The organism is Absiella sp. AM09-50 (assembly GCF_003433845.1).
Classification (GTDB): Bacteria; Bacillota_I; Bacilli_A; order Erysipelotrichales; family Erysipelotrichaceae; genus Hoskinsella; species Hoskinsella hominis.
Genome location: NZ_QVFI01000002.1, coordinates 115,605 through 173,275, shown reverse-complemented (window position 1 = coordinate 173,275; position 57,671 = coordinate 115,605). Strand labels below are relative to the sequence as shown.

Sequence of the window (57,671 nt, the reverse complement as noted above, 5' to 3'; positions counted from 1 at the left end):
TGTTTTAGATCATTCTCTTATAACAAATAATGGATATAGACCAATTGTGATTTCACCTTGGGAAGATAATTATGATGAAGATTTTATTTACTTAATCTATACAAAATTAATGAAAAACACGAAAACAAAACCTGTGAAAGATGATAAGACAATTATTATCTTTTTCATAGGTATATTTGTGGCTTTGGTAACATTATATTTTAATTTATTTAATATAATAGAGGATATGATAAATTCATTTTTAATTGGCTTTCATTTTCAAATAAAAGTTTCTGATTTATTCGTTATCAAAAACACGAAAGGAATTTTCGATTTTATTAAAGGAGGTTTGATGATAGGATTTAATCAATATACGTTTCATTTATTTGACATATGCATTGGTATTTCTAGTGTTTTATTAGCTTTGTTAGGAACTTTTTATTTATTGCCTTATGCAATAATACATGTAAAAAATTCCAGTAAAATTCACCAATCTTATTATTTAAAAGGAATAAAAAAAGCGTTAACGATGAATAAAGTGATGCTGATAATTGAAGATATAGATCGTTTAGAGGAAAAACCTATTCTTGATATGTTTAGAGTATTAAGCTCAATTAATACATTTATGCAAGAAAGAGATAAACCCATAGGAATTATATCTTTATACAGTGATAGCAATAAAATTCAAAGATATAAAAATGATTTATCTAATAAAGTGATTTACGATATAATCTTGCAAGATGTAGATTTAAAGAAATCGATGATTTTGTATTTCTTGAAATATACAGAAGCTTTTTCATATGCAACAAATAAAACTTTATTAACAAGGAAAGAGAAAGAGATGATTATAAAAGAGATTTACTCAAATGATAATATAAATTTTAGGGATGTTCATAAGATATTAAATGAAATTGTAATCGAATATTTCGAAAAAGGTGGGATTCCTTTCTAAAAAAAATCACAGGACTATAAAATTTGTTCCTGTGATTTCTTTCATTTATTCAACTTTTCCTAAAAGATAATTGATCAACTGCTGTGCAGCACGACCACTGGTACCACCATGACTTAATTCCCATTTTCTTGCTTCAGCGCATAATTCCTCTTCACTCATTTTCAGCTCTGGATGTTTTTTCGCAAGTTCGCATACGATATGGAAATAATTCTTCTGATTAGGTTTTTCATAACAGATACTTAAACCAAAACGTGCCACAAGGCTTAGCTTTTCCTGCATTGTATCAGAATGATGTAAACCATCATCACTCATATCATCACGATCATTCCATGTTTCTTTTACAAGATGACGTCGATTGCTGGTTGCGTAAATCAATACATTATCTGGTTTTGTTTCAACGCCACCTTCTATGACAGCTTTCAAGAACTTATATTCAATCTCAAATTCCTCAAAGGAGAGATCATCCATATAGATAATGAAACGATAATTACGGTTTTTGATTTGCGCAATGATATTGGATAGATCCTTAAATTGATGTTTATAGATTTCAATCATACGTAAGCCATCTTCATAAAATTCATTGACGATAGCTTTGATACTGGTGGATTTACCAGTGCCGGCATCTCCATATAATAAGACGTTGTTTGCCGGTTTCCCGTTCACAAAAGCCTTTGTGTTTTCTACCAGCATTTCTTTTTGTAGCTCATAGCCGACAAGATCATTAAGATACACACTTTCCATATTATTGATGGGAAGGAATTCTACGCCTTCATCATTTGGACGGATACGGAAGGCTTTATTCAAGCCAAACATACCAACTCCATATTGTTGATAGAAATCTGTGATGATTTGAAAGATTTCATTTTCATCTTTTGCCTGTTCAATAGCTTTAGATATCGAACGTACCATAACACTTACATTTTTATTATACATGCGTTCTTTTTTGGTAACGGCATGATAATTGCTGATGATACTGAAACAGTTGATATCTAAAGATGCTTCAATTTCTGAGAAGTCAAAATCAAATAATGCTTTAAACACTTTACAATCATTTAATGCGAACTGATTGACACTGCCATCCATTGCCCCCTGTTTTTCACTTACTAATGTAAAACTGTTTTCATTCATCAATAATATGAATGTCAGATAATTGTGCCATAAGTTATCATCAAATCCATACATGGTAGATAAATCAAGTAGAGCTTTGATCTGTTCATAGATTCGTTCAATCAAATGAGTTTCACTATCGGCTTCCGTATCAAAATCCCGAAATATTTCAGATAATTGATATAGGATACTGTCTTTTCCTAAATTGCGATATAAAATAAGTTTCGCACATTCCTTATACATAAATAATTCCTCCCTTTTACAATTACCATCATTATAACGGTTGAAAAGACATTTGAAAAGCATTGTTTCATATTTTGATACAATTTACAAACGCAATGTAACAAAATTTACAATTATTATGAAAATAATTGTAAAAAGCATTGACAAATTACTGAAAAAGTTTTATCCTTATACACATCAACAACGTGAAGGAAGGTGAACCAGATGCAAGTATTCTATAGTTTAATCGTCATTATTATTCTCATAGTCCTACGTCAATCTGTTTTTCTTTCCGATAACCTCATTCGTTAGGTTCTTCACAACAGATCATTTTTGTTTAGGCACAAGGATGTGAGTAAAGAAAGAAAAGCAGCTATCTATTCGGAGGGCTGCTTTTTTATAAGAGTTGAGTCAGGTCATAGAGGAGGAAATATATGGATTGTAAAGATATCGAGCAGGCTGCACAGCGCCTCATGGGCAATATCCATAATGTAAAGGTCACAAGTTCTCGTACCTTTTCGCAAATGAGTGGATGCGATTTATATCTAAAATGTGAGAACAGACAAAAGACAGGATCATTTAAGGTCCGTGGAGCCTTTAACAAATTAGCCAAATTGAAAGAGGAAGGAAAAACAACCGAAGTCATTGCAAGCAGTGCTGGTAATCATGCACAAGGAGTCAGTTATGCAAGCAGCCTGTTAGGAATGCATGCGACAATCGTTATGCCAAAGAGTACACCCATAGCGAAAGTAAGCGCTACCCAGGGTTATGGCGCAGATGTGGTACTTGCTGGTGATTGTTATGATGAATGTTATCAGGAAGCATTAAAGCTTCAAAAAGAAAAGAACGCAACATTTATTCATCCCTTTGATGATGAAGATGTTATCGCAGGACAGGGAACCATTGCTTATGAAATCTGTCATGATTTACCAAATGTTGATATGATCGTTGTTCCAGCAGGTGGTGGTGGATTACTTGCCGGCATCAGTTATTATGCTAAGCATATCAATCCAAGAATTAAAGTGATTGGTGTACAGGCGGAAGGTGCTAGTGCTATTGTACAGTCTTTCCATAAAAAAGCGTATACGACCACGGATCATGTGAATACGATTGCTGATGGTATCGCAGTCAACCAGCCTGGTAAATTAACAGTGGATCTTATCAATCAGAATGTAGATGATATGGTTACCGTGAATGACAATGATATCGCTTCTACGATTCTGCTACTATTAGAAAGAGAAAAACAGGTTGTGGAGCCATCTGGTGCAGCAAGTCTTGCGGCAGTATTGAATGGTAAAATCGATTGTAAAGGAAAACGTGTTGTATGCGTATTATCCGGAGGGAATATCGATGTAAGCTTCATTCATAAAGTCGTTGAAAAAGGTCTTGTGACACGTGGAAGAAATATGAAATTCAAGGTGTTGATGTTAGATGTTCCAGGTGCTTTAGAGCATTTGACGCATTTGATTACAGTAGCAAATGCAAATATTATACAAATCCAATATGACCGAATTCAGGCAGATCTAAATCTGAATGAAACCATATTACATCTGGCAGTAGAAGTAAGAAGTAAAGAACATGGAGAAAGTTTGATTAAATCATTAAGAAAAAAGGGATACGATATTACCATGGAGTAAAGGAGGAAATGTTATGAAAATGAATGGATCGCAGATTTTGATACAGGCATTGATTGATCAGGGAGTAGATACCATCTTTGGTTATCCGGGTGGTTCTGTATTAAATATCTATGACGCATTATATGAAAGAAGTGAGGATATCCGTCATATCGTTAGCAGCCATGAACAAGGAGCTGCACATGCAGCAGATGGATATGCTAGATCAACAGGGAAAACCGGGGTATGTCTTGCGACATCAGGACCGGGAGCAACGAATCTGGTAACAGGAATTGCGACAGCTTATATGGATTCTATTCCATTAATTGCAATTACCGGAAATGTAAGTAATGACTTGTTAGGAAGGGATTCTTTCCAGGAAGTAAATATCGCTGGTATTACGATGCCGATCACCAAACATAATTTTATTGTTCAACATGTAGATGATTTAGCAGCAATCGTAAGAAAAGCATTTGTCATTGCGAATTCTGGAAGAAAAGGTCCAGTATTGATTGATATTCCAAAAGATGTGACTGCAGCAGTGACAGAATATGTAAAACTGCCACGTTATCGCATTCGTAAACTGCCAAAGGTAGATGATGAAATCTTTGAACAGGCACTGGAAGAAATCATGAAAGCAAAACGTCCAATGATTTATGCCGGTGGTGGGGTGTTAAGTTCTAATGCAACAAAAGAATTATTGAAATTCTCAAAGCATATGGATATACCAATCAGCTGTTCTATGATGGGCTTATCTTCTGTACCATTTGATTATGATTTATATCTAGGTATGATTGGAATGCATGGTACACCGGTTAGTAATTATGCAACATTAAATACCGATTTGATTATTGCTATCGGAGCCAGATTTTCAGATCGTGTAGCAGGCAATCGTGAAGAATTTGGAAAGAATGCAAAAATTATTCATTTCGATATTGATGCATCAGAAATTTCAAAAAATGTTGCAACCGATATTTCCATTGTTGGTGATGCAAGATATATCTTAAAGAAAATGATTCAGCGTATGCCGGAAACCAAACATAAAGAATGGACCGATACGTTAAAAGATTTTAAAACCAAAGTGGGACTTCCAACACCAAAAGAAGGCGATGGTGTAGATCCTAGAGATTTGGCAACAACCCTGCATAAGATTGTTGGAGAAGATGCCATCATCGTTACCGATGTTGGTCAGCACCAGATGATCATGGCACAATATTATCAGTTCTCAAGACCTAGAAGCTTTATTTCATCTTGTGGACTTGGTACAATGGGATTTGGCATGGGTGCTGCTATTGGTACAAAAGTTGCCAATCCAAATCGTCCAGTTGTTCTTGTAACAGGGGATGGAAGTTTCCATATGAACATGAATGAAATGGCGGTCGCAGTTAGTGAAAACATTCCTATTGTGGTATTGATTTTCAATAATACAGTTCTTGGTATGGTTCGACAATGGCAGACATTGTTTTATGAACACCGCTATTCAAATACAAGCATTGATCGTAAGACAGACTATGTAAAACTGGCAGAGGCATTTGGCGCTAAAGGATTTAGAATTCATAATCGTTATGAAATTGAAAACGTTATGAAAGAAGCAATCAAAAGTAAAGTACCATGCATCGTTGACTGCATGATTGATAAAGATGATTGTGTATATCCAATCATTCCGCCTGGAAAGAGTGGAAAAGACATCATCCTGTATGGAAATTAGAAGGGAAGGATAGAATGAATAATGTAATATTGTCCCTATTGGTTGAAAACCATTTCGGGGTACTTACAAGAATTACGAATTTGTTTAGTCAGCGAGGATTTAACATTGACTCTCTGGCCGTAGGAGAAACAGAAAATCCAGGTTATTCAAGAGTAACGATTGCGACACATGGTGATGAGAATATCATCAACCAGATTCGTTTACAGTTAGATAAACTGGAAGATGTGAAAATAGTTTCACTGATACCGGATGAACAGCAGTTCATTCGTGAAGTTGCATTAATCAAGCTTGCACCTGGCAAAGAACAGTTAGAAGCATTAGATGGTGTATTAGAAGACTTTGGTGGACGCAAACAGATTATAGAAGATGATTGTTGTATTATTGAGGTTACCGCAACACCGGCAACAATTAATTTCTTCGTTGAAGAACTTCGTGAATATCATATCAAAGAAGTATGCAGAACCGGCGGTGCAGCACTTGCACTTAGCCAAGAAACCGTTTATTAAACACACACGTGTTTCAATAAAATAAATAAAAAAGAAAGATAAATAACAGGAGGAAAAGAAAATGGTTAAAATGTATTATGATTCAGATTGCAATTTAGATTTATTGAAAGGAAAAACTGTCGCAATTATCGGTTATGGAAGTCAGGGTCATGCCCATGCACAGAACTTAAAAGACAGTGGTGTCAATGTTGTTGTTGGTTTACGTCCAGGCAGTGCAAGTCGTGCAAAAGCTGAAGAAGCTGGATTAACTGTTATGGATACTGCAGAAGCCGCAAAAGCTGGTGATTTTGTAATGATCTTAACACCAGATCAGAACCAGCCAGATATCTTCAAGGCAGATATTGAACCAAACCTGGAAGAAGGAAATGTATTGATGTTCGCTCATGGTTTCGCTATTCACTTCAACCAGATCGTTGCGCCAAAAGGTGTTGATGTTGTGATGTGTGCACCTAAGGGGCCAGGACACACAGTACGTTCTCAATACTTAGAAGGCCGTGGTGTTCCTTCATTAATTGCTATTCACCAGGATGAAAGTGGTAAAGCACGTGATTATGCATTAGCTTATGCATGTGGTATTGGTGCAGGTCGTGCAGGTATCATTGAAACAACATTCAAAGAAGAAACAGAAACTGACTTATTCGGTGAACAGGCAGTATTATGTGGTGGTGTCTGTGAATTAATGCAGGCTGGTTTTGATACACTTGTAGAAGCTGGTTATGCTCCTGAAATGGCATACTTTGAATGTATCCATGAAATGAAGCTGATCGTTGATTTGATCAACAGTGGTGGATTCGCAATGATGCGTTATTCTATCTCTGATACAGCTGAATATGGTGATTATGTAACAGGTAAACGTCTGATTACAGAAGATACAAGAAAAGAAATGAAGAAAGTATTATCAGAAATCCAGGATGGAACATTTGCTGGAAACTGGATTACAGAAAACAAATCTGCAGGTCGTGCACACTTCTTGGCAATGCGTAGAGTACATGCAGAACACCAGAGTGAAAAAGTTGGTGCTCAGTTGCGTAAGATGATGAGCTGGCTGAAAAAATAAGGAAGTGAAACTATGGGTAGACCAAGTGATTCAGTTATAAAAGGAGATGCCTGCGCACCGCAGCGCTCCTTATTCTATGCGTTAGGTTTAACGGAAGAAGAATTAGAACGTCCTTTGATTGGTGTTGTGAGTGCCTACTCAGAAATCGTTCCAGGACACGCCCATCTTGATAAAATCACAGAAGCAGTAAAAGCAGGTATCCGTATGGCTGGTGGTACACCAATCATGGTACCTAGCATTGGCGTTTGTGATGGTATCGCTATGGGACATATTGGTATGAAGTATTCTTTGGCAAGTCGTGAATTGATTGCCGATAGTGTAGAAACAATGGCACGAGCACATGGCTTTGATGGACTTGTGTTGGTACCAAACTGTGATAAAATCGTTCCTGGTATGTTAATGGGTGCACTTCGTGTCAATGTACCAGCGGTTGTTATGAGTGGTGGTGCTATGCTTCCAGGAAATGATCGTGGCAAACCAATGAGTCTTTCCACGATGTTTGAAGCTGTTGGTGCTAAAAAAGCCGGCTTGATCGATCAGGCAGAATTAACACACATCGAACAAAACGCATGCCCAGGATGTGGATCATGTTCTGGTATGTTTACCGCAAATTCTATGAACTGTTTATGCGAGGTACTGGGAATTGCATTGCCAGGAAATGGTACGATTCCAGCAGTATACTCTGCACGTACACAATTAGCGAAGAAGGCTGGTATGGCAGTCATGGATATGGTAAATAAAGATATCAAACCAAGAGATATCGTCAATGAAAAAGCATTGCGTAATGGACTTGCATGTGATATGGCACTGGGATGTTCTTCTAATACCGTATTACACTTACTAGCGATTGCAAAGGAAGCACATGTGAATGTTGATTTGGACTTGATCAATGAAGTTTCTCAGGCAACGCCAAACTTATGCCGTTTAGCACCAGCAGGACCAGATCATATCGTAGATCTGTATAATGCAGGTGGTGTACAGGCTGTCATGAAAGAACTGTCTAAGAAAAATCTGATTGATGTGGACTTAATGACTGTAACTGGTAAAACTGTAAAAGAAAATATCGCAAATGCAGTGAATATGGATACCAATATCATTAAGAATATTGAACATCCAAACAGTGCAACTGGTGGTATTGCGGTACTATATGGCAATATTGCGCCAAAAGGCTGTGTTGTCAAACGTAGTGCTGTAGATCCTAAGATGATGGTGCATACAGGACCAGCACGTGTCTTTGACAGTGAAGAAGATGCAATCGCAGCTATCTATGCTGGTAAGATCGTAAAAGGCGATGTTGTTGTTATTCGTTATGAAGGACCAAAAGGTGGACCTGGTATGCGTGAAATGTTAAATCCTACCAGTGCACTTGCCGGTATGAAACTGGATAAAGATGTTGCATTGATCACAGATGGACGATTCTCTGGTGCTACCAGAGGGGCAGCTATCGGACATGTATCTCCTGAAGCCGCAAGTCATGGACCAATCGCCATCATCAAAGAAGGCGATCAGATTGCGATTGATATCAACGAAGGTAAAATCAATCTTTTGATTGATGAAGCAGAATATCAAGCTAGAATGGATGCATGGGTAAAACCAGAACCAAAGATCAAAGAGGGATGGTTATATCGTTATTCCCGTATGGTTGCCAGTGCTGATGAAGGTGCTGTATTAAAATAATGTAGGAAAAGAAAGATGAAATTAGTCTTTGCTTTTTTATTATACAGAATGTAAATGCACGCACAAATGGTGAAATATAATTAAGTCCTGGACCAATGTATGGCAGTCTTACAAAGATGGAAATAGACGCTCTGAAATTTTTTTGTGATGAAGCGCCCGTATAGATATGATTAAACGTGTATTTAAGGGAGAATGATACTCTTGCTGGTGTTGTTTTTCTTATGTATTTTGCCACAATTACGGATACAATCTCATTTTAATTTACTAGTACCTATACGCTATTAAAAAAACGCGGTCTTAATTGACTGCGTTTTTTAATAGCGTATGATCAAATAGTTTGCGCCAGTTCATGTGATATGTCACAACATAAAGTATCAGAGATAATATAATTCCTAACACCACATCAATGATACTGTGCTGTTTGATGAACATAGTCGCAAGAATAATCAGGATAGAAACGATACCGGTTGTTCCTTTGATCAAGAAAGGATGTTTAAAATACTGATATCTGAATACCACAATCCAAATCGCTACAGTACTGGATACATGGATAGATGGACATACATTGGTTGGAGAATCCATACTTTGAAGGAAAGCGACCAGTTTTGCACATAGATTGTCATGAACAATTGGTACACGTAATTGTAAACCGTTTGGTAAAATGGTATAGACAATTAAACAAAAGGTCATGCCGGTAAACATGAAAAAGCATAAATCCTGAAAATCTTTTTTGGAATGAAATAAAAAATAGGCTAGTGGAAGCACCAATAATGGAAACCACATCACATATGGAATGACAAAGTATTCATTAAAAGGAATCATATCATCCACAGCACTGTGTAAGATATAGCGCGGTGTTATCAAATGCTCTAACAATTCAAAATATAATAAATAAAAAATCCAATATCCCAGTAGATAACAGTGTGGATGTTCTTTGATCCACGGTTTTAATTTACAAAACATGTTATCCCCCTTTCACATGTATTTTATTATAGAAGTATTCTTATCAAAAAACAACGTTTTTTTCCTTACAAAAATGAAACAACAGCATCCAATCTAAGCGAATGCTGTTATTTGTATATGTAGATTTTTTTACTTAACGGCCTGTACATTCAGCTTTTTCTGATGTAAACAGCGTTTCACAACTGGTAATGCTACAATCGCAATCACATAGCCGACACCAGATTGGAAAATATTTTCCGGAATCCCAGTTAAAGCGATGGCCATACTTCCTTTTAGATACCATTTCGCAAGGAAGTATCCAACAACCATAATGACACATCCTAAGCCATAGGCACCCCATTTTGCTTTTTCACCAAATTTGCGAAGCAGATAAGATACCACAACCCCCTCTAATCCTTTGATGATCAGGGTAGGAAAGAAGTAATAAGCATATCCTCCAGCAACATCTGCCAAAGCACTGCCCAAACCTCCTATCAAAAAGCCACCTAATGGATCAACGATGCTGGCAAATAGTAAGATAAAGCCATCTCCCAAGTTAAAATAGCCATTCAAGGCATTTGGAATTTTGATATACATCGTAGCCACAAAGACAACTGCCATGCCAAGTGCATATAATACGATTTCCTGTGTAGTTAAAGTTTTCTTTTTCATTTTTCTCAAGCCCCTTTCTGCTTGCTCACTATTCTATCAGAAATCTGTCATCATAAAAATGTACAGAATATATATTAATTTAGAGTACAGTTTGTTATAATAGAAGTGGTGATGATATGAAAATTAATACAATCAACTTTGAAAAACAAAATGGCAGACCTATTTATCTTCAATTGTATGAAAAGCTTCGTGATGATATGCTGGCTGGTTATTTAAAAAAGAATGATCAGCTGCCAAGTATACGTAAATGTGAGAAACAGTTAAAAATCAGTAAGACAAGTGTAGAGCGTGCTTATGAACAGCTGTTGATGGAAGGATATATCGTTTCTATCCCTCAGAAAGGCTATTTTGTTGATGTTGATGAAGAACATCGTATGCTTAGAAAACAGCTGGTAGAGAGGCCTTATGAGGTGAATACACAAAAGGTACGCTATGACTTTCGATCACAGACGATGGATAAAGACGCTTTTGACATGTCTTTATGGAAAAAGTATTTAAAAGAAGTTTTAGATATGGAACAGGATATCACTACATATGGTGACGCTCAGGGAGAATATGCACTGCGACTTGCCCTAGGCAGATATGCTTATTCCATGCGTGGGGTATTTTCTACACCAGAACGTATGTTGATCGGTGCCAGTTTTCAATCGTTGTTATATATCCTTTGCGGATATTTAAAAGAGCCGATCATCGGTATGGAAGAAAGCGGCTTTCTACAGGCAGAACAGGTATTTTCTGATTATGGCTATCCTGTGATAAAACTGGATATGCATCCAGAGGGTGTATCGATTGAAGAATTGATAGAAAAACATATCAACGTATTATATATCAATGCAGGAAGTATGGGAAGTGATCATCAGCCTTTACAAAGTAAAAAGCGTAAAGAACTGCTTGCATGGGCCAAAGCATATCATGCATTGATCATTGAGGATGACCATAATGGAGAACTTCGATATCATTCACGTCCTACGCCGTGTATGCAAGGATATGATATGGGAAAACATGTGCTTTATATTGGCTCTTTTTCCAAATTGCTGCTGCCGGCTTTGCGTATCAGTTATCTTGTCATGAATCAGGAAATGCTTGAGGTATATGAAAAAGATCATTATGGTCCCAGTGCTTCCAAAATCGAACAATTGGCACTTGCCAGATATATTAGTGACGGTCATTTAGAACGCCATGTCAAACGCTTAAAAAAACGTTATGAATATAAATGTCATTATATGATGGAATTATTACATAGATATTTACCCGATGTAGACGTATATCTGGAGGAAGCTGGTTTACAGCTCATTCTGCGCTTTCCTTTTTCTATCGATGGAAAAGCTTTGATTGAGGCGTGTAAAAAGCAGCAAATCTTATGTAATATGAACGCCCAGAAAGATTTAGTATTATCGTTTGCAGGTATTCATGAAGAAGAAATGGAAGAGGCTGTGCAAACCATTGTATCCATATGGAAACAGGTGGATAAACGAATATAAATGTCATAAAACAAAGAAGCGTATGCAAGTGATGAGCATACGCTTTTACAAATTTAAGTAAGTTCTATAAAACCAAAATCATCATCATCGTCTGCCTGTAATGTGAAATCTATCCAATATTCGATCCAGTCTAAAAAATGCATGGGTTCTTTCGTACCTGGCTTGAAAATAGGTGCAATGCCAAAATCATTCGATAAATCAAAAAACCACATCGTACCATAAGTTGTTTCATCTCCACTGTTCACAACCAAAATATTCGTCATGCCACAACCTTCCTGACATAAAACCAGATAACCTCTGCATATTTCATCGTTCTCTTCTTCCATCAACATTTCATATGTATCATCATCGATCTGGTAAATGAGAAGAGGCGCATCTATCGTATAAGGAAATGGTTTTTCAGGAATAGAATTCATTTCATATTCAGGTTTTGGCTTGATGATATCATATAATCCATAAAACGGTTTTTCTCCGGCACTTGCAATTGTTGTGATAAACTTTCGATAATCTTCTGGCAGTCTGATATGATGTGCTTTTTCATATGCGAGGACTTCTACTTCAGATAATGGCGGTTCAAAGATGTTATGATGGTAATATTTCTGAATTAATGGTATTTTTTCTTTGATTCTTTGTAATTGTTCATTTATGATTTCACTTGTCATAAAGATACCTTCTTTCTATTCTATGGTAAGATTTTTTGTTTTAAAAAGCAATCATAAAATGCGCCGAATGATAGGAATAAGCGTATAATGGGAGTATAAAGGAAGTGGTGTTATGAATCAGTTTTTATGGACACAGGTAGAATTGCTATGTCGTATCATCATTGCAGGTATTTGTGGTGGAATCATTGGCTATGAACGTAAAAATCGTAATAAGGAAGCAGGTATTCGTACCCATATGATTGTGGCGCTTGGCGCTTCTTTGATCATGATTGTCAGTAAGTATGGCTTTGCGGATATCTTAGGGGAACAGGGGATTGCTTTAGATCCTTCCCGTATTGCCGCACAAATCGTTACCGGTGTAGGATTTCTTGGCGCAGGCATGATTTTTATGCGTAAGAATACCATATCCGGATTAACCACTGCAGCAGGAATCTGGGCAACCAGTGCCATAGGTATGTCTATTGGAAGCGGCTTGTATCTTCTTGGTATTGTGACCACCGTTTTGATTGTGGTTATTCAGATCATCTTACATGGGCGTTTATTGAAAGAAACGTATAAAGATGAAATTAGTTTTCTGTTGAAAAAGGATAAGAATGCTGTACAGGATTTGCAAAAACAATTAGAAAGCATGCACATAGAAATTTTAAATATTGAAATCAAAAAACATAATGAATTTTACATGGTAGAAATGGTGGTATCCTTACCAGAAAATTATCATGCGACAGAAATGCTGAAGCTGTTTCAGCATTGTGATTATATTGAAGAAGTCAATATATAGGAGGACAGATGGCAAAATTAAGGATGAAGAAAATTGGAAATCTGAAAGATGAAGTAATGCTTTTAGATGAAGAAGTTCTGAAATTAGGAAAATCAATGGAAAAAGCAGATGCATTTTTTACAGAGGATGCACATTATTTTGCAGTATATGAAAAATATTACTATCGTGCAGATAATTATGTAACATTATCTATACATCTTTATAAACAGGAAGATACGATATGGATAGAAGCTATTTCTGCTGGTGGCGGTGGAGGGATATTAAAAATCTCGTGGGGAAGTGAACAGGATTTTCTGGCTGATTTTGAACGTTTGTTACGAAAACAGGGATATCATGAATGAAATAGAAGGATGCGAATTTTGCATCTTTTTTATTGCTTTATGACAAATTTGTCATTGTGATAGATTTCATCTCTGCTTTCTTGTATAATTTTATAGAGTAGGTGAGGATATGAAGATTTTATTTGTAGAAGATGATGATGCAATCGCACTAGGCTTAATATATTCTTTGGAAAAAGAAGGGTATCAAATCACACATTATAAAACACAGAAAGAAGCCATAAATGCTTTATCTGAACAAAGCTTTGATCTGCTTTTGTTAGATGTGGGATTGCCAGATGGCAATGGCTATGAAATCTGTCGATATGCGAAAAGTAAACAGGAGGTGCCTGTGATTTTTTTAACGGCCATGGATGATGAAGTAAATATAGTGATGGGATTAGATATTGGCGGGGATGATTATATCACAAAGCCGTTTCGTATCAAAGAACTACAAAGCCGTATCCGTTCCGTGATGCGCCGTTATCAGAAACAGGAAGATGATGGTATTGCGAAAATACGTGATATTATCATCAATACCAAAACGGGTAAGGTATATAAAAATAATACGGAAATATTATTAACAGCACTGGAATATCGTCTTTTACTAGTTTTCTTAAATCATCAGGGACAGATTTTAAGCAGAAGTCAGATATTAGAAGGTATCTGGGATGTGGCAGGTAATTATGTAAATGATAATACATTATCTGTCTATATTAAACGATTAAGAGAGAAACTGGAAGATGATCCAGGAGATCCCCTTATTATTGTGACCGTGAGAGGACTGGGATATCGTATGGAGAAAAACAATGTGGCATAATGTAGAATATCGTAAATTTACATATGTTTTCTTTATCCTGCTTATCCTTTTCACAATAGTGATGAGCGTATGTGTATCAATGATTGGTGCTATAATTTTATTTGTATGTGGACTATGTTTATATCTTTCTTGTGCAGTTTTTACTACTTTGCGTTATCGAAGTATTGCGGCATTGTCAAATTATCTTCAAGCTGTTTATAATGGTCAGGAAACAATGGATATCCGTAATCATAAAGAAGGTGAATTAAGCGTTTTAAAAAGTGAAATTTATAAGATCACCAGCATTTTAAAACAACAAAGTGATACCATGCATAAAGAAAAGATATTTCTGGCAGATTCTTTAAGCAATATCTCCCATCAATTGAAAACACCACTGACCGGTATGTTAGTAATGAGTGAACTGTTACAGGATGAAGCATTGCCGCAAGAGAAACGCAAAGAGTTTCTGGCACAGATACAAACACAGCTAAAACGTATTGAATGGCTGGTCACAACATTGTTGAAAATCAGTAAAATTGATGCACAGGCAATTGAATTTCATAAACAGCCAATACCATTAACAACCATCATAAATAAAGCATTAGAACCTATCCGTATTCCATTGGAAATCAAAGAAATCAACTGTCATGTAGAATGTGATGAACATATTTTGATTCATGCGGATGAAAACTGGTGTATAGAGGCATTTGTGAATATCTTTAAAAATTGCATGGAACACACACCTGTGAAAGGAACTCTGCAGATTTGCTGTGAAGATAATCCTTTACAAAGCATTGTCTGTATCAAAGACAGTGGTTGTGGAATTGATCCTGAGGATATCCCACATATATTTGAACGTTTTTATAAAGGCAAGAATGCCGCAAGTGAAAGTGCGGGAATTGGCTTGTCTTTATCAAAGAAGATTCTATTAGAACATGCAGCAACTATTCAGGTAGAAAGTGAATTACAGAAAGGCAGTACGTTTACAATTTGTTTTCATAAATAACATAGGAAAGGAAAAAATGTATGGAATATAAACAAGCAGAACGAAAGGATTTACAAATCGTATATGATATTGTGCAGGAGGCGATTGCAACAGTATATCCCAAATATTATCCCAAGGAAGTCGTAGCGTTTTTTCATGAGCTGCACAGCATGGAAAATATAGAAAAAGATATAATCGACAAACGTGTGGGAGTCTTGCTTGATCATGATGAAGTTGTTGGGACAGGCTGTTATGAACATGATCATATCACAAGGGTATATGTTCGTCCTGCTGAACAGAAAAAAGGCTATGGCAGTTATATCATTAAACAGCTTGAAAAGATGATTTCCCAAACATATCCAAGTGTGGGTTTAGATGCATCTTTGCCAGCATGTCATTTATATGAACAACGCGGATATCAAACGATCACGCATGGCAGACATCTTTTAGAGCATGGTGTTGTTTTGGTTTATGAAATTATGGAGAAAAAGTTTTAAAACAGATTTGTCGAAATAACATATTCCTTGTCTTTTTCCAGGGAAACATCAGATGACAAAATTGTCATGTGGAAGTCATTTGACAGTCATGATGCTTTGATAAACTTGATGATGAAGGAAGGGAATACAAATGGATATATTAAAAGTAGAACATGTATCAAAAATATATGGAAAAGGAGAAACCAGTGTAAAAGCATTGGATGATGTTAGTTTCAGTGTAGAACAGGGACAGTTTGTGGCAATTATCGGCCCAAGTGGTTCTGGTAAATCTACTCTGTTACATATTCTGGGTGGTGTGGATACACCAACAAAGGGAAAGGTATATGTGGATGGCAATGATATGTATACCTTAAATGAAAGCGCCCTTGCGATATTTCGCAGACGTCAGATTGGCTTGATCTATCAGTTTTATAATCTGATTCCAGTATTAAATGTGGAAGAAAATATCACACTGCCACTTTTATTGGATCATCGAAAAGTGGAACAAAAAAATCTGGATGAGCTTGTGGATATCCTGGGATTAAGCACACGTTTATCTCATCTGCCTAATGAATTATCCGGAGGACAGCAACAGCGTGTATCGATTGCTAGAGCATTGATTGCTTCACCAACTCTGGTACTTGCGGATGAACCAACGGGGAACCTGGATCGTAAAAACAGTGAAGAAATTGTTGCTTTATTAAAACAGCTGCATAAAGAAAAGAATCAGACACTCATCATCATTACCCATGATGAAAGCATTGCATTACAGGCGGATCGTATTATTTCTATCGAAGATGGAAGAATCGTCAAAGATGAGGTGATTCGCAAATGAACATCATGAACAAAGTCACATGGAAATGTATGAAACAAAATAAGAAACGTACCATTGTGACCATCATTGGTGTCATCATCTGTGTTGCTATGATAACAGGTGTTTGTACCATAGCAGCATCTTTTCAGGAAACAATGATACAAAATGCGATATATCAAAATGGAGCATACGAACTTCATGCAACGATATCTTTGGATACATATCATCAATTAAAACAGGATGATAAGATAAAGGATATTATGCGTTTAACAGCTATTGGTTCCACAGAAAATCCAATCAAAGATTCTTATCGAAACAGTATCAACATATATAGTCTTGATGTGAAGCATATGGATTTAATAGGTGCAAAACTGGAAGAGGGAAAACTGCCAGCAAATAAAAATGAAATATTGGTAGCTTCTAGTTTATTACACAACCAGGCATTTCAACATCAGATAGGTGACACCATGACATTGCCCCTTGGTCATATAGAATACGGGGAACAAGGGGAAATAAACTTTATCAAGGAAAAGGAAATGACGTTTACCATTACCGGCAGTATTTTGTGTCCAACTTGGGAAAACTCCGATACTTATGTAATGGCAACGATGTTTGATTCATCGTTTTTAGCCAAAGATAATCCACTCAGTGTTATGTTCAATCTGAAAACAGATAAGAACTTTTATAAACAGGTGGAAGATCTGACAGCTGCCTATGATTTACAAGAATTAAATGCCAATAATAGTCTTTTGATTTATAAAGGCATTTCTGATAACAGTGTATTAGCGACATTGATCGGAGTGGGAGCATTTCTGGGTGTGATTATTTTGATTGGCGGCTTCTCCCTGATCTATAATGCATTCTCCATTTCTTTAAGTGAGCGAAGCCGATATCTAGGCATGTTGTCAAGTATTGGCGCCACCAAGAAACAAAAACAGGCTTCTGTATTCTTTGAAGCTTTCTTAATCGGAATAATTGCGATTCCCACAGGCTTATTATCGGGTATTCTAGGAATCAAAATTACATTCTATTTTATGTCGCCGTATTTTGCGAATGTATTTGATGTAGAAAGTGGTTTAGCCTTTGTTGTCAATCGCTGGTGTATCCTCATTCCAATGGTGTTTTCTGTCTTTGTATTGGTAATATCTGCATGGGTGCCATCTTTAAAGGCATCTAAAATCAATGCGATTTCTGCGATACGGCAGAATGGTGATTTTAAAATTAGAAAACGTGATATTAAAACAAGCAGCCTTACAAGAAAACTGTTTGGATTTGAAGCAGAACTTGGCTTGAAAAATACAAAACGCTATCATGCAAGATATCTTGCGACGCTGTTTTCTTTGATCATCTGTATCGTTTTATTTATGACTGCAAGTTATTTTACGACGAGTATGCAGCAAAGTGTAACGATGACCAGTTTTGCTTCTAATTATGATCTGCGTGTGGATTTTTATACTAAGAATGATAAATCTATAGAGGAATTACCTGAATTAAAAGAGCTGCAACAGGTAAAACATGCGAAAAGCCATACATTTTTCACTGAGGATTCTTTTCAATTAGAGCATGTATCCCTTAGTGATGAGGCAAAAGCATATATTAAAATACAGTCACAAGGCTATGATGGGTTATCAGAAGAAGATATCAAAAACATGTATTATCCTCGCTTATATATACAGGTGTTAGATGATGAAAGCTTCGCAAGATATTGTGAACAGATCGGTGTGGATGTATCAGAAATGAAACAAAAAGAACCATCTTTTATCTTTGTGAATGAGCGAAATATGTATAATGACAGTGATGGCAGCTATCGTGAAATGAAAATCTTAAAGGATGTAGGCAATGATATCACAATTATTGCGGATAGTGAAACGAATAAAAAACACAGCCTTCATATCGTAAAACAGACAGATAAAGTACCTGATATTAATCCAGGATACAGTTCAAAATTAGAAGTGCACGCGATCACCAATTTCGCAAATGCCAGATTACTGAATGAAGAATTAGTCGCAAAAGGATGTCCAAAGATTTCTACGTTCTATGAAATCCAATACCAAAGTGATGATGCGGAGGCACTTGGAAAAGAAGTAAAAGCAATTGTGGATGGAAGTGATGAGATTACCGCAAGTTTTGATAATATCACAGAACAGCGTATGCGCGAACAACAGCGAACGATATTGATTTCTGTATTCCTGTATGGTTTTGTGGTATTGATTTTATTGATTTGTATGACCAATATCATGAATACGATTTCTACCAGTATTTCACTTAGAAAACGTGAACTGGCAATGTTGAAGTCGATTGGCATTACACCATCAAAATTTAAAAAGATGATCATGTATGAAACTCTGTTTTATGGCATCAAGGCAGTTGTCTATGGCGTTCCACTTGGCATATTATGTATGTTTATCATGAATTTGATTTATGGTCAAAGTTTGAGTTTTGCGTTTCATGTATCATGGCGCAATATCCTGTTTATCATTTTAGGCGTATTCTTCATGTTGATGATTGCCATGTGGTATGCGATTGCAAAAATTAGAAAAGATAATATCGTAGAAACGATAAGAAACGAAAGTATTTAAAACATAAAGATTATCTGATTTAGATAATCTTTTTTTGATAGACAGTTTGCAACAAATATCTATAGAAAACGCTTTCAAAGGATGTTATAATGAAGCCATAAATAACGTTGGAGGATTATATCATGGATCAATATATTATGGCAATCGATCAGGGAACAACAAGCACAAGAGCAATCCTGTTTGATTCAGAAAGCAATATCATTTCTGTAGCACAAAAAGAATTAGAAAATTTCTATCCACATCCAGGATGGGTGGAACAAAATGCCAATGATATCTGGGCAAGCACGGTTGGTGTTATGTTTGAAGTACTTGCGAAAAGCGGTATTCGGGAACAACAGATTGCGGCTATCGGTATCACCAATCAAAGAGAAACAAGTGTTGTCTGGGATAAAGAAACCGGAATTCCTATTTATTTTGCGATTGTATGGCAATCTCGTCAAAGCGATGCTTATTGTGAAAAGTTCAAGGATGAAGGCTTAGAAGATATGATAAAGGAAAAAACCGGCTTATTGCTGGATCCATATTTTTCTGCTAGTAAAATCCGCTGGATCTTAGATCATGTAGAAGGGGCACAACAGCGTGCAGAAAAAGGTGAGCTGTTGTTTGGGACAATGGATACCTGGCTGTTATGGAAATTAACCAAGGGTGAAAAACATATGAGTGATGTATCTAATGCATCTCGTACGATGTTGATGAATATTCATACATTGGAATATGATGAAGATTTATTGAAGCTTTGGAATATTCCACGTTGTATGTTGCCACAAATCGTAGACAGTTCTATGGTTTATGGGGTATGTAAAGGCTTGTTTGATACACCTATTCCTATCGCATCTTTGGTAGGCGATCAACAGGCAGCTTTATTTGGACAGACATGTTTTGATGCAGGAAGCGTGAAAAATACATATGGTACAGGCTGTTTCTTATTGATGAACACAAAAGATCGTATTATTCATTCCAGCCATGGACTTGTGACATGTGTAGGATGGCGGATTCATGGGGAAGTAGATTATGTGTTGGAAGGCAGTGTGTTTGTGGCAGGTGCAGCGATTCAATGGCTGCGAGATGGATTAAAAATTATACAAAACAGCAGTGAAAGTGAACAGCGGGCTACTTCTGTACAGGATTGTGGCGGAGTTTATGTGGTGCCTAGTTTTACAGGACTTGGCGCTCCCTATTGGAAACCACAGGTCAAAGGGGCAATTTTTGGATTAAGCAGAGGAACCAGCCAGGAACATATCATACGTGCTACCCTGGAATCATTAGCTTATCAAACAGCCGATGTCATAGAGGCAATGCGGGAAGACAGTGGCCTACCACTTACCAGATTACAAGTGGATGGAGGAGCTAGCCGCAATAATTTCCTTTTACAATTTCAAAGTGATATCTTACATACCCAGGTAGTACGCTCACTCATCAGTGAAACAACTGCACTTGGTGCTGCTTATCTTGCAGGTCTTGCGGTAGGATATTGGAAGGATCAGGATGAAATTAGAAAGCAGTTTCAAATCGGTGGTAAATTTGATCCGCAAATGGATGAAGTTTCCAGAAATGCCAGAATATGTGGCTGGAAACGGGCAGTTTCTGCCGTTATGATTTTCTGATAAAAAATTAACTATAGATATGGGTGTAAACATATTGACGAAAGTGAATATGTTCTGTTATGATAAACTACGTAAATAGGAAAGTTTACAATAAAAATGGAGGAGAATATTATGTTGAAAAAATTAAGTGTTCTTGCAGTTGCATTCTTACTAGCGGCATGTGGTTCATCAAACAATGCACCAGAAACAAAAGGTACTGCTACATCTGACAAAGATGATAAAGGCAATACAATTACTGTAGAAATCACAAAACAGGGTGATGATGTAAAGAGTGTATCTATCGATGAAACTTATGAAGGCAGCACAAAGAAACAATTAGGTGAAAAGTATGGTATGAAAGCTGGTACTGCATCTGATCCATCTAAGCTTGGTCAAGAATGGGACGAACAGATCAAGAATCTTGAAGATTACATCGTAAAAAATGGTATCGATAAAGTTGAATTAGACGAAAAAGGATATCCAAAGAATGAAGATGTAAGAACTGGCTGTACAATCAATATCAAACGTATCATGGATACTGTAAAAGCAGCTAGCGACAGCGCAAAATAATAAGAAAATGGCCAATCAAAGGATTGGTCTTTTTTGTATATGAACCAATTTATAGAACCATACTAGGGGTATGGAGGTCTATGATATGAAAAAAGTAATATGTTTAACATTATGTGCCTTGATGTTTGCGGGATGCAGCAGCAATTCCAAAGCAGATATCAAAGAAGGCAAAGCAACCTATACCAATGATAAAGGCGAAGTGACAACCGCAAAAGTCAAATTGAAAAATGGTGATCTTGAAGAAGTAGAAATTGATGAAACTGCGCAGGGCAAGGATAAGAGTAAAAAAGCATTAGGAAATGATTATCAAATGAAACAGGCAAGTAAAATTGGGAAAGAATGGTATGAACAAATTGATTTTCTTGAAAAGTATATTGAGAAAAAGGGTGTTGACAGTATTAAATTAAACAAAGAAGGCAAAGCGGAAAATAACGATGTCACAAGCGGTTGTACGATACGCATTGATGGATTTTTAAAAGCAGTAAAAGAAGCAGAGAAAAATGCCAAGTAAAACAAATCGCAAGATTTGTTTTTTTGTTGAAAATGTGTTGCTTTACAGGTATAATAGAACAGTAATGGAGGCTATATGAATAAAGCAGATAAAATATTTATTGGAATCGTATTGATCGTTGTATGCTTATTATATATCCCTTCATTGTGGAATGCTTATCAAAACAAAGGGAAAGCAAAAACAGCTGTTGTCAGCTATAAAAATGAAGAAGTACTTCGTATTGATATGAAAGTGGATAAAGACTATGAGGTACAGGGAAGTCTTGGTCCTGTGCATATCGAAGTAAAAGATGAAAAGGTACGTGTAGAAAAGGAAAACAGTCCTTATCATTTGTGTTCTATTCAGGGTTGGGTATCGGATGCGAATATGCCAATCGTCTGTCTGCCAAACAATATTGTTGTGGTCATAGAAACAAGTGATACATCAAGTAGTGATGATGTGGATACGGTGATACAATGAGAAATGATACAAAACGTATGACAACCATAACCATGCTGATTGCGTTGTCGATCGTGTTTCATATGGTAGAATCGATGATTCCTGTTCCTGTACCGATTCCCGGTTTTAAACTGGGACTAGCAAATATTGTAGGATTAATTGCGTTGTATCTATATGGTGCACGCGTCATGCTGGAAGTTAATCTTATGCGAGTTGTATTTGCCTCACTTCTTCGTGGAGTATTGTTTGGCACTGGTTTTTGGTTAAGCTTATGCGGTGTAATCTTAAGCAGTCTTGCATGTATTATCGCTTATAAAAAAAGCCCGATGAGCATCTTTGGTGTGAGTGTGGCTGGAAGTGTGTTTCATGCAATCGGACAGGTAATTGCGGTTACCTTTATTTATGCACAATTCTTTATGCAGGCGATACTGCCTTTATTGATACTGGCAGGTATACCTACAGGATTATTGATAGCATTTATCGCATCACAGGTTTTGAAAAGAATTCATAGGGAAAGTATAAAAGGAGGATAAACAATGGAAACATTTGTATATAGACCAAAAGGAGTTTGTTCACAGGAAATGCGTTTTGAAATGGATGGCGACATTATTCGCAGCGTAAAAATCGTTGGCGGATGTGCAGGCAATCTTTTGGGGATATCCAGAATTATTACAGATAAAAAAATAAGTGAAGTTATTTCTGCGTTTGAAGGGGTACGCTGCGGTATAAAACCAACATCATGTCCAGATCAAATATCTAAGGCATTATTGGCTTATGCTGCTGAACATGACATCAAGGTCAATTAGCATACAACAGATAAAACGTTAACGATAGGCACTTATTGCCTATTTTTTTGTATCAAGAAGGAGGGAGTAGATGAAAAATATAAAATTTATATGGGAGTACGCAAAGCCATACCAAAGAAAAGGCGTTATGATTATTTTCCATGTTGGTATTTATGCATTCTTTACACTTGTAGCGCCATTGATTATTTCTTATATGCAGGATAATATCATATCCGGGATACCATTTGAAAATGCATTCTTACAACAGATCGTAGATGCTATGGGTGGAATCAGCTATCTGCAAGAACACTTATGGATAGGCAGTCTGATGATTTTATTTTGTTATGTATGTATTGGTATTGCTATTTATAAGCGAAGCATGAATGGAGGATACTTTTCTGAAAGTTTTGCATTACATGTAAGAAATCATATGTATGACCATTTACAAAAGCTGAGCTTTCATTACCATAAACAAAAAGACAGTGGCGATTTGATTCAAAGAAGTACATCCGATATCGAAACGATACGAAGATTTTTAGCAACACAGTTATCAGAAATGATCTATGCAGTCATGATTGTGGCAATCGCTATTAGTATCTTGTTTTCAAGAAATGTAAAACTAACGATTATTTCGATTTGTTTACTACCATTTATCATGTTGGCATCCTTTATTTTCTTTCGCAAAGCCAAAAAAATCTTTTTGGAATGTGATTTGGCAGAAAGCAGTATGACAAGTGTCTTACAGGAAAACTTAAATGCGATGCGTGTTGTAAAAGCTTTTCATCAGGAAGAAAAAGAAATAGAAAAATTTGAAACATTTAATGAAGCATACCGCAAGAAGTATTTTGACTTGATGCATGCTTTAGGAATCTTTTGGAGTGGTACGGATTTTTTAGGTTTGTGTCAATATTTGATCATGATGATATCCGGTGTCTACATGGCACTTGAAGGAGAGCTTACGACTGGAACATTCTTTATATTTCTAATGTATGAATCTATGATTATCTGGCCGATTAGACAGCTTGGGAGAATCTTAGCCGATATGGGAAAGGTCAGTGTATCCATCAAACGTATCAAGGAAGTATTAGAAGAGCCATGTGAAGAACTGGAAAAAGGATTATGTCCTGAAATCAAGGGCGATATCGTATTTGATCATGTCAATTTCCGATATGCGGATGATCCAAGAATGGTGTTGAAGGATATCAGCTTTCATATACCAGCCGGCACAAAGGTTGCGATTATGGGACCAACAGGCAGTGGTAAAAGCTCACTGGTGCATCTATTGACCGGTATTTATGATTATCCATCAGGCAGTATTCAAATCGATGGCGTAGAACTACGTGATATCGCAAAACAATGGTTAAGAAAACATGTCCAGATTGTTTTACAGGAGCCTTTTCTTTTCTCAAAAACGATTTATGAGAATATCCATCTTGCGGATATCCACGCCCAGAAAACAGATATCGAACAAGTAGCTCAAATGGCCAGTATTCATGATACCATCCTGTCATTTGACAAAGGTTATGATACAGCAGTAGGAGAAAAAGGTGTTACATTATCAGGTGGACAGAAACAGCGTGTTGCTATCGCAAGAACATTGCTTTGTAAAAGCCCAATCATCATCTTTGATGATTCTTTAAGTGCATTAGATACCAAAACTGACCAGATGATTCAACATGCCTTATCATCTTTAGACCATGATATGACCATGTTGATGATTACCCATCGTATATCATCTGCCAGTAAAGCAGATATGATCATTGTCTTACAGGATGGCTGTATTTCTCAAATTGGTACACATGAAGAATTACTGCATCAGGAAGGTTTATACCAAAGAATTTACCATATTCAACAGGAAGGGGGGATACAGGATGGAAGAACAGGAATTTGAGAGTGATATTTATGATGTATCCGTCTGGAAAAAAGTATTGCTCCTGTTATGGGAACATAAAAAAATTGTGATATGGAATTTGATTTTAAATGTTCTTTTGGCTTTTACCGATATCATTTTACCCCTGTTTAATCGATTTGCGATTGATACATATGTAGTAGAACAGACAAAAGCGGATTCTTTGCCAGTATTTGCGATATGTTATGCCATACTGATCATGACACAATGTATTCTTGTATATGGCTTCTTTCGCTTAGCAGCACGTATTGAAAGTGATTTTGGCAAGAATCTAAGAAAGAAGTGCTTTGAGAAGCTTCAAGTGCTCACGTATGCGTATTTCGATCGTACAGCCAATGGCTGGCTGATGGCAAGAATTACTTCTGATACGGCAAGACTTGCGGAAATCTTAGCATGGAGCATGGTCGATCTTGTATGGGGCATCATTGTCATGATCGGTATTAGTATCGTTATGCTCTTCATCAATTGGAAAATGGCGCTGTGTATTTTAATTATCGTACCAGTTCTGTGGTTTGTGTCTTTATTTTTCCAAAGAAGAATCTTATCTGCACAACGAAAAAGCCGTAAAGCAAACAGTAAGATTACGGCAGCATTTGCGGAAGGAATCAATGGGGCAGTCACGACCAAAACACTAGGTATTGAAAAAGAAAACTTTGAAGAATTTCAAGGAAAAACAAAAGATATGCAGCACTACTCGATTCGAGCAGTACGCTTTAATGCAATCTTTCAGCCAATCGTATATCTGTTATCTGCGATTGCGATTGCCTCTTTATTGTTTATCGGTGGCAATCAGGTATTAATGAAAACCATACAGTTTGGTACCCTTGCTATGTTTATCAATTATGCCAATTTATTCTTTGATCCATTGAAACAGATTGCACGTATCTTAGCAGAAATACAAATGGCAAGTGCCAGTGCAGAACGTGTGGTTTCTTTATTGGAAGAAGAAGTGGATATCGTTGATCGAGAAGATGTGATCAAGCAGTATGGAACGCTGTTACAACCTAAAAAAGAAAACTATGAGCCATTATATGGCGATGTGACATTCGACCATGTGGATTTTTACTATAATGAGAAAGAAATGGTATTAACGGATTTCTGTCTGGAAGTAAAGAAAGGACAAATGATTGCACTAGTGGGTGAAACAGGCTCAGGCAAAAGCACCATTGTGAATTTGTTATGTCGTTTCTATGAACCAAAGAGTGGTAAAATTTTAATGGATGGAAAAGATATTCAAAAGCGGAGTGTTGGCTGGCTGCATTCTAATATCGGCTATGTTTTACAATCGCCAAATCTGTTCAGTGGCAGTATTTTAGATAATATCCGTTATGGAAAACCAGAGGCAACACTGGAAGAAGTCATTCATGTTGCTAAAGCGATTCAAGCGCATGAATTCATTATGGCATTACCACAGGGCTATGATACCAATGTAGGAGAAGGTGGAGATCGTTTATCTACCGGACAAAAACAGTTGATTTCCTTTGCGAGAGCATTGATTGTCGATCCTAGTATCGTTATCCTTGATGAAGCAACCAGTTCCATCGATACAGAAAGTGAAAAAGCCATCCGGCATGCGATGAAAACACTGCTGCATGATCGTACCAGCTTTGTTGTGGCACATCGTTTAAGTACGATCGTAGATGCTGATCAAATTCTGGTTATGCGCCATGGGAAAATCATGGAGCAGGGAACACATAAGGAATTATTAGCATTACATGGCTATTATTATGAATTATACAATAGTCAATATGAACAAGAATATACACAAAGAGCATGGAATATAGAATAGGAGTGATGTTGTGTCAACAATTGGAAATATATTATGGGTAATATTTGGTGGTCTGGAAATGGCTTTTGGCTGGTTTATTGCCGGCTGTTTATGGTCCATTACCATTATTGGGTTACCAATAGGGTTGCAATGCTTTAAAATTGCCGGTTTATTATTATGGCCATTTAAAAAGCAGATAGTGCCTTCTTCCATGGGGGCAATCAGCTTTTTAATGAATATTTTATGGCTGTTGATCAGTGGAATATGGCTTGCTATCGCAGAAGTGATCACTGGTGCTGCTTTATGTATCACGATCATTGGCATCCCATTTGGTCTGCAGCATTTCAAATATGCCACGCTGGCTTTGATGCCATTTGGTACCCGTGTAGAAAAAAGATATTACTAAAATGGGCATAAAAAAAATTTAGCTGAAAGCGTTGACAAAACAAAAACCATCCTGTATGATATTACCGTAATCGATGGATAGTGATTGTTTAAGTACAAGCTAAACCTATTTACACAAGAGCCAATAGAATATGCAGAATGTATGTGATAGTGGTTGATGTAGATAGGTTTTTTATGTGTTCAGAAAGGGGTCAGACCATGCAAATACATAAGATTTTAAATAACAATGTTGTCGTTGTGTTAGATGAACAGGAAAAAGAACAGGTTGTTATGGGAAGAGGTCTTGCCTTTAAGAAAAAGTGTGGAGATGAAATCGATCCAGCCCAGATTGACAAGGTGTTCACAATGAGCAACCCCGATACAAACAATAAATTTCAAGAGATAGTCGCAAACATACCACTAGAATATATGTTGTTGGTGGAAGATATTATCACCTATGCAAAAACACATATTGGAAAGAAAATCAATGATTCCATTTATATCTCTTTGGCAGATCATATCTTCATGTCCGTAAAGCGCTTCAGTGAAGGTATCGTTGTAAAAAATGCATTGCTATGGGATATTAAACGATTTTATAAAGATGAATTTTACATCGGTCAAAAAGCGGTAGAAATGATTGCGCAGCGTACAAAAATTATACTGCCGGAAGATGAAGCAGGATTTATTGCCTTACACTTTGTGAATGCACAGATGGAAGAAAATCCTGATAAAGTAGAAGATATGTACACCATCACGAAAGTGATGCAGGAATTATCCAATATCGTAAAATATTACTTCAACATGGAATATGATGAAGATTCTGTATATTATTATCGCTTTGTAACACACCTGAAATTCTTTGCCCAGCGTCTTGTGACAAAGAAAACCTATCAGGAAGAAAGTGAAGATGATTTATTGGATATCATCAAGATGAAATATAAAAATGCTTATGAATGTGTCAAAGTTATCAAAAAGTTCTTGGTAGAACAGTATGACTATCTTTTAAGTGATGAAGAAATGCTGTATCTGACCATTCATATCGCAAGAGTCACAAATAAGAACTGTGGGTAGTTCATCAGATCAACTGATTGGCTATAGATCAAAAAGAAAAGGAGGGACATTTTACAAGTATAAGGAGCAAACGACAAGCAATATTCAAATATTTCATATGTAACTGGATGGTGACATTAAGTTGGCCAAACCTTCATGTTTCGAATGAAAACGAAAAGAAATGGAGGACATAAACATGGGAAAATATGAACAATTAGCAAAGGACATCATTAAGAATGTCGGAGGAAAAGAAAACATCAATGGATTAACACACTGTATCACACGCTTACGTTTTAAACTGAAGGATGAATCAAAAGCAAATGATGACATCTTGAAAAATATGGATGGTGTCGTAACAGTTATGCATTCTGCAGGTCAGTATCAGGTCGTTATTGGAAATCACGTACCAAATGTATACGCAGATGTATGTGAAGTTGCTGGTATCGGAGGAGGTGCTCCTGCATCTGAACAAGATGCACCAAAAGGAGTATTCAATAAACTGATTGATATCATCAGTGGATGTTTCCAGCCAATCTTAGGCCCAATGTGTGCTGCTGGTATCGTCAAAGGTTTAAATGCATTGCTAGTATTCCTGATGGGCGCAAGCTATAGTACAAGTGGTACTTATATGGTATTAAATGCCATTGGTGATGCCGTATTCTATTTCATGCCAGTATTATTAGGATATACTGCGGCGAAGAAATTTAAATTAAACCCAATCACAGGTATGGTCATTGGTGCTGCATTATGTTATCCAACCATTCAAAAAGATGCATTGGCTGCAGCTGGGGAAGCACTAGGTTCTTTACCACTGTTAGGGGATTACTTTACAACTTTTATTGGTATTCCATTTGTTGCAGGTAACTATACATCTTCTGTTGTGCCAGTATTGGTTGTTGTTGCATTCGCAGGTTACTTACAGAAACTTGGCAAGAAATTCATTCCTGAAATGCTACAAGGATTCTTTGTTCCTTTATTTGTATTGCTGATCAGCTTACCAGTTGGTTTCTTAATCATTGGACCAATCGTTTCATTAGCTACAAACTTATTATCAAGTGGATTCTCTAATCTATATGCATTCTCTCCAGTATTAACAGGTGCTGTGGTTGGTTTCTTCTGGCAGGCACTTGTTATCTTTGGATTACACTGGGCATTGATTCCAATCGCTATGATCAATATGACAACTGCAGGATTTGATACAATCTTAGTAGGAAGCTTTGGATGCTCATTTGCACAGACTGCTGTAATTGCTGCTATGTTCTTTAAATTACGTGATGCAAAGAAAAAAGCACTTGCAATTCCTGCGATCGTATCCGGTGTATGTGGTGTAACAGAACCTGCAATCTATGGTTTCTCTTTACCTGAAAAAACACCATTTATATTCTCAATGATCGGTGGTAGTGCTGGTGGTGCATTATTTGCATTATTAAATGGTAAAGGTTATACCATGGGTGGTTTAGGTATCTTTGGTGTTGTAAACTACATCTCACCAACAGGGGATGCCAGTGGTATGTACGCAAGCTTTGCATGTATCGCTGTTTCTATGATCATTGGTTTTGTATTGACATTTTTCTTCTGGAAAGATAAATCAGAAGACATGAAGCCTGTGACTGTAGAAACAAAGAATCCAGTAAAAGTATCAAAAGAAGTTATCGTTTCACCAATCGAAGGAAAAGTGAAACCATTATCTGAAGTAAAAGATGCTGCTTTCGCAGGTGGTACTTTAGGCAAAGGTATCGCAATTGAACCAGCAAATGGAAAAGTTATTGCCCCATTTGATGGTACAATCATGACATTATTCCCAACCAAACATGCGATTGGACTTGTAAGTGACAATGGATGTGAAGTATTGATTCATATTGGTTTAGATACTGTTCAATTAGAAGGAAAACACTTTGAAGCACATGTAAAACAAGGTGACAAAGTAACAAAAGGACAGCTGCTTGTTTCATTTGATAAAGCTGCTATTGAAAAAGAAGGCTATTGTGTAGATACACCTATCATTATTACCAATACCAATGATTATTTAGATATCGTAGAAACACAAGAAGCAAGCGTAAAAGCAAATGATTCGTTGATCACGGTATTACTATAAAATAAACGAAAGGAAAGGACATAAGTTTCTTTCCTTTCTTCAAATAAAGATGAATGTATGAAAGTTTCATATCTTTGAAAAATCATATAAAAAGATATGTGTTACCATAATAAATGAAGAAAAAGGAGGGCAACATATGCCATTTAAAAAAGATTTTTTATGGGGTGGTGCAACTGCCGCCAACCAATGTGAAGGAGCATGGAATGTAGATGGAAAAGGTATTTCATGCGCAGATATTTGTACAGGAGGAAGCTATAAACAGGCAAAAAGAATTACACCTGTTTTAGAAGAAGGAACCTTCTATCCAAGTCATGAAGCAATTGACTTCTATCACCATTATAAAGAAGATATCGCCTTATTCGCAGAAATGGGGTTTAAAGTATTCCGTTTTTCTATCGCATGAACAAGAATCTTTCCTACCGGAGAAGAAGAAACACCAAATGAAAAAGGTTTACAGTTTTATGACAATGTCATTGATGAATGTTTAAAATATAACATAGAACCATTGATCACGATTTCTCATTATGAAGTGCCATTCGCATTAACACAGAAATATAATGGCTGGGCAAGCAGAGAAATGATCGATATCTTCACAAAATACTGTAAAGCGATATTTACACGCTACAAAGGAAAAGTAAAATACTGGCTGACATTTAATGAAATCAATGGCGCAACTGGTAATTTTGGCGCATTCTTATCACAGGGAATCTTAAATGAAGGCACAACAGATTTTATGCATCAGGTAGATAATCCCAAACAGCGTTTCCAAGCCTTACATCATCAATTGGTCGCAAGTGCACTGGCTGTAAAGATGGCACATGAAATTGATGAAAACTATAAAGTTGGATGTATGCAGATTTTTGCGACAAGCTATCCATTAACATGTAACCCGGATGATGTAGTATTGACCCAACAAAAAAATCACATCATGAACTGGTTCTGTGGAGATGTACAGGTAAGAGGATATTATCCATCTTATATGAAACGTTTCTTTAAGGAAAATGATATCGAAATCAAAATGGAACCAGAAGATAAAACAATTTTGAAAGAAGGTTGTGTTGATTTCTACAGCTTCTCTTATTACATGTCTGTATGTCACAGTGCAGATGAAAGTAAAGAAAATGGCGATGGCAACTTATTAGGTGGTGCCAATAATCCATATCTGAAAGCTAGTGACTGGGGATGGCAGATTGATCCAAAAGGATTGCGTTATTCTTTAAACGAAATCTATGATCGTTATCAGATCCCTTTGATGGTTGTAGAAAATGGTCTAGGTGCTTATGATAAAAAAGAAGCTGATGGAAGTATCCAGGATGATTATCGTATCGACTACCTGCGTCAACACATTGCACAGATGAAAGAAGCAGTAGAAGATGGCGTGGATTTAATGGGTTATACACCATGGGGCTGTATCGATTTGGTCAGTGCATCCACAGGAGAAATGGCAAAACGCTATGGCTTTATCTATGTAGAAAAATATGATGATGGTACTGGAGATTACTCACGTAAAAAGAAGAAATCTTTTGCATGGTATAAAAAAGTAATCGAAAGTAACGGAGAAGAATTATAATAAGAAAATCAGGAGGATATAGATTATGAGTTTTCCAAAAGGCTTTTTATGGGGAGGCGCTACAGCTGCCAACCAATGTGAAGGAGCATGGAATGTAGATGGCAGAGGACCTGCTAAAACTGATGTCACAACCGGTGGCTCTGTAAAAGAACCAAGAAAAATCACTTATGTGGATAAAGATGGAAATGGACATGCAGTGGCTGATCGTAATTTTGAATTGCCAGAAGGTGCACACTATGCAGTATTAGATGATTATTTATACCCAAATCATGATGGTATTGATTTCTATCATCATTATAAAGAAGATATCGCTTTATTTGCGGAAATGGGATTTAAAGTATTTCGTATGTCTATTTCATGGAGTCGTTTATATCCAAACGGGGATGAAGAAACTCCAAATCCAAAAGGGCTAGAATTTTATCGCAATGTCTTTTTGGAGTTGAAAAAATATAACATAGAACCATTAGTGACTATCTGGCATTTTGATACACCACTTTATTTGGAAGAACACTATGGTGGATGGAACAATCGTCAATTGATCACTTTCTATGAACGTTTCGCAAAGACATGCTTCAATGAATACAAAGGGCTGGTAAAATACTGGCTGACCTTCAATGAAATCAATAATACGGTAATGATGCTGGATCTGTTTGGAAATAAAGGCGATGATACACAATATCAGAAAGCTTACCAGCAGTTACATTATCAGTTTGTCGCAAGTGCACGTGCAGTAAAAATCGGACATGAAATTGACCCTGAGAATAAAATTGGGTGTATGATTTGTGGTATCACATTCTATCCGGCAACATGCGATCCAGCAGATATCCTTTTAAATCGTCATAATTGGGAAAAGAATATCTTCTATTGTGGCGATGTGCAGTGTTTTGGTAAATATCCAACCTACGCAAAACGTTTATGGAAAGAACACCATGTGGAACTGGATATCACAAAACAGGATCTTCAGGATTTAAAAGAAGGCGTTGTGGATATGTATACCTTCTCTTACTATATGTCATCTCTTGTGACAACCCATCAAGTAAAAGATCAGGTAAGCGGCAACTTTACAGCTGGTGCGCGTAATGAATATCTGAAATATTCTGACTGGGGATGGGCATTTGATCCAACTGGTCTACAATATTATCTGGAAATGGTATATGATCGTTATGAAATCCCAATGATGGTCGTAGAAAATGGCTTGGGTGCATTTGATGAAGTAGAAGAAGATGGAAGTATTCATGACCCATATCGTTTAGATTACTATCGTGAACACATCCAGGCAATGGATAAAGCGATTTGTAATGGTGTGGATTTAATTGGCTATACAACTTGGGGATGTATTGATTTGGTATCTGCAGGTACAGGAGAAATGCGTAAGCGTTATGGCTTCATCTATGTAGACAAACATGATGATGGCACAGGTACCATGGAAAGAAAGAAATAAGACTCTTTCTACTGGTATAAAAAAGTTATAGAAAGCAATGGTGAAGAGCGATAAGAAAAGGGCAAAGTTTGCCCTTTTTATATATGACAGACAAAATGTACGAAAGTTTCATATCTGTGAAAACCATAAAGAAAAGAAGCATGATAAAATAATCACTGTAAGAAAAAGGAAAGGTTATGGTGAAGCAGATGGAATATTCTAAATTAGTTTCATTCCCAAAAGATTTTTTATGGGGAGCAAGTACAAGCGCCTATCAGGTAGAAGGGGCAGCATTAGAAGATGGAAAAGGATGCAGTGTACAGGATGTCAAAGAGGTGATTCATGGCACAGCGGATTTCAAAGTCGCAAGTGACTTTTATCATCATTATAAAGAAGATATTGAAATGATGGCAGAAATGGGATTAAAAACATTTCGTTTCTCTATCGCATGGACACGTTTACTGCCAAATGGGACTGGCGAAGTAAATCAAAAGGGAATTGATTTCTATAACAACGTGATTGATACATGTATTGCCAATGGCATTGAACCATTTGTGACAATGTATCACTTTGATTTACCAGCAGCATTAGATATAAAAGGCGGCTGGAGTAATCCGGAAACAATCGATGCTTTTGTGGAGTTTAGTAAACTGATGTTTGAAAACTATGGGGATCGTGTAAAATACTGGTTAACGATCAATGAACAGAATATGATGATTTTACATGGCGCAGCAATTGGTACTGGCACAACAACACAAAAACAGCTGATGCAGGATAATCATCACATGTTGCTGGCACAAGCAAAAGCAATGAAACTGTGTCATGAAATGTGCCCAAATGCAAAAATAGGTCCAGCACCAAATATTTCTGCGATTTATCCAAGCAGTTGTAAACCGGAAGATATTTTAGCAGCCGATACGTTCTCTGCAATTAGAAACTGGTTGTATTTAGATATGGCAGTATATGGAGAATACAATGCGACAGTATGGAGTTATATGCGTGAAAAAGATATCCTGCCTGAAATTAAAGCAGGCGATATGGAGATCATGAAAGAAGGAAAACCTGATTTCATTGCATTTAACTATTATTGTACACAGGCAGTATCTGCATGTGATAAAGATGAATCTAGCAGTGAAACCACAGGGGATCAACAGGTTGCTGTAGGAGAAGCTGGTGTATATAAAGGTGTGGATAATCCATATTTGCCACATACGGATTTTGGCTGGCAGATTGATCCTGTTGGATTTAGAAATACCCTTCGTGAAGTATATTCCCGTTATCGTTTGCCCATCATTATTACAGAAAACGGCTTAGGGGCCTATGATCAATTGGAGGAAGATGGCAGTATCCACGATGACTATCGTATCAATTATTTACGACAGCACATTGAACAAATGCAGCTTGCAATCAGTGATGGTGTCAAACTGTTTGGTTATTGCCCATGGTCTGCGATAGATTTGATTTCCACACATCAGGGATTTGCAAAACGCTATGGTTTCATATATGTCAATCGTGATGATGAAGATATCAAAGATTTAAAACGTTATAAAAAAGATTCCTTCTACTGGTATCAAAAAGTGATTAAAACCAATGGAGAAGATTTAAAATAGTAACATCTTTACATATGTTTTAAACCGTATCGTTTTTAAGGTACGGTTTTATTTTATTAAATATAACAATTATCAGTTTTCCTAAACATGTGAGTTGCCTGATTTCTTAGCTATATTTATGATATAATAAAACACATAAGGATGGTGAGATATGCTGAAACTTCCAAAAGACAATTCTAATTTTACGAAATATTCGTGTGAATGGACTTGTGTATAAAGATAAAACAAAAAACATAGAAACATTAGAAAATAGCAATTAATAAAAGTAAAAAGTAAGGAGTTAAAATGCAAAAAATCGCAAAATTTTATAAAGTGAGTTATGAACAATTTGAAAAAGATTGTAAAGGTATCTTTAATGAGCACGAAATAAAAACCATTTATGATGGAATTCAATTACCCAAAAGAGCTACAAAGGGAAGTGCCGGATATGATTTTTATTCACCTGTTTCATTTACATTGAAACCACAGGAAACCATCAAACTTCCAACCGGCATACGAGCACAAATGTGTGAAGGATGGGTACTACAGTTATTTCCAAGAAGTTCTTTAGGCTTTAAATATCGTTTACAGTTTAATAATACGGTTGGTATCATTGATGAAGATTATTTTTATTCTGATAATGAAGGGCATATTTTTGTGAAACTGACCAATGATAGCAAGGAAGGAAAAACACTTCAAATAGAAGCAAATGAAGCATTGGTACAGGGTATTTTTCTGCCTTTTGGCATCTGCGAGGATGATGAAGTGAGTGAAAAACGTAATGGTGGTTTTGGGAGCACAAATAAATAAGTGCTTCTTTTTTTTACTGTATCTATTGCATAACAACTGTATCTATTGTATAATCACAGTAGAAAGAGTGGTGACGACATGAAAATATTGATATCCAATTACTCTTCATTGCCAATTTATGAACAAATTCGTGAACAGATTAAAGAAGCTATATTAAAAGGCGAAATAGAACCTGGAAGTATGTTGCCCTCGATTCGTGTGCTGGCTTCTCAGTGTAAAGTCGGCGTAATTACCGTAAAACGGGCATATGAAGAATTGGAAAAAGAAGGGTTGATATTCAATCGACAGGGGAAAGGCTGTTTTGTGAAAGAAATCAATCAAGAGGAAGTAATAAAATTGTATGAACAACAGCTTAAGGAGCAAATAAAAGAGCTGTGTAGATTTTGTAAGGAACATGCCATTAGTGAAACACGCATGCTTGCCTTAATAGAAGAATGCAAGGAGGAAGAATGATGGATGCATTACATGTAGAAGGATTACAGGTGAAATTACATAATTTCACGTTAAATAATATTACTTTAGATATCCCACAGGGCAGTGTGATGGGATTAATTGGAAGAAATGGTGCAGGAAAAACAACCTTTATCAAATCCGTTTTAAACTTATTGGATCGAAAAGGTATCGTATTATTTCATGGACGTTCTTTAGAGAAGGATCATGAAGAAGTATGCCGTGATATTGCATATGTAGGAACTGATTTTGATTTTTCGCTCAACACGAAAGTAAAAACATTACGAAAGATCTATCGTGATTTTTATTCAGAATTTGATGAACAGCAATTTGAATCTCTGTGTGAAAAAAGTGATATCACTTTAAAAAGTAAATTATCACAATTATCACTTGGTCAAAATAAACTTTTACAGTTATATCTGGCAATCTGTCGTAAACCGGTATTATTGATTTTAGATGAGCCAATGGCGAATCTTGACCCCATTACAAGAAGAGAAATCATTGAATTATTAAGTGAATTCATGATTGATGAAACACACTCTATTTTGATCAGTTCACACCTGTTAAGTGATTTAGAAAAAATCGCAGATTATGTTACGCTGATTGATCATGGAAATATCGTTTTAAAAGATGATATGGTTCATTTACAAGATGGTTACTATGAAGTATTTGTGTCTAAAGAAGAACTAACAAAACTTCCTAAAGAAATCATTATTCATGTAAGAAAACTAGGTGATGAATATCAGGCACTATGCCATGTTTTGGATGAGTGTCAATTAGAAGGATATCATTATCAAAGAGCTGATTTAGAAACAATAATGTATTATTGTTGTGAACAAAAGTAGGTGGCAATGATGAAAAATTTTATGGCTTATCAAAAAATTTATGCCGCTTTGCAAGTCACGGATACAAAAATTACAAGATATATAGTTTATCTATTGAGCTTGATGATGATGTTTGTATTTTCACCTATAAACATGTTTCTGATCACGATGTTTATCTCTAACATACAGTCTGAAAGATATAGTAAAAACAAACAGGTTATAACGCTATTGCCTTGTTCAAAAAAGCAGGATTGTTACTATTATTATGCAACTGGATTATATTCTTTATGGAAATGCTTCATATATGCAGCTGCCGGTGCGTTATTGATTTATTTTGTCTTATTTCTGTTTCATGCGGATGTTTCAAAATTGTTGTCGTCAATATTCAGCTATGATTCAAGTCTAACAATATATCGTATTACAGGTCTTTTTGCAGTCATGATTATTTTACATTTATGTTTAGCTTTCCTGGACCGTATTTACCATGAATCTAAAATGTACGTTATTATAGCTATGGTTGTTTCTTTCATCAGTATGTATTTTTTCTTTCATCATTTTGAAAATGAGATTGTTTATGTCTTCGCAATCATCATCGCAGGAATATCTATCATCTGTATTCCATGGATAACTTATCAAATAGAAAAAAGAGGAGGTATAAAGCATGCATAAGATCATTGCCTTTCAAAAATCTTTGTTTCGTTGTCAGCTTCGGGGAATCTTTCAAAGTGGCTGGATCCTGTTGTTGTTTTTACCTTCTATGTTAGGCTTTGTTGGTATCTTGTTCAGCTTACTGATGTTTTTCATGTATTTAGATTCCATCATACGAAATCATGAATCATTAAAGTTATTTCCAGTATCAAAAAGGTTTTATGTATTGAATATTTTTCTGTCCGGAATTATATTTCTAACGGGTGTATTTTTTATGTATATATGTTTGATAGGTGTTATCGTATTTGTATTTAATCTACTACAATCAGATGTTGAACAAGAGGTAACACAGATGGTTATTACACAGGGAACATCTTCGATTGATATCAAACGCATTATTGCCATTGCGATGATCATGCTTTTTGCCTATATTATGGGAGTCACGATGTTATTGAAATTAAAAAAAGAAGCTTCCTGTATCATTGGTATTATCATACTTTCCATTATTTCATCCATTCTGGTTCTAGCTTCCTATAAACAACCGGATACATTTATGTTTCCTATGATCATATTGGGATTAGCTACCTTGTTCGCTGGACCTTTATGGTGTATGAAAAAAGAGAAACGATTATGTTAAAAATACATTTTATCAGTTATTATGTTTGCTTATTGATGCGATTTATAAACGGTTAGTTATCGATTTCGTGAGTGGATGTGTGACAAGGCTATATGTCTACATCTGGTTGTCATACTTTACCTAAAATTCCTCTCTGAATAGGTGGAACAGACAAAGAAATGTACATTGTTTTTATTAGGTGGTTATACTACAATGAAGTCAAGTTTTTTTCATCTTAGGCAGAGAAGGCATACTTGGTGAATTTGATTTTGGAGGGAAGGATATTGTGGGTTAATATGTTCAGAATGCCCTGTATATATTGCAACTCAAACAGGAAATGAGGAACTGAAAGAACAGTTAGCAAGGGACTATTCGACAGATACCTGTAAATTTGAAAAAATGATATGATGTGCTGGGGTTGTCATTCTATGATAGGAATAAATGAAAAGATGTGTGTGGATTGTCCAATGCGAAAGTGTGGCATGGCAAAAAAGGTTTCCCATTGTGCGGAATGTAAAGATTATCCATGTTAACATATAGAGGATTATGTGCCGATTGAAAGTGATCATCGAAAGACTTTAGAAGAATTAGCTAAACAATCGTAGTTTGTTATGTTGATTCAATGCGTTTTATATAGCTTATCTTACAGTTGTTGGTATGTATGCCATGGCTTGTCAATTGATATGCAATGCTTGATTAAGAAATCCGATTTGGGTTTCTTTTTTTGACTATTATAATTCTATTGGTACTATATTTATTTTAGTACTTGACAATACAAGGTACTGGGATTATTATAATAATGGAGGTGGAGCCAGTGAATACACAATTCAAAAAGGGAGTATTAGAAATGATCGTACTGCTTTCTGTATATAAGAAAGATATGTATGGCTATGAATTGGTATCAGAAGTAAGTAAAGTCGTGAATGTCAATGAAGGCACCATTTATCCATTACTGAAGCGATTAACAAATGAACACTATTTTGAAACGTATTTGGTAGAATCAAGTGAAGGGCCACCAAGAAAATACTATCGCATAACGTATTCAGGTAAAGAAAGAATGAATGAACTATTAGGAGAATGGAATGAATTTCATGAAACGGTGAATAATTTCATAAAGGAGAGTGATCTGCATGAAGAAAGATGAATTCTTAAACCTGTTAGATAAAAAACTACAGGTCATTAATGAACGTGAACGCCGCGATATCATTGATGAATACCGCACGCATATTGAAATGAAGATGAAAGAGGGAAAAACTGAAGAGGAGGCAATCGAAGATTTTGGTGACATTGATGAATTGGTGGATGACATTCTGGATGCATATAAAATCAATACCGATCGTGTACACCATCATGATTTCGATCGTAAATTTAACAATTTCATGGATGAGTTGTTTGATGGATTTAAACGCTTTGTTTCAAGTTTTACATCTTTAGATGCGGATGATGTCATTAAATTAATATTTGAATTTTTGATGATATTGATTTTCTTGTTTATTTTGAGAATCCCATTTGAAATTGCGTCATCATTAGGCGCAAGCCTGTTGAGAAATCTTGTAGGCTTCGGCATTGGACATGTGTTGGCTGGTTTATGGAAATTCATGATTTCCTTAGCATATGTTGTTATCTTTGTGCTGGCACTTTATGATTTATGTAAAAAACGTATCAATCGTTATAAATCACGTAGAAATGATTCTACAGTATTCGACGACTTTAAAGATACAATGCATGATTTCGCAAATGGTAAAAATACCTATCGTCAAAGAAATTCAAGTATCTATGATGAAAAAGATGATTGTAGCTATCAGGATTCCTATCGTAAAAAAAAGCAACAATGAGCGAAGATGATGATACTTATACGCAAGAGGAAGAAGTAGATGAAGATGTATATGAAGATGTAAATGAACAGCCATATCGTAGAGAAAGAAATTACGATACGTATTATGATGATCGTCATAGTGTAGGCATTATCAGAACATTTTTAAGAATTTTCTTCTTATTGATCATGATACCATTTATCTGTGTTATTGTTGGATTATGTTGTGCATTAGGCGCAATGGTTGTGGTAAGTATTCAAGGTGTTACGATTTTTGGAGCGTACTTTATCGTTATTGGCGGATTGATTTTAACCTCATCTTTCCTGAGTGCGTTATATCAGCTGTTATGGAGAGGGGGAAGAAGATAATGAAACATTTCTTAATTACCTTTATTATCGGAATGACCAGTATCGCCATCGGATTTACGATGATTTTCTTTGAAATCAAAGATTATAAAGAAGTAAATGGCTGTGATTTATATAACCCGGAATATTACACCACAACGAATACATTTAATGTGAGTGATAAAGATTTAAATATCACATTGGAAGATGGATTTATTCGCTATGATATCATTATCGATGAGTCTATGAAAGATAAAGTAAAAGTAGAAACAAACGAAGCTGTTTTGACTGAAGTATCAGATAATCGCTTATATGTCAGGGAATCTGATTTGCATTCTTATCAAAATTATAATCATCGTGAAGATTTATTAGATTTATTTCATAAGGTGATCGATGGATTGAAAGAACATAAAATATATACTTGTGAAAGTAATGAAGTTGTGCGTATTACATGTTCAAAAGAAATGCGCAATCGTATCAAAATGAAGATGAATGATTAGAATATATGATAGAGTGTATAGAAACTAAAAAAAGTTATAAATACCTATTGTAAACCATAGAAAAGCTGATATAATAAACATGTATCAGTAATGCATACGCAAACAAAGAAAACATGAGAAAAGGAGAAGCAGGCGCGCTTCTCCTTTTCAATTTCGTAGTTGGACTGAATCAATGAGAGTTCTTTATGTACAAAAGGAGCTCACCATTCTTCCCAAAAGCTAATTACTTCTTTTTCTTTTTGTACTTCAGCTTACATTCATATAATCTGCATACTTCTCTTAAGATAGCGGGAAGTGTCTTGATCAACGTAATACAAATGCTGGTCAAACAGACTATGAAGAAATGATTTTTACATGTTCAAAAGAAATGCTTGATCGTATAAAAATTAAAATAAATGATATAGAATATATGATAGAGTGTATAGAAACTAAAAAAAGTTATAAATACCTATTGTAAACCATAGAAAAACTGATATAATAGACACGTATCAGTAATGCATACACAAACAAAGAAAACATGAGAAAAGGAGAAGCCGGCTTGCTTCTCCTTTTCAATTTCGTAGTTGGACTGAATCAATGAGAGTTCTTTATGTACAAAAGGAGCTCATCATTCTTCCCAAAAGCTAATTACTTCTTTTTCTTTTTGTACTTCAGCTTACATTCATATAATCTGCATACTTCTCTTAAGATAGCAGGAAGTGTCTTGATCAACGTGATATAAATGCTGGTCAAACAGACTATGAAGAAATGATTCACCATAAAAACCCCAAAGATAAAGTACATACGCTCTCTTCAAAGAAAACATTTCAGTAATCCTCCTACAAGTATATATACGTAAAAAAAAGTAAAAATCCTAAAAAACTTTTGGAAAAAAGCAAAATAACCTATAAATAATATTGGTTTGTGTAAGATTTAAATACATTTCCGAAAAAATGTATGGAAAAGTGAATGAAATTTTCTGCTGAAAATATCATAGGGAGTGAATTTCTGTCGGGAATCTGATATCATAAAGAAAAGGAGATGTGTTTATGAATCAATTTGTATATTATGCACCAACAAAGGTGTATTTTGGAAAAGGACAGGAAAGCCATGTTACAGAATATATTAAACAGTATGGTGGAACGAAAGTGTTGCTGCATTATGGAGGACATAGTGCTGAAAGAAGTGGTCTTTTGGACCGTATCAAAAATCTATTAGAAGAAGCTGGATTAGCTTATGTATGTCTAGGTGGTGTTGTCGCAAATCCAGTATTATCTAAAGTCGAAGAAGGCATTGCTTTATGTAAAAAAGGTGGTGTTGACTTTATTCTGGCAATCGGTGGAGGAAGTGTGATTGACAGTGCAAAGGCAATTGGCTATGGTGTTGTAAATGAAGGAAATCTTTGGGATTATTATGAGAAAAAACGTACAGTTACAGGCTGTCTTCCAATCGGATGTGTGTTAACAATTGCGGCTGCTGGCAGTGAGATGAGTAACTCCAGTGTCATAACCAATGAAAATGGTCAGTTGAAGCGGGGACTGACAAATGATTATGGCAGATGTCGTTTTGCGATTATGAATCCAGAATTAACATATACGTTGCCTCCATATCAAAGTATGAGTGGTGCGGTTGATATTATGATGCATACGTTAGAGCGCTTTTTTGTCAGTGAAGAACCGATGGAAATCTATGATCATTTTGCGCTTGGTGTATTGAAGACAGTAGTTCATCATGCGCCAATTGTTTTGAAAGAGCCGATGAATTATGAAAGTCGCTCAGAGCTTATGTGGGCAAGCAGCTGTTCACACAATGGTATGAGTGGACCAAGAGAAATCGGCGATTGGGCATGTCATCAGCTGGAACATGAATTATCAGGAAAATATGGTGTTGCACATGGTGCTGGATTAAGTGCTGTGTGGGGCAGCTGGGCAAGATATGTATATGAAGCAGATGTAAAACGGTTTGCGAAACTTGCCAGAGAACTTTTTGATATGAAAGAAGAGGACGACCATGTTTGCGCATTAAAAGGCATCGAGGCAATGGAAGCATTTTTTACATCAATTCAAATGCCGATTTCTTTGCATGAATTAGGGCTTGAAGTCAGTGATGAGGATATCAGAGAACTGGCGCATAAGTGCAGCTTCTTTGGAAAACGAACAATTGGATGTGTAAAGAAATTAGATGAAAAAGATATGCGAAATATATATAAAAACGCAAAATGAAAGTAATTTTCAGAAAATAAATTAAAATATTTGTAAAATATCTTGAAAATGTTTGAAACGAGTGATATACTTTAATCAGATTTTGAAATAAATCTATTCTATACATTTTATAAAAGGAAGAGTTCGTGTGAACGTAGTGTTCGTTCAACCTCCTTATTTATAAACTTTCCTAATTATCTCGTTTCTTTCATAAAATGTACATTAAAATCGCCAAGTGCGATTTTTTTTGGTATAATAATGAGGGTTTTCAAATTTTGAAAAGAAAACAAGATAGAAAGGTGTTTTGTATGAAAATAAAACATGGAATATTGTTTGTCGTATTATTGATGATAGATCAGATTACAAAGTGGATCGTTGATACGAATATGCAGCTTCAGCAGTCAATGGATGTGATTCCCGGTTTTTTTAGAATCACGTATTTACAAAATACAGGTGCAGCATGGAGTATGCTGGAAGGTAAAATGTGGTTTTTCTATATCATTACCATCATTGCGCTTGCGGTTATGGTGTATTTCTATATCAAAAGTAAAAAAGGTGATATACTGTTTCAGACAGGAATCGTATGTATGATGGCAGGTACCGTCGGTAATTTAATTGATCGAGTTATGCTACAGCATGTGCGTGATTTCTTGGATTTTTTGATTTTGGGATATGATTTCCCAGTATTTAATGTTGCGGATATGGCACTGTGTTTTGGGGTATTCTTGATCATAGTGGATATACTGCTGGAAGAACGAGGTGTAAAGGCATGAAAGAAATAACCTATATTGTAAGTGAAGAAGAAGCTAAGACACGTTTAGATAAATATTTAGCAGCACAGGATGAAGCTTTATCAAGAAGCCGTATCCAATCCCTTGTCGATGAAGGGCAGGTATGTGTGAATGGGAATATACAAAAAGCAAATTATAAAGTAAAAGCCAATGATACCATTGTATTAAAAATGGAAGATGATCGAGAATTGGAAGTAGAACCGGAAAATATTCCTTTGGATATTCGTTATGAAGATGAGGATGTCATTGTGATCAATAAGCCAAAAGGTATGGTGGTGCATCCAGCGAATGGCAATCAGAATGGAACACTTGTCAATGCTTTATTGTATCATTGTAAAGATCTAAGTGGCATCAATGGCGTTTTACGTCCTGGCATTGTTCATCGTATTGATAAAGATACGACAGGATTGCTGATTGTCGCAAAAAATGATATGGCACATGCATCTTTATCCAAACAACTGCAGACAAAGAGTGTCAATCGTTTGTATTATGCACTTGTTCATGGTGTTATCCCACATGATTTTGGGACAATTGATGCACCGATTGGAAGAGATGTGAATGATCGTCAGAAGATGGCAGTAACAGCCAGTAATTCAAAGGATGCCAGAACCCATTTTAAAGTAATTGAGCGTTTTAAAGAATATACATTAGTAGAATGCCGTTTAGAAACTGGAAGAACACATCAGATACGTGTACATATGCAATATATTGGACATCCCGTCGTTGGTGATGAAAAATACAGCTATCGTAAAACCATGAAAACAGGTGGACAGCTGTTGCATGCACATCAATTGACGTTTGTACATCCAAGAACCAATGAAACCATCACAGTGGAAGCTCCTTTGCCAACGCAGTTTGAAGAGATTCTTGAAGAACTCAGGGCAAAGGAGGCGTAGCGTATGGATATTACGATTTATGATTTATATACCATGCAGTTGCTTCATTATTTGATTACGCAGTATGACTATACGATTGTAAAGGTTCAACAGCATAATGAAGATATATGGCTGATGAATGCCCGCTCTCAGGATTATCCGGTGCTTCGTATCTGTAACAAAGAAAATGCGTGTACACTTTCCGATACAGATTATATCCGAAATGTTCATCGTTTGATTTTAAATCTGATTCATCGTGAGGGTCCAGTAATGATTTTAAATGTGCATCCAGACAGTGCACCAATTGAAAATCCATTATTGACGCAGATTCGCATTACTAAAGATCAGGTAAGCAATCCATCCATTCTTAAAACTTTTCCAGGCATTGATCATATCATTCATGATGTAGAAAATGTACAAGATGAATATGCGAAATTAAGCAAAGAAATAGAAGAAGCTCAGCTGATTCAACAGAAAGAGTCTTTGGCAAAAGCCAAAAAAGCAGCTCGTCCAAAGGCAACGGTAATACTTATGGTCATTAGCGTTATCTGGATGGGGATAACCTATATCATGAGTATCTTGTGCAAAGATGCCCTGATGGGGGTATTGGTGAGTGGAGGCTACTATAAATTGAATGTTGTCGCTGCACATGAATTCTATCGTTTATTTACAGCGGGTTTTGTTCATGGGGATGTATTTCAGCTGATGGTCAATCTGTTTGTGCTATATAGCGTTGGCAAGGTATGTGAACGCATGTATCAAAAGAAACAATATGTATGGATCTTTTTGGTATCCATTGTCATTGGCAATATATTTGTTTATATATCAGCCGGCAACACGATTAGTTATGGCATGAGTGCTGGTATTGTCGGTCTGATTGCCGCTTATCTTACTGCCTTATTCAGTAATGGCAGCTGGCGGATTCCACTAGTACGTTTTTCGATGATCAAGATTATTTGGTTTGGTCTGTTGATGTTAATCGTATCTGGGGTACCGATGATTGGATGTATGGGCGGTGCTGTGTGTGGACTGTTTATGGGAATATTATTTTCTAGAGGCAGAAAATACATGTTTTTGAAAAATAACATTCGATTATCCGGGGCTTTTTTACTAGTGGCGCTAGCATTTATGATGAGCCAGGTATCTACGGTACAGCCGATTCATAAGGATGTAGATACACAATTAATTGAAGTTTATCGACATACACCGCTTGATGGGTATGCAAATTATTTACAGCGTTGTTTTGAAAAACAATATGCAAAGGAGGAGCTTTCATGAAACGTGAAGATGTATTGACTTGGGATGAGTATTTTATGGGACTGGCGCATTTAAGCGCAAAACGTAGTAAAGATCCCTCTACGCAGGTGGGGGCAGTGATCGTATCAAAAGATCATCGTGTTGTAGGAATAGGATATAATGGATTTCCAAATGGATGCAGTGATGATGAATTTCCATGGGATCGTGAAGGCGAATTCGCACAGACAAAGTATCCATTTGTTGTACATGCGGAATTAAATGCCATTTTAAACAGCAATTCTGATTTGCGTGGATGCAGTATTTATGTATCTTTATTTCCATGTAACGAATGTGCGAAAGCGATTATTCAAAGCGGCATTTCCAGAATTGTCTATGAATCTGATAAATACGCAGATACAGATGGCACAAAAGCAAGTAAACGTATGTTGAAGGCAGCTGGTGTACAGCTGGAACAACTGCCATATCAAATGGAATTGTCTATTCATAAAAAAGACCAATAAAAAAGCGTAAAATTATACATACGCTTTTTTTCATCAAATTTTTAAGTATTGCTTCATAGGGTGTATCCTATTACCCCAAAGCTTTCTTAGTATTCGCAAAGTGAAGCTTTGCGACCTTATATAACTCTTCTTTTCCAAAGCGTTTCACAAAATCACGGATATTTTGATCTACTTTATTACTTGCGCCTTTTAAGAAATGGAAATCATATTGTTTTTCCATCGCGTCAAAGGATAACAGAAAGGCATAGCGGGCAATGATGGATCCACTTGCGACTGCCAGATATTTGTTTTCTGCTTTTGTTTCAAAATGGATATCACGAATGACCTGTGGTTCTTCTTTCAGATAACGATAATAACTTTTTCCTTGTACGAATTGATCGATAATCACAAAATTCGGCCAGTTTTCTACTTTGTTTTTTAGATGTACAAAAGCCTGGTTATGCAGCTTGCATTTAATCGCAACCATATTATCTGTATCATGAATACGGTTATATTTCGTATTGTTTAATATTAATAAACTATGTGGTAGGCGTTCCATCAGCTTTGGTCCCAGCTCACGTATTTTGGTATCGTCCACGGCTTTAGAATCCTGAATGCCTAGTTCACGAAGCCATGCGACATCTTCTTTGGATACATAGCTTGCGCAAACAACAACTGGTCCAAAGTAATCTCCGGTACCAACTTCATCACTTCCACATTGGGGATACAGCTGCTCACGAAAACTGCCTTTTTCTTTTGTGACTTTTTTCTTTTCAATGATGGCATAACTGTCCGCATGATAATCGGCGCCATCTCCTTGAAAAACAACTTTTCCTGATTCATAAGCAGTAATGACACAATCACTTAATTTGATCTGATAGATTGCATAGGGAGGTGTTTTACGCTCCTGTGCCATAGGATAGCGGGCTTTTAAATCCATGATTTCTTTTTTTGATAAAACGACTGTTTTTGTACTCATAAAATACCTCCTCGTGCTTGTTATTTTATCATAAAAACAGGCATCCCGCATATATTTCATATAGAAAATGTGGTAGAATAAGAAAGCAAAAGTAGGTGTTAGATATGAATATTGAACAAAATACATGGTTGATGATCAATCTTGTTGTGGTCATAGTTTTCGCATTATTGTTATTTAGCGGATATAAACAGGGGTTTTTGATGAAACTCATCAGTATCGTTGGATTTGTGGTTGTCGGCATTTTTTCATGGTGGATATCCGCACCGATTTCTCGTATGCTGTCTTTATATCCAAAGAGTCAGCTGCCCATAGAAAATGATTTGATCAGCTCATTTATATATGATAATATCAATCGGTTATTCATCTTTGTGGTGTTATTTGTGATTTTAAATATCGTGATTTTATTTTTGAAGCCACTAATAAAAGCCATCTCTGATATCCCCGTGGTATCCACAATCAATAAGGTAGCAGGTTTGTGTCTGGGTGCGATACAGGCAGTTGTTTTGATGTTTGTGGCAACATTGGTTTTACGACTTCCTTTCATATCCCAAGGCAATACATATGTAGAAGGCAGTCTTTTAAAATATAGTGAACCAATGATGAATACCCTGATGTTTTATGCGAAAGAACCACTACAGCAGATATCCGCTGTATTCGATTTGATCAATGAAAAAGAAACATTAACGAAACAGGAAGTTGAAAATATTCATGACTGGCTTGTTTCACAGAATTTAAAGGAGGAACAGGTAAACGCAATCATGGCGAGCCTGAATAGTGAAAGATGATGAAAGATAAACAGGAAGCATTACAATTAGACGAGGTAAAAGAACAGTTTGTACATCACTGTTCCTTTTCCCTTGGTAAACAAAAAATAAGAGAAGCGTATCCCAATTATGATTTATTGTGGATCAATCGTGAATTAAGAAGAGCGAAGGAAGCGTACGATTTAGTCGTACGTTATGGAAATATGCCTTTTGGCGGTATACATGATGTATCCTTAAGTGTAGAGGATGCGATGAAGGGAATCACAATTCGACCTCAGGAGCTGCGTCAGATAGCAGAAGGAATCCGTGCATCCGAGAGTATGCGTAAATATATGAAAAGCAGTGAAATTGAAACACCATACATACAGGAGCTGGTAGATTCTTTAAGTGATCATATGAAATGTGCAAGCAAAATTGAAGCATGTATCAATGTGAATTATGAAATCTATGATAATGCCAGCAGTGAACTAAAACATATCCGAAAAGCGATGCATACATGTACACAGGAAATTTCCATTAGTGTCCAGCAGTTTATCTCACGCAATGCAAATAAGTTAATGGATACGATTACGACCATGCGTAATGGGCGTACATGTGTGTTAGTGAAAATCAGTGAAAAAAACAGTGTAGAGGGTATGCTGCATGGGGAAAGTGCCAGTGGACAGACCGCATATATTGAACCACGCTCTTTGGTAAATCTGAATAATAAACTACAGAGTCTGATCAGCAAAGAAAAAGAAGAAATTGAAAAGATTTTGGCAATGTTAAGCGCTGAAGTGGCATTGATTGGTCATGAATTATTAGGTAATTTGGATACATATGGTCTGTTAGACAGTATCTTTGCGAAGGGACAGTGGTGTAAACAGTTTGATGGATGTATCGCAAGTATTGAAGAAAAAACAGAGCGATTATATCTTAAATCTGCACGTCATCCCTTGATTGATCCACATCATGTTGTTGCGAATACATATGAAATCACACCACCTTATCACAGTCTGTTGATTACAGGAAGCAATACAGGTGGGAAAACGGTAACTTTAAAAACGATTGGTTTGTTTGCGGCCATGAGTATGGCAGGTTTTCCAGTCGCTGCTCAGGAAGCGATATTTCCAATGTTTGATGGTATCTTTGTGGATATTGGAGATGATCAATCTATTCAAGAATCTTTATCCACATTCTCTTCCCATATTTCTAAAATGGCATATATCGTTGATCATGCAGGACCAAAATCACTTGTATTATTAGATGAATTAGGCAGTGGGACAGATCCAAAAGAGGGAGAACCGCTGGCAGTTGCGATATTAGATGATTTACGTCAGAAACATGCGATGGTCATTGCGACAACACATTATTCCGCACTTAAAACATATGGCGCAGATCATGAGGATGTATTATTGTCCAGTGTGGAATTTGATATGGAGCATCTTCGTCCAACGTATCATTACATTCAGGGAATCTCTGGAACATCCAATGCTTTTGAAATCGCAAAACGTTATGGCTTAAAAGATGCCATCCTGCAAGAAGCACGCAAACGCAAGGAAGCGTCTAAGACTAGAGGGGAAGAAGCGATGGAACAGCTGGAAGCTTCTTTGATGGAAAATCACGAATTAAAACAGCAGCTGGAAGAAAAACTGGAAGATGTACGAAAGCTTCAAAAACAGCTGCAGGATGAAAAAACAAAACTGCAGAATGAAAAACAGAAAATTTTAGATGAAATCAAGGAAAAAGCAGAAAGCCGTCTTGAAGAACGTTTAAAAGAAGCAGATGATATCATTGATCTGTTGAAGGAAATGAAAACAGACGCAAAACCACATGAAATCAATGAATTAAAAGGCGCATTACGTTCACTTGATGAAGAGGAAGAAGAAGTCATTGAAAAGAAGAAAGAAACATTCACAATCGGTGATTATGTGAAAATTGATAAACTGAATTACTATGGAGATATCATCTCCATCAATAAAGAAAAAGTATGTGTCATGACCAATGGAATGAAAATGAACACGACCATACATGATATATCCAAGGCAGTAAAACAGGTAGAGAAGAAAAAGAAAAGTAAAGGCTACAGTAAAAGTGGTGTGAAATCTTTTTCCATGGAAGTCAATGTTATCGGTATGCGTGTTGCGGAAGCAATTCCCATTATTGATAAATATTTGGATAATGCATGCCTTGCGAAAGTTTATCGTGTACGTATCATTCATGGCATGGGTACTGGGAAACTACGTGCCGGCGTACATGATTATCTAAAACATAATGCAAGAGTGGAAAGCTTTGTCATGGGTGGACAAGGTGAAGGCGGCCTTGGCGCAACCGTTGTGACCTTAAAGCAGAAGAAGTAGGTGATCACATATGGCCAATATGGCAAAAATACAGGATAAACTGGCAATTCTGCCAGCACTTCCCGGCTGTTATCTGATGAAAAATAAAGATGGAGATATCATCTATGTCGGAAAAGCCAAAAAACTAAAGAATCGTGTGCGTCAGTATTTTGTGGGCGCACATGATTTTAAGACAACTCGTCTGGTTTCTAATATTGATGATTTTGAATATATCGTTACAGGCAGTGAAAAAGAAGCCCTTTTATTGGAAATCAATCTGATTAAAAAGCATACACCTCCCTATAACATCATGTTTATGGATGATAAGACCTATCCCTATCTGAAACTCACAAAAGAAAAAGCACCAGTGCTTAAGGTGGTACGCAATACCAAAGATAAAAAGGCAGAATACTTTGGACCATTTCCTGATTCTGGGGCAGCATGGGAAACAGTAAAGCTGTTAAACCAGCTGTATCCTTTACGCAAATGTAAACGTCTGCCAAAAAAAGAATGTCTGTATTTTCATATGGGACAATGCCTTGCGCCCTGCGTAAATGAGATTGATCCCAAAACATATCAGGATATGGCCGCAAATATTCGTAAGTTTTTAAAAGGCGATGTAAGGGATATTTTAGATACGCTACAGAAAGAAATGGAGGAAGCAAGTGAAAACCTGTTGTTTGAGAAAGCACAGGAGAAGCTTGATTTGATCCATGCGATTCATCATGTCACAGCCAAACAGCAGATTGACTTTAAAGATCGTAAGGACAGGGACGTATTTGGCTATTATGTAGACAAGGGCTATATCTCGATTCAAGGCTTCTTTGTACGTGGGGGAAAGCTGTTAGAGCGTACTTTGTCCATCGAGCCATTATATGAGCGGGAAGAGGATGCTTTTGTGTCCTTTGTTGCCCAATATTATAGCGCAAATCCATTGCCACAGGAGATTTTAATACCAAAAGAATATGATATTACCCAGCTGGAGGAAATTCTGGATACTAAGATTTTACAGCCGGTACGCGGAGATAAATTAAAGCTGGTAGAAATGGTACTAGCCAATGCGAAAAATGCCCATGAACAAAAATTTGAACTGGTAGAACGTAAAGAAAGTCGTAAAGAAGAAGCGATGGCACAATTATCCAACCTTCTACAAAAAGAAATCCACCGTATCGAAATCTTCGATAACTCTCACATATCCGGTTCTTTTAATGTCAGCGGCATGGTTGTATTTGTGGATGGGGAAGCCAGCAAGAAAGATTATCGATTATATAAACTTGGAGAATATGTATCCGATCTGGATTCCATGAAGGAAGTCGTTTACCGACGGTATTTCCGCTTATTGAAGGAACGTGGAAGATTTCCTGATTTATTGATTGTGGATGGTGGCTATTTACAGATTGAAGCCGCAAAAGAAATTTTGGATGCATTAGATATCCCATTGACCTTATGTGGTTTAGTAAAGGATGATAACCATCGTACAAGCAATCTGATGGATCGTAATGGAAAAATCATTCCAGTGCCACGAGATTTCTCTTTGTTTTTCTTGTTGACACAGATGCAGGATGAAGTGCACCGTTTTGCGATCAGTTATCATCGTCGTGTCCGTAATAAAGCCATGACCAAGTCCATTTTAGATGAAGTGGAGGGAATTGGAGAAGTACGTAAAAAAGAGATCTGGAAACATTTCAAATCTTTAAAACGTCTGAAAGAGGCCAGTGTTGAGGAAATCGCCCAGGTGATTCCTGAAAAGACAGCCATAACCTTATATAATGTTCTACATAACACAGACCAAAATGGAAATGAAGCATAACATAAAGATAGGTAGGATATTGTATAGGGGGTAAATACTACGCAGAAAATATTGACGAAACGCGAGAAAGAAGTCTTCGATCTTCTGATTGACAATTATAGTACCGCCGAAATCGCAGAGAAAATGCATATCTCTGATAAAACGGTGCGAAACCATATATCCAACGTGATGTTAAAGCTTGGAGTTAAGGGCAGAGCACAGGCAGTCGTGGAATTGATCAAGCTCGATGAACTGAAATTATAGACAAAAAAGCTTCTGAAAGAAATTTTCAGAAGTTTTTTTAGGATTTTTGTACCTTTTTTACGTATATAAATAAGTAGGAGGTAATTGTCTATGAAAAAGAACTTAGAAGTGACGTATGTATTAAAAACGACACCGGCGCAGTTTCGCTATCTGAAAACCGAAATGAACAAAACCATGCAGATGTATGAAACCATTTGTAAAGAACAATGCCGATGTCAAAAGCAGTATGAATTATCACAGCGCATCAAAGGCTACGCAAAGGCGTATCTGCCAAAGATGAGTCCACAGGAAATGAAGCATATGGAAGATTGTATCAGGACCCATTCTGCCTATGGATTAAAACATGTGATCGGTTCTGGCTTTATCTGGAGAGGCATCCATTTGTTTCAGATGCTGATGATACCACATACATGGATGAAAGAACCCATCATATTTCATGCGCCGATATTAAACAGTCATTTATATGAAAAAAATGATCAGCTGTACCTGCATATCTGTTTTGGACGTATACATACATGAAAGAGCCTGCTCTTTCTATTATAGATTCTTACGAATTTTGTACTATTGACTTTTTATTCCTACTTTATGGTATAATGACTAACGCGAGGTGTTTATGATGAAAATCAAACGAATGTTGTTTATCATAGTTTTGATTGCTTTATTTGGCGGTTGTTTTTATGCGATGAACCAGCACTATGATGAACTGGCAAGATACCCTTATGAACTTACACAAAAACAACGTGACATCGTCTTAGAGCATCTGGATACAGAACAGATCAATTATCTGCTTGCCCAGAAGATAGAACCAGATGAGTTTCTTCCTTTTATCGAAGAAGAAGGGTTTACATTAGAAAATACACTATGGTATACCAAAGCCATGAGTACCAGAAAAGAAGAAAAGTCATATATCGTAAACTTCATCAACAAGTATAAAGAACATATGGAATATGGCGAATTACAAAACCTTTTGACATATTATTCCTATAATGTTTTAACACGTTTTTATGATGAAGGATATACCTATGGAGAACATGCAAAGCTTATCGCAAATCCAAGCAGTATGTATACGATTTTAAATACATCCAAAACGATATATACATATGAACCAAAAAACTTAGTGACAATTACCACCCTGCCACATGATTCTATCGTGGATAATGCCAATGATATCATGATTCAAAAAGAAGTCGTCAAACCTTTGGAAGAATTGATGAAGGCAGCAAAAGAAATCAATCGTAAAAACTATGGAGATATGGTCATTACGACCGGCTATTTATCTTATGAAGATCAAATATCATTGTATGAGAGCAAACAAAAAGAATTTCCAAAAGATTTTACGATGTATTGGGATCATCCTGGACAAAGCGAATACCAGCTTGGCTATACGATTACCCTGAAACCTAATGATAACAAAGGTGACAGTGAAGAAAAGAAAAAAGAAGAAGATCGTGAACAGGCCGTCTGGTTGAAAGAAAACGCATATAAATATGGTTTTGTGATACGATATCCAAAACATAAAGAAGATGTGACGAAAAAAGCGTATCAGCCATATACCCTTCGCTATGTTGGAAAACAGGCAGCAAAGCTTATGCATGATGAAGATAAAGCGATGGAAGAAATAGATTTCAGTGTATTTGAAAAATAGAATTACGTGCATTCGCAAAGGGTGCACGTTCTTTTTATGTATCAGCTTTCATAAACTTAAGACAGAGGTGAAGGTATGCAGCGCTTTAAAAAACAATTTGCATTCTTATTCGGGATGATTGCCATTGCGGCATATGCATCCATCCGTTTCTTTCCAACAGAAGAGGCAACAACACCTGTCATTCAAAGTGAAACAACAGGTAATCACATGCAGATTTATATGATGGATCATGATAAAACCCTGATTCCTATCAGTATTCCTGTGGATGAGGAAATGAGTGAAGAGGATCAGGTCAATATCATGCTTGGCTATATGAGTGGGAAACAAAGCCTGAAAGGTTTTTCTCCATTATTTACGAAAGAAGTGCATATGGACAGCTTTCAAATCAATAATGGGATCATCGCAGTAGACTTTGATGACAGTTTAAAAAATTATACAAAAGAAAATGAATTACGTGTATTAGAATCTTTGACATGGGGATTAACGCAGTTTCATGATGTAGAACGTGTCAAGTTAATGATGAATGGGGAAACATTAACAGCGATGCCGAATGGCTCTACACCGATTCCAGAGATATTAAATCGCAGCATTGGCATTAATCATTTTGAAACATCCACGTCTGCATTGCATACAAGTGATGAAATGACAGTCTATTATACCAAGAAGGTACAGGGAAATACCTATATGGTACCAAAAAGCAAACGTTATCCATCCACACGCTCCTCTTTAGAATCCAAAGTCAATGAAATCATAGAAGATGTATCAGTATCCAGTACCCTGACACAGCCAATGGTAAAAGACAGTATCAAAATGGAGTCTATGAGCTTTGAGAAAGGAACATTAAAGGTATCTTTGGATGAACATATCTTAGGCGCAGATAAAACCGTAAAACAGGATGTTTATGACTCACTCACCTTATCTTTATTAAGCCTTCCAAGTGTAGAACATGTACAGGTGCTGGTTGATGATGTGGTCGTTTCTTTACAAGATGAAGCAAAAACAGTTTCCCTGCAAGATATTTCATATAATGAAGTAATGTTTTGAAATAATTATTTATTCTTTCATGGATTTTTGGTATACTTACTACAGTAGGTGATCAAAATGAAAATTATACTTGTTAGTGACAGTCATGGAAAAGATGAAGCGTTAGATAAGGTATTAGAAACATATCCAGATGCGGATGCATTCGTTCATTGTGGGGATATAGAAACATATCCAGAATGCTATCCACAATTTATCACAGTACGTGGAAATAATGATATCTATTACGATTATCCAGAGGAACAAACATTGCATATCGCAGGACATGGAATCTATATTACCCATTCTCATCATTTTATGTATACACACAGATTGGAACAGATGGCAGAAAAAGCAAAAAGCTTAGATTGTGATATCGTGTTTTACGGGCATACACACATTGCCGCAGATGATGAGGTAAATGGTGTACGACTCATCAATCCGGGTTCATTATGGAGAAGTCGTGATGGACGTGGACCATCTTATGCTATTGTGGATTTAGATTCCTATCATGTGGATGTGGAATTTGTATTTATGCCAAAACCGAAAAGCCGTTTTGGATTTTTCTGAAAAATGTAAAAAAGTCATGTTTGTTTCATGACTTTTTTCTTTTCTTTTTCCATAAATTACGCTATAATAAGTCTGCGTGTAAACGTTTTATTTAAGAAAGGTGTTTGAAAAACATGGAAAGAAAAGTTGGAACAATTTCTCGTGGGGTACGCTGCCCGATCATTCGAGAAGGTGATGATTTAGCTTCTATCGTCGTTGACAGTGTATTGGAAGCCGCTGAATCAGAAGGATTTGAAATGCGTGATAAAGATGTAGTTGCGATTACAGAATCTATCGTTGCCCGTAGCCAGGGAAATTATGCCAGTGTGGATGCAATCGCAGAAGATGTGAAAGCTAAGCTGGGTGGAGAAACCATTGGTGTGATTTTTCCAATCTTGAGTAGAAACCGTTTTGCAATTTGTTTAAGAGGAATTGCTAAGGGAGCAAAGAAAATTGTATTGATGTTGAGCTATCCTAGTGATGAGGTAGGAAATCATCTAATCAGTGTAGATGCATTAGATGAAGCAGGTGTCAATCCATATAGTGATGTATTATCACTTGAAAAATATCGTGAACTGTTTGGAGAAAACAAACATGAATTCACTGGTGTCGATTACGTGGAATATTATCAGAATCTGATCAAAGAAGAAGGCTGTGATGTAGAGGTAATCTTTGCGAACAGCGCAAAAATGATCTTAAATTATACAAAGAACGTATTGACTTGTGATATTCATACAAGAGCTAGAACAAAACGTATCCTGAAAGAAAATGGTGCAGAAAGGGTATGTGGTCTGGATGATATCCTGACAACTTCTATCAATGGCAATGGCTATAACAGTGCATATGGTCTGTTAGGTTCTAATAAATCTACAGAAGATACTGTAAAACTGTTCCCAAGAGAATGCCGTGATTTAGTATTTGATATCCAGAAAAAATTAAAAGAACGTTGTGGCAAAGATGTAGAAGTCATGGTGTATGGTGATGGTGCGTTTAAAGATCCTGTTGGAAAGATCTGGGAACTTGCTGATCCATGCGTATCACCTGCTTATACAGATGGTTTGGAAGGAACACCAAATGAATTGAAATTGAAATATCTTGCAGACAATGATTTCAAAGATTTAAGTGGTGAAGAACTACAGAATGCCATTGAAGCAAAAATCAAAGAAAAAGATGGCAATCTAAAAGGGGATATGGCATCTCAGGGTACAACACCAAGAAGATTGACTGACCTGATTGGTTCTTTATGTGACTTAACAAGTGGTTCAGGTGATAAAGGTACACCAATCGTACTTGTTCAGGGTTACTTTGACAATTTCACAAACTAAGAACTGGAAGAAGGACAAATCGTCCTTCTTTTTTAATGGAAAGAAGAATAAGTATTGAGGTGTTAAACTGCTTCTCATGTTTCAAATGATGGATTATTTTAGGCTTTTCAATCATAAAGGTTCTTGGATAATATGATAAAAATCGGTATAATAGGTATTGAATAAATACTGTATAATATTTACAAGGGAAAAAGGGGAATTTTACACATATGGAAAAGATTAAAGAGTATATCACAAAGAACAAGAAAATTGTTATACCTGTAGTAATCATCATTATTTTATTATTGATTGGTGGTATCTATTTTGCTGTGCAATCAAATAGTGACCACAGTGATTCAAAAATAGAATCAACTAAACAAGAAGCGAATAAAAGCAAGGGAAAAGAAACTACAAAAGATCTAGACACTTACGTAAAAGGTATAAAAGACTGGA

The 57,671-nt window shown here is 36.3% G+C and carries 57 protein-coding genes and 2 pseudogenes (1 of these 59 only partly in view); 54 read left to right on the top strand and 5 right to left on the bottom strand.

From position 1 onward, the window contains the following. On the top strand, window positions 1–931 hold the 3' portion of the coding sequence (locus DW114_RS03315; protein ID WP_117452373.1) for a hypothetical protein. The gene continues 1,190 nt to the left of window position 1, outside the view; the window shows 931 of its 2,121 coding nt (coding positions 1,191–2,121); its start codon lies beyond the left edge, outside the window; its stop codon occupies window positions 929–931. A 45-nt stretch (window positions 932–976) separates the two neighbouring features. Here the strand turns inward: DW114_RS03315 and DW114_RS03310 are convergent, their stop codons facing one another. Continuing rightward, window positions 977–2,281, bottom strand: a complete 1,305-nt coding sequence (locus DW114_RS03310) for an ATP-binding protein (RefSeq protein WP_117452372.1) — start codon at window positions 2,279–2,281, stop codon at window positions 977–979. A 413-nt stretch (window positions 2,282–2,694) separates the two neighbouring features. On the opposite strand from DW114_RS03310, the gene ilvA reads away from it, so the two are divergent. The 5 genes from ilvA (at window position 2,695) to ilvD (ending at window position 8,821) form a co-directional block, all read left to right on the top strand. Further along, on the top strand, window positions 2,695–3,897 hold the full coding sequence (gene ilvA, locus DW114_RS03305) for a threonine ammonia-lyase (protein WP_117452371.1): 1,203 nt from the start codon (window positions 2,695–2,697) through the stop codon (window positions 3,895–3,897). Between the two features lie 13 nt (window positions 3,898–3,910). Then, window positions 3,911–5,581 (top strand): biosynthetic-type acetolactate synthase large subunit, encoded by a 1,671-nt coding sequence (gene ilvB, locus DW114_RS03300; RefSeq protein WP_117452370.1) that lies wholly within the window; start codon window positions 3,911–3,913, stop codon window positions 5,579–5,581. Between the two features lie 14 nt (window positions 5,582–5,595). Further along, window positions 5,596–6,087, top strand: a complete 492-nt coding sequence (ilvN, locus tag DW114_RS03295) for an acetolactate synthase small subunit (RefSeq protein ID WP_117452369.1) — start codon at window positions 5,596–5,598, stop codon at window positions 6,085–6,087. A 61-nt stretch (window positions 6,088–6,148) separates the two neighbouring features. Then, complete coding sequence (ilvC, locus tag DW114_RS03290) at window positions 6,149–7,144, top strand: ketol-acid reductoisomerase (protein ID WP_117452368.1); 996 nt, start codon at window positions 6,149–6,151, stop codon at window positions 7,142–7,144. Window positions 7,145–7,156: 12 nt separating this feature from the next. Further along, complete coding sequence (gene ilvD, locus DW114_RS03285; RefSeq protein WP_117452367.1) at window positions 7,157–8,821, top strand: dihydroxy-acid dehydratase; 1,665 nt, start codon at window positions 7,157–7,159, stop codon at window positions 8,819–8,821. 297 nt (window positions 8,822–9,118) lie between these two features. On the opposite strand, the gene DW114_RS03280 is transcribed toward ilvD, so the two are convergent. Further along, the gene (locus DW114_RS03280; RefSeq protein WP_117452366.1) at window positions 9,119–9,784 is read right to left on the bottom strand and encodes a phosphatase PAP2 family protein; all 666 of its coding nucleotides are present in this window, start codon (window positions 9,782–9,784) and stop codon (window positions 9,119–9,121) included. Between the two features lie 129 nt (window positions 9,785–9,913). Further along, the gene (locus DW114_RS03275; RefSeq protein WP_117452365.1) at window positions 9,914–10,435 is read right to left on the bottom strand and encodes an ECF transporter S component; all 522 of its coding nucleotides are present in this window, start codon (window positions 10,433–10,435) and stop codon (window positions 9,914–9,916) included. Between the two features lie 116 nt (window positions 10,436–10,551). Between DW114_RS03275 and DW114_RS03270 the strand changes: the two genes are divergently transcribed. Next, a complete protein-coding gene (locus tag DW114_RS03270; protein WP_117452364.1) occupies window positions 10,552–11,916 on the top strand; it encodes a PLP-dependent aminotransferase family protein in 1,365 nt (454 codons plus the stop codon). 53 nt (window positions 11,917–11,969) lie between these two features. Here DW114_RS03270 and DW114_RS03265 read toward each other — a convergent pair whose 3' ends face one another. After that, on the bottom strand, window positions 11,970–12,578 hold the full coding sequence (locus tag DW114_RS03265) for an SMI1/KNR4 family protein (RefSeq protein WP_117452363.1): 609 nt from the start codon (window positions 12,576–12,578) through the stop codon (window positions 11,970–11,972). A gap of 112 nt (window positions 12,579–12,690) precedes the next feature. On the opposite strand from DW114_RS03265, the gene DW114_RS03260 reads away from it, so the two are divergent. From DW114_RS03260 to DW114_RS03090, 37 genes and pseudogenes are all read left to right on the top strand, one after another. Beyond that, window positions 12,691–13,356 (top strand): MgtC/SapB family protein, encoded by a 666-nt coding sequence (locus tag DW114_RS03260; RefSeq protein WP_117452362.1) that lies wholly within the window; start codon window positions 12,691–12,693, stop codon window positions 13,354–13,356. 8 nt (window positions 13,357–13,364) lie between these two features. Next, window positions 13,365–13,697 (top strand): DUF6054 family protein, encoded by a 333-nt coding sequence (locus DW114_RS03255; protein WP_117452361.1) that lies wholly within the window; start codon window positions 13,365–13,367, stop codon window positions 13,695–13,697. Window positions 13,698–13,806: 109 nt separating this feature from the next. Further along, window positions 13,807–14,493: a response regulator transcription factor gene (locus DW114_RS03250; protein WP_117452360.1), complete on the top strand. Its 687-nt coding sequence runs from the start codon at window positions 13,807–13,809 to the stop codon at window positions 14,491–14,493. Then, on the top strand, window positions 14,483–15,478 hold the full coding sequence (locus DW114_RS03245; RefSeq protein WP_117452359.1) for a sensor histidine kinase: 996 nt from the start codon (window positions 14,483–14,485) through the stop codon (window positions 15,476–15,478). Before DW114_RS03250 ends, DW114_RS03245 begins: the two co-directional genes overlap by 11 nt. 20 nt (window positions 15,479–15,498) lie before the next feature. Next, the gene (locus DW114_RS03240) at window positions 15,499–15,954 is read left to right on the top strand and encodes a GNAT family N-acetyltransferase (protein ID WP_117452358.1); all 456 of its coding nucleotides are present in this window, start codon (window positions 15,499–15,501) and stop codon (window positions 15,952–15,954) included. Between the two features lie 130 nt (window positions 15,955–16,084). After that, a complete protein-coding gene (locus DW114_RS03235) occupies window positions 16,085–16,768 on the top strand; it encodes an ABC transporter ATP-binding protein (protein WP_117452357.1) in 684 nt (227 codons plus the stop codon). Beyond that, window positions 16,765–19,326: an ABC transporter permease gene (locus DW114_RS03230; protein ID WP_117452356.1), complete on the top strand. Its 2,562-nt coding sequence runs from the start codon at window positions 16,765–16,767 to the stop codon at window positions 19,324–19,326. Before DW114_RS03235 ends, DW114_RS03230 begins: the two co-directional genes overlap by 4 nt. A 122-nt stretch (window positions 19,327–19,448) precedes the next feature. After that, complete coding sequence (gene glpK, locus DW114_RS03225; RefSeq protein ID WP_117452355.1) at window positions 19,449–20,930, top strand: glycerol kinase GlpK; 1,482 nt, start codon at window positions 19,449–19,451, stop codon at window positions 20,928–20,930. A 111-nt stretch (window positions 20,931–21,041) separates the two neighbouring features. Continuing rightward, window positions 21,042–21,479, top strand: a complete 438-nt coding sequence (locus tag DW114_RS03220; RefSeq protein WP_233509522.1) for a hypothetical protein — start codon at window positions 21,042–21,044, stop codon at window positions 21,477–21,479. Between the two features lie 85 nt (window positions 21,480–21,564). Then, a complete protein-coding gene (locus DW114_RS03215; protein ID WP_117452354.1) occupies window positions 21,565–21,990 on the top strand; it encodes an FMN-binding protein in 426 nt (141 codons plus the stop codon). A 75-nt stretch (window positions 21,991–22,065) separates the two neighbouring features. Further along, window positions 22,066–22,449, top strand: coding sequence for a NusG domain II-containing protein (locus DW114_RS03210; RefSeq protein ID WP_117452353.1), 384 nt, complete (start codon window positions 22,066–22,068; stop codon window positions 22,447–22,449). Then, window positions 22,446–22,961, top strand: a complete 516-nt coding sequence (locus DW114_RS03205; RefSeq protein WP_117452352.1) for a Gx transporter family protein — start codon at window positions 22,446–22,448, stop codon at window positions 22,959–22,961. The genes DW114_RS03210 and DW114_RS03205 overlap by 4 nt, the downstream gene beginning before the upstream one ends. A 3-nt stretch (window positions 22,962–22,964) precedes the next feature. Next, complete coding sequence (locus tag DW114_RS03200) at window positions 22,965–23,234, top strand: TIGR03905 family TSCPD domain-containing protein (RefSeq protein WP_117452351.1); 270 nt, start codon at window positions 22,965–22,967, stop codon at window positions 23,232–23,234. A gap of 70 nt (window positions 23,235–23,304) precedes the next feature. Further along, the gene (locus tag DW114_RS03195) at window positions 23,305–25,104 is read left to right on the top strand and encodes an ABC transporter ATP-binding protein (protein ID WP_117452350.1); all 1,800 of its coding nucleotides are present in this window, start codon (window positions 23,305–23,307) and stop codon (window positions 25,102–25,104) included. Next, window positions 25,085–26,911 carry an ABC transporter ATP-binding protein gene (locus DW114_RS03190; protein ID WP_117452348.1) on the top strand — a complete coding sequence of 609 codons (1,827 nt, stop codon included), beginning with the start codon at window positions 25,085–25,087 and terminating at the stop codon, window positions 26,909–26,911. Before DW114_RS03195 ends, DW114_RS03190 begins: the two co-directional genes overlap by 20 nt. Before the next feature lie 10 nt (window positions 26,912–26,921). After that, on the top strand, window positions 26,922–27,296 hold the full coding sequence (locus DW114_RS03185; RefSeq protein WP_117452346.1) for a YccF domain-containing protein: 375 nt from the start codon (window positions 26,922–26,924) through the stop codon (window positions 27,294–27,296). Between the two features lie 197 nt (window positions 27,297–27,493). Next, window positions 27,494–28,345: a BglG family transcription antiterminator LicT gene (licT, locus tag DW114_RS03180; protein ID WP_117452344.1), complete on the top strand. Its 852-nt coding sequence runs from the start codon at window positions 27,494–27,496 to the stop codon at window positions 28,343–28,345. 175 nt (window positions 28,346–28,520) lie between these two features. Then, complete coding sequence (locus DW114_RS03175) at window positions 28,521–30,419, top strand: beta-glucoside-specific PTS transporter subunit IIABC (protein ID WP_117452342.1); 1,899 nt, start codon at window positions 28,521–28,523, stop codon at window positions 30,417–30,419. Between the two features lie 136 nt (window positions 30,420–30,555). Next, window positions 30,556–31,989 (top strand): annotated as a pseudogene (locus DW114_RS03170) (glycoside hydrolase family 1 protein). Between the two features lie 25 nt (window positions 31,990–32,014). Beyond that, window positions 32,015–33,430, top strand: a complete 1,416-nt coding sequence (locus tag DW114_RS03165) for a family 1 glycosylhydrolase (protein ID WP_117452340.1) — start codon at window positions 32,015–32,017, stop codon at window positions 33,428–33,430. 188 nt (window positions 33,431–33,618) lie between these two features. Then, the gene (locus DW114_RS03160) at window positions 33,619–35,019 is read left to right on the top strand and encodes a glycoside hydrolase family 1 protein (protein ID WP_117452338.1); all 1,401 of its coding nucleotides are present in this window, start codon (window positions 33,619–33,621) and stop codon (window positions 35,017–35,019) included. Between the two features lie 285 nt (window positions 35,020–35,304). Beyond that, window positions 35,305–35,808, top strand: a complete 504-nt coding sequence (locus DW114_RS03155; protein ID WP_117452336.1) for a deoxyuridine 5'-triphosphate nucleotidohydrolase — start codon at window positions 35,305–35,307, stop codon at window positions 35,806–35,808. Window positions 35,809–35,886: 78 nt separating this feature from the next. Next, entirely contained in the window at window positions 35,887–36,261 is a 375-nt protein-coding gene (locus DW114_RS03150) for a GntR family transcriptional regulator (protein WP_117452334.1), read from the top strand. Then, a complete protein-coding gene (locus tag DW114_RS03145) occupies window positions 36,258–37,103 on the top strand; it encodes an ATP-binding cassette domain-containing protein (RefSeq protein WP_158552160.1) in 846 nt (281 codons plus the stop codon). Before DW114_RS03150 ends, DW114_RS03145 begins: the two co-directional genes overlap by 4 nt. A gap of 9 nt (window positions 37,104–37,112) precedes the next feature. After that, a complete protein-coding gene (locus DW114_RS03140; protein ID WP_117452330.1) occupies window positions 37,113–37,751 on the top strand; it encodes a hypothetical protein in 639 nt (212 codons plus the stop codon). After that, window positions 37,744–38,367, top strand: a complete 624-nt coding sequence (locus DW114_RS03135) for a hypothetical protein (RefSeq protein ID WP_117452328.1) — start codon at window positions 37,744–37,746, stop codon at window positions 38,365–38,367. The genes DW114_RS03140 and DW114_RS03135 overlap by 8 nt, the downstream gene beginning before the upstream one ends. A 270-nt stretch (window positions 38,368–38,637) precedes the next feature. After that, window positions 38,638–38,754: pseudogene (locus tag DW114_RS22155) on the top strand (hypothetical protein); the annotation flags it as partial. Next, window positions 38,751–38,879 carry a DUF3795 domain-containing protein gene (locus DW114_RS21945; RefSeq protein WP_117452326.1) on the top strand — a complete coding sequence of 43 codons (129 nt, stop codon included), beginning with the start codon at window positions 38,751–38,753 and terminating at the stop codon, window positions 38,877–38,879. The pseudogene DW114_RS22155 and the gene DW114_RS21945, both read left to right, overlap by 4 nt. A gap of 281 nt (window positions 38,880–39,160) precedes the next feature. Then, a complete protein-coding gene (locus DW114_RS03125; RefSeq protein WP_117452324.1) occupies window positions 39,161–39,490 on the top strand; it encodes a PadR family transcriptional regulator in 330 nt (109 codons plus the stop codon). Then, a complete protein-coding gene (locus DW114_RS03120) occupies window positions 39,477–40,181 on the top strand; it encodes a DUF1700 domain-containing protein (RefSeq protein ID WP_233511331.1) in 705 nt (234 codons plus the stop codon). The genes DW114_RS03125 and DW114_RS03120 overlap by 14 nt, the downstream gene beginning before the upstream one ends. Then, window positions 40,178–40,528 (top strand): hypothetical protein, encoded by a 351-nt coding sequence (locus tag DW114_RS21580; protein WP_233511332.1) that lies wholly within the window; start codon window positions 40,178–40,180, stop codon window positions 40,526–40,528. Before DW114_RS03120 ends, DW114_RS21580 begins: the two co-directional genes overlap by 4 nt. Then, window positions 40,528–41,004, top strand: coding sequence for a hypothetical protein (locus DW114_RS03115; protein ID WP_117452322.1), 477 nt, complete (start codon window positions 40,528–40,530; stop codon window positions 41,002–41,004). The genes DW114_RS21580 and DW114_RS03115 overlap by 1 nt, the downstream gene beginning before the upstream one ends. 1,028 nt (window positions 41,005–42,032) lie before the next feature. Continuing rightward, window positions 42,033–43,205 (top strand): iron-containing alcohol dehydrogenase, encoded by a 1,173-nt coding sequence (locus tag DW114_RS03110; protein ID WP_117452320.1) that lies wholly within the window; start codon window positions 42,033–42,035, stop codon window positions 43,203–43,205. 287 nt (window positions 43,206–43,492) lie between these two features. Further along, window positions 43,493–43,957: a signal peptidase II gene (gene lspA / locus DW114_RS03105; protein ID WP_117452318.1), complete on the top strand. Its 465-nt coding sequence runs from the start codon at window positions 43,493–43,495 to the stop codon at window positions 43,955–43,957. Beyond that, on the top strand, window positions 43,954–44,871 hold the full coding sequence (locus DW114_RS03100; protein WP_117452316.1) for an RluA family pseudouridine synthase: 918 nt from the start codon (window positions 43,954–43,956) through the stop codon (window positions 44,869–44,871). The genes lspA and DW114_RS03100 overlap by 4 nt, the downstream gene beginning before the upstream one ends. Window positions 44,872–44,874: 3 nt before the next feature. After that, window positions 44,875–46,128 (top strand): rhomboid family intramembrane serine protease, encoded by a 1,254-nt coding sequence (locus tag DW114_RS03095; protein ID WP_117452314.1) that lies wholly within the window; start codon window positions 44,875–44,877, stop codon window positions 46,126–46,128. Beyond that, window positions 46,125–46,607: a deoxycytidylate deaminase gene (locus DW114_RS03090; protein WP_117452312.1), complete on the top strand. Its 483-nt coding sequence runs from the start codon at window positions 46,125–46,127 to the stop codon at window positions 46,605–46,607. The genes DW114_RS03095 and DW114_RS03090 overlap by 4 nt, the downstream gene beginning before the upstream one ends. 70 nt (window positions 46,608–46,677) lie before the next feature. Here DW114_RS03090 and rnhC read toward each other — a convergent pair whose 3' ends face one another. Beyond that, the gene (gene rnhC / locus DW114_RS03085) at window positions 46,678–47,565 is read right to left on the bottom strand and encodes a ribonuclease HIII (RefSeq protein WP_117452310.1); all 888 of its coding nucleotides are present in this window, start codon (window positions 47,563–47,565) and stop codon (window positions 46,678–46,680) included. 104 nt (window positions 47,566–47,669) lie between these two features. Here rnhC and DW114_RS03080 point away from each other — a divergent pair, with 104 nt between their 5' ends. From DW114_RS03080 to DW114_RS03035, 10 genes are all read left to right on the top strand, one after another. Further along, a complete protein-coding gene (locus DW114_RS03080; protein WP_117452308.1) occupies window positions 47,670–48,350 on the top strand; it encodes a CvpA family protein in 681 nt (226 codons plus the stop codon). After that, the gene (locus tag DW114_RS03075) at window positions 48,350–50,668 is read left to right on the top strand and encodes an endonuclease MutS2 (RefSeq protein ID WP_117452306.1); all 2,319 of its coding nucleotides are present in this window, start codon (window positions 48,350–48,352) and stop codon (window positions 50,666–50,668) included. Before DW114_RS03080 ends, DW114_RS03075 begins: the two co-directional genes overlap by 1 nt. A 10-nt stretch (window positions 50,669–50,678) precedes the next feature. Further along, window positions 50,679–52,457, top strand: coding sequence for an excinuclease ABC subunit UvrC (gene uvrC / locus DW114_RS03070; protein WP_117452304.1), 1,779 nt, complete (start codon window positions 50,679–50,681; stop codon window positions 52,455–52,457). Window positions 52,458–52,508: 51 nt separating this feature from the next. Beyond that, on the top strand, window positions 52,509–52,700 hold the full coding sequence (locus DW114_RS03065) for a helix-turn-helix domain-containing protein (RefSeq protein WP_117452302.1): 192 nt from the start codon (window positions 52,509–52,511) through the stop codon (window positions 52,698–52,700). A 90-nt stretch (window positions 52,701–52,790) separates the two neighbouring features. Then, a complete protein-coding gene (locus DW114_RS03060) occupies window positions 52,791–53,219 on the top strand; it encodes a hypothetical protein (RefSeq protein WP_117452301.1) in 429 nt (142 codons plus the stop codon). Between the two features lie 94 nt (window positions 53,220–53,313). After that, a complete protein-coding gene (locus DW114_RS03055) occupies window positions 53,314–54,345 on the top strand; it encodes a M15 family metallopeptidase (protein ID WP_270324484.1) in 1,032 nt (343 codons plus the stop codon). A gap of 75 nt (window positions 54,346–54,420) precedes the next feature. Continuing rightward, window positions 54,421–55,389 carry a GerMN domain-containing protein gene (locus DW114_RS03050; RefSeq protein ID WP_117452297.1) on the top strand — a complete coding sequence of 323 codons (969 nt, stop codon included), beginning with the start codon at window positions 54,421–54,423 and terminating at the stop codon, window positions 55,387–55,389. 57 nt (window positions 55,390–55,446) lie between these two features. Next, a complete protein-coding gene (locus DW114_RS03045; protein WP_117452295.1) occupies window positions 55,447–55,935 on the top strand; it encodes a metallophosphoesterase family protein in 489 nt (162 codons plus the stop codon). A gap of 113 nt (window positions 55,936–56,048) precedes the next feature. Then, window positions 56,049–57,239 carry a coenzyme F420-0:L-glutamate ligase gene (locus DW114_RS03040; RefSeq protein ID WP_117452293.1) on the top strand — a complete coding sequence of 397 codons (1,191 nt, stop codon included), beginning with the start codon at window positions 56,049–56,051 and terminating at the stop codon, window positions 57,237–57,239. A gap of 209 nt (window positions 57,240–57,448) precedes the next feature. Further along, a partial coding sequence (locus DW114_RS03035; RefSeq protein WP_199485901.1) for a hypothetical protein occupies window positions 57,449–57,671 on the top strand: 223 nt, incomplete at its 3' end.

Bases quoted from the DNA above. Each gene is read 5' to 3' on its own strand.
- DW114_RS03310 (WP_117452372.1), bottom strand. From the start codon at position 2,281: ATGTATAAGGAATGTGCGAAACTTATTTTATATCGCAATTTAGGAAAA.
- ilvA (WP_117452371.1), top strand. From the start codon at position 2,695: ATGGATTGTAAAGATATCGAGCAGGCTGCACAGCGCCTCATGGGCAAT.
- ilvB (WP_117452370.1), top strand. From the start codon at position 3,911: ATGAAAATGAATGGATCGCAGATTTTGATACAGGCATTGATTGATCAG.
- ilvN (WP_117452369.1), top strand. From the start codon at position 5,596: ATGAATAATGTAATATTGTCCCTATTGGTTGAAAACCATTTCGGGGTA.
- ilvC (WP_117452368.1), top strand. From the start codon at position 6,149: ATGGTTAAAATGTATTATGATTCAGATTGCAATTTAGATTTATTGAAA.
- ilvD (WP_117452367.1), top strand. From the start codon at position 7,157: ATGGGTAGACCAAGTGATTCAGTTATAAAAGGAGATGCCTGCGCACCG.
- DW114_RS03280 (WP_117452366.1), bottom strand. From the start codon at position 9,784: ATGTTTTGTAAATTAAAACCGTGGATCAAAGAACATCCACACTGTTAT.
- DW114_RS03275 (WP_117452365.1), bottom strand. From the start codon at position 10,435: ATGAAAAAGAAAACTTTAACTACACAGGAAATCGTATTATATGCACTT.
- DW114_RS03270 (WP_117452364.1), top strand. From the start codon at position 10,552: ATGAAAATTAATACAATCAACTTTGAAAAACAAAATGGCAGACCTATT.
- DW114_RS03265 (WP_117452363.1), bottom strand. From the start codon at position 12,578: ATGACAAGTGAAATCATAAATGAACAATTACAAAGAATCAAAGAAAAA.
- DW114_RS03260 (WP_117452362.1), top strand. From the start codon at position 12,691: ATGAATCAGTTTTTATGGACACAGGTAGAATTGCTATGTCGTATCATC.
- DW114_RS03255 (WP_117452361.1), top strand. From the start codon at position 13,365: ATGGCAAAATTAAGGATGAAGAAAATTGGAAATCTGAAAGATGAAGTA.
- DW114_RS03250 (WP_117452360.1), top strand. From the start codon at position 13,807: ATGAAGATTTTATTTGTAGAAGATGATGATGCAATCGCACTAGGCTTA.
- DW114_RS03245 (WP_117452359.1), top strand. From the start codon at position 14,483: ATGTGGCATAATGTAGAATATCGTAAATTTACATATGTTTTCTTTATC.
- DW114_RS03240 (WP_117452358.1), top strand. From the start codon at position 15,499: ATGGAATATAAACAAGCAGAACGAAAGGATTTACAAATCGTATATGAT.
- DW114_RS03235 (WP_117452357.1), top strand. From the start codon at position 16,085: ATGGATATATTAAAAGTAGAACATGTATCAAAAATATATGGAAAAGGA.
- DW114_RS03230 (WP_117452356.1), top strand. From the start codon at position 16,765: ATGAACATCATGAACAAAGTCACATGGAAATGTATGAAACAAAATAAG.
- glpK (WP_117452355.1), top strand. From the start codon at position 19,449: ATGGATCAATATATTATGGCAATCGATCAGGGAACAACAAGCACAAGA.
- DW114_RS03220 (WP_233509522.1), top strand. From the start codon at position 21,042: ATGTTGAAAAAATTAAGTGTTCTTGCAGTTGCATTCTTACTAGCGGCA.
- DW114_RS03215 (WP_117452354.1), top strand. From the start codon at position 21,565: ATGAAAAAAGTAATATGTTTAACATTATGTGCCTTGATGTTTGCGGGA.
- DW114_RS03210 (WP_117452353.1), top strand. From the start codon at position 22,066: ATGAATAAAGCAGATAAAATATTTATTGGAATCGTATTGATCGTTGTA.
- DW114_RS03205 (WP_117452352.1), top strand. From the start codon at position 22,446: ATGAGAAATGATACAAAACGTATGACAACCATAACCATGCTGATTGCG.
- DW114_RS03200 (WP_117452351.1), top strand. From the start codon at position 22,965: ATGGAAACATTTGTATATAGACCAAAAGGAGTTTGTTCACAGGAAATG.
- DW114_RS03195 (WP_117452350.1), top strand. From the start codon at position 23,305: ATGAAAAATATAAAATTTATATGGGAGTACGCAAAGCCATACCAAAGA.
- DW114_RS03190 (WP_117452348.1), top strand. From the start codon at position 25,085: ATGGAAGAACAGGAATTTGAGAGTGATATTTATGATGTATCCGTCTGG.
- licT (WP_117452344.1), top strand. From the start codon at position 27,494: ATGCAAATACATAAGATTTTAAATAACAATGTTGTCGTTGTGTTAGAT.
- DW114_RS03175 (WP_117452342.1), top strand. From the start codon at position 28,521: ATGGGAAAATATGAACAATTAGCAAAGGACATCATTAAGAATGTCGGA.
- DW114_RS03165 (WP_117452340.1), top strand. From the start codon at position 32,015: ATGAGTTTTCCAAAAGGCTTTTTATGGGGAGGCGCTACAGCTGCCAAC.
- DW114_RS03160 (WP_117452338.1), top strand. From the start codon at position 33,619: ATGGAATATTCTAAATTAGTTTCATTCCCAAAAGATTTTTTATGGGGA.
- DW114_RS03155 (WP_117452336.1), top strand. From the start codon at position 35,305: ATGCAAAAAATCGCAAAATTTTATAAAGTGAGTTATGAACAATTTGAA.
- DW114_RS03150 (WP_117452334.1), top strand. From the start codon at position 35,887: ATGAAAATATTGATATCCAATTACTCTTCATTGCCAATTTATGAACAA.
- DW114_RS03145 (WP_158552160.1), top strand. From the start codon at position 36,258: ATGATGGATGCATTACATGTAGAAGGATTACAGGTGAAATTACATAAT.
- DW114_RS03140 (WP_117452330.1), top strand. From the start codon at position 37,113: ATGAAAAATTTTATGGCTTATCAAAAAATTTATGCCGCTTTGCAAGTC.
- DW114_RS03135 (WP_117452328.1), top strand. From the start codon at position 37,744: ATGCATAAGATCATTGCCTTTCAAAAATCTTTGTTTCGTTGTCAGCTT.
- DW114_RS21945 (WP_117452326.1), top strand. From the start codon at position 38,751: ATGATGTGCTGGGGTTGTCATTCTATGATAGGAATAAATGAAAAGATG.
- DW114_RS03120 (WP_233511331.1), top strand. From the start codon at position 39,477: ATGAAGAAAGATGAATTCTTAAACCTGTTAGATAAAAAACTACAGGTC.
- DW114_RS21580 (WP_233511332.1), top strand. From the start codon at position 40,178: ATGAGCGAAGATGATGATACTTATACGCAAGAGGAAGAAGTAGATGAA.
- DW114_RS03115 (WP_117452322.1), top strand. From the start codon at position 40,528: ATGAAACATTTCTTAATTACCTTTATTATCGGAATGACCAGTATCGCC.
- DW114_RS03110 (WP_117452320.1), top strand. From the start codon at position 42,033: ATGAATCAATTTGTATATTATGCACCAACAAAGGTGTATTTTGGAAAA.
- lspA (WP_117452318.1), top strand. From the start codon at position 43,493: ATGAAAATAAAACATGGAATATTGTTTGTCGTATTATTGATGATAGAT.
- DW114_RS03100 (WP_117452316.1), top strand. From the start codon at position 43,954: ATGAAAGAAATAACCTATATTGTAAGTGAAGAAGAAGCTAAGACACGT.
- DW114_RS03095 (WP_117452314.1), top strand. From the start codon at position 44,875: ATGGATATTACGATTTATGATTTATATACCATGCAGTTGCTTCATTAT.
- DW114_RS03090 (WP_117452312.1), top strand. From the start codon at position 46,125: ATGAAACGTGAAGATGTATTGACTTGGGATGAGTATTTTATGGGACTG.
- rnhC (WP_117452310.1), bottom strand. From the start codon at position 47,565: ATGAGTACAAAAACAGTCGTTTTATCAAAAAAAGAAATCATGGATTTA.
- DW114_RS03080 (WP_117452308.1), top strand. From the start codon at position 47,670: ATGAATATTGAACAAAATACATGGTTGATGATCAATCTTGTTGTGGTC.
- DW114_RS03075 (WP_117452306.1), top strand. From the start codon at position 48,350: ATGAAAGATAAACAGGAAGCATTACAATTAGACGAGGTAAAAGAACAG.
- uvrC (WP_117452304.1), top strand. From the start codon at position 50,679: ATGGCCAATATGGCAAAAATACAGGATAAACTGGCAATTCTGCCAGCA.
- DW114_RS03060 (WP_117452301.1), top strand. From the start codon at position 52,791: ATGAAAAAGAACTTAGAAGTGACGTATGTATTAAAAACGACACCGGCG.
- DW114_RS03055 (WP_270324484.1), top strand. From the start codon at position 53,314: ATGATGAAAATCAAACGAATGTTGTTTATCATAGTTTTGATTGCTTTA.
- DW114_RS03050 (WP_117452297.1), top strand. From the start codon at position 54,421: ATGCAGCGCTTTAAAAAACAATTTGCATTCTTATTCGGGATGATTGCC.
- DW114_RS03045 (WP_117452295.1), top strand. From the start codon at position 55,447: ATGAAAATTATACTTGTTAGTGACAGTCATGGAAAAGATGAAGCGTTA.
- DW114_RS03040 (WP_117452293.1), top strand. From the start codon at position 56,049: ATGGAAAGAAAAGTTGGAACAATTTCTCGTGGGGTACGCTGCCCGATC.